General features: G+C 71.8%; 53 protein-coding genes and 2 pseudogenes (2 of these 55 running past the window's edge). 21 read left to right on the top strand and 34 right to left on the bottom strand.

The window, feature by feature from the left end; translation table 11 throughout:
- The 4 genes from CGL27_RS38570 to CGL27_RS38555 all read right to left on the bottom strand — a co-directional run.
- Positions 1-555, bottom strand: the 5' portion of a protein-coding gene (locus CGL27_RS38570) for a MetQ/NlpA family ABC transporter substrate-binding protein (RefSeq protein WP_119992262.1). The gene continues 267 nt to the left of window position 1, outside the view; 555 of the gene's 822 nt are visible here — the first part of the coding sequence; it begins with the start codon at positions 553-555; the stop codon falls past the left edge of the window.
- 95 nt (positions 556-650) lie between these two features.
- Entirely contained in the window at positions 651-1,439 is a 789-nt protein-coding gene (locus CGL27_RS38565) for a methionine ABC transporter permease (protein ID WP_119992261.1), read from the bottom strand.
- A complete protein-coding gene (locus CGL27_RS38560; RefSeq protein ID WP_119994764.1) occupies positions 1,436-2,491 on the bottom strand; it encodes an ATP-binding cassette domain-containing protein in 1,056 nt (351 codons plus the stop codon). The genes CGL27_RS38565 and CGL27_RS38560 overlap by 4 nt, the downstream gene beginning before the upstream one ends.
- A gap of 403 nt (positions 2,492-2,894) precedes the next feature.
- Positions 2,895-3,542 carry an HAD-IA family hydrolase gene (locus CGL27_RS38555; protein ID WP_014056171.1) on the bottom strand — a complete coding sequence of 216 codons (648 nt, stop codon included), beginning with the start codon at positions 3,540-3,542 and terminating at the stop codon, positions 2,895-2,897.
- Between the two features lie 148 nt (positions 3,543-3,690).
- Between CGL27_RS38555 and CGL27_RS38550 the strand changes: the two genes are divergently transcribed.
- Together CGL27_RS38550 and CGL27_RS38545 are read left to right on the top strand one after the other, a co-directional pair.
- Positions 3,691-4,059: a hypothetical protein gene (locus CGL27_RS38550; protein WP_078639924.1), complete on the top strand. Its 369-nt coding sequence runs from the start codon at positions 3,691-3,693 to the stop codon at positions 4,057-4,059.
- 43 nt (positions 4,060-4,102) lie between these two features.
- Positions 4,103-4,570, top strand: a complete 468-nt coding sequence (locus CGL27_RS38545; protein WP_205587821.1) for a hypothetical protein — start codon at positions 4,103-4,105, stop codon at positions 4,568-4,570.
- 98 nt (positions 4,571-4,668) lie between these two features.
- Here CGL27_RS38545 and CGL27_RS38540 read toward each other — a convergent pair whose 3' ends face one another.
- The 3 genes from CGL27_RS38540 to CGL27_RS38530 all read right to left on the bottom strand — a co-directional run bounded on the left by CGL27_RS38540 (position 4,669) and on the right by CGL27_RS38530 (position 7,120).
- Positions 4,669-5,172: a GNAT family N-acetyltransferase gene (locus CGL27_RS38540; protein ID WP_078639926.1), complete on the bottom strand. Its 504-nt coding sequence runs from the start codon at positions 5,170-5,172 to the stop codon at positions 4,669-4,671.
- 121 nt (positions 5,173-5,293) lie between these two features.
- Entirely contained in the window at positions 5,294-5,815 is a 522-nt protein-coding gene (locus tag CGL27_RS38535) for a sigma-70 family RNA polymerase sigma factor (protein WP_078639927.1), read from the bottom strand.
- Between the two features lie 135 nt (positions 5,816-5,950).
- Positions 5,951-7,120, bottom strand: coding sequence for a glycerophosphodiester phosphodiesterase (locus CGL27_RS38530; protein WP_119992260.1), 1,170 nt, complete (start codon positions 7,118-7,120; stop codon positions 5,951-5,953).
- A gap of 240 nt (positions 7,121-7,360) precedes the next feature.
- On the opposite strand from CGL27_RS38530, the gene CGL27_RS38525 reads away from it, so the two are divergent.
- Positions 7,361-8,056, top strand: a complete 696-nt coding sequence (locus CGL27_RS38525) for a lysophospholipid acyltransferase family protein (protein WP_240450789.1) — start codon at positions 7,361-7,363, stop codon at positions 8,054-8,056.
- Positions 8,057-8,361: 305 nt separating this feature from the next.
- A complete protein-coding gene (locus tag CGL27_RS38520) occupies positions 8,362-9,189 on the top strand; it encodes an alpha/beta hydrolase (RefSeq protein ID WP_119992259.1) in 828 nt (275 codons plus the stop codon).
- Between the two features lie 143 nt (positions 9,190-9,332).
- Here the strand turns inward: CGL27_RS38520 and CGL27_RS38515 are convergent, their stop codons facing one another.
- The 3 genes from CGL27_RS38515 to CGL27_RS38505 all read right to left on the bottom strand — a co-directional run bounded on the left by CGL27_RS38515 (position 9,333) and on the right by CGL27_RS38505 (position 13,105).
- Positions 9,333-10,322: an aldo/keto reductase gene (locus CGL27_RS38515; protein ID WP_119992258.1), complete on the bottom strand. Its 990-nt coding sequence runs from the start codon at positions 10,320-10,322 to the stop codon at positions 9,333-9,335.
- A 24-nt stretch (positions 10,323-10,346) separates the two neighbouring features.
- Entirely contained in the window at positions 10,347-11,777 is a 1,431-nt protein-coding gene (gene argH / locus CGL27_RS38510; protein WP_078639931.1) for an argininosuccinate lyase, read from the bottom strand.
- A gap of 131 nt (positions 11,778-11,908) precedes the next feature.
- A complete protein-coding gene (locus tag CGL27_RS38505) occupies positions 11,909-13,105 on the bottom strand; it encodes an argininosuccinate synthase (protein ID WP_078639932.1) in 1,197 nt (398 codons plus the stop codon).
- Between the two features lie 364 nt (positions 13,106-13,469).
- Here CGL27_RS38505 and CGL27_RS38495 point away from each other — a divergent pair, with 364 nt between their 5' ends.
- From CGL27_RS38495 to CGL27_RS38475, 5 genes are all read left to right on the top strand, one after another.
- Positions 13,470-13,712, top strand: a complete 243-nt coding sequence (locus tag CGL27_RS38495) for a hypothetical protein (protein WP_162953160.1) — start codon at positions 13,470-13,472, stop codon at positions 13,710-13,712.
- A 110-nt stretch (positions 13,713-13,822) separates the two neighbouring features.
- Positions 13,823-14,683 carry an endonuclease/exonuclease/phosphatase family protein gene (locus CGL27_RS38490; protein WP_119992257.1) on the top strand — a complete coding sequence of 287 codons (861 nt, stop codon included), beginning with the start codon at positions 13,823-13,825 and terminating at the stop codon, positions 14,681-14,683.
- A 175-nt stretch (positions 14,684-14,858) separates the two neighbouring features.
- A complete protein-coding gene (locus tag CGL27_RS38485) occupies positions 14,859-16,187 on the top strand; it encodes a ferredoxin reductase family protein (RefSeq protein ID WP_162953352.1) in 1,329 nt (442 codons plus the stop codon).
- Between the two features lie 132 nt (positions 16,188-16,319).
- A complete protein-coding gene (locus CGL27_RS38480) occupies positions 16,320-16,796 on the top strand; it encodes an FMN-binding protein (RefSeq protein ID WP_119992255.1) in 477 nt (158 codons plus the stop codon).
- Between the two features lie 47 nt (positions 16,797-16,843).
- A complete protein-coding gene (locus tag CGL27_RS38475; protein WP_119994763.1) occupies positions 16,844-17,584 on the top strand; it encodes an FAD:protein FMN transferase in 741 nt (246 codons plus the stop codon).
- 43 nt (positions 17,585-17,627) lie between these two features.
- Here the strand turns inward: CGL27_RS38475 and CGL27_RS38470 are convergent, their stop codons facing one another.
- Positions 17,628-18,029: a DUF488 family protein gene (locus CGL27_RS38470; protein WP_119992254.1), complete on the bottom strand. Its 402-nt coding sequence runs from the start codon at positions 18,027-18,029 to the stop codon at positions 17,628-17,630.
- A 51-nt stretch (positions 18,030-18,080) separates the two neighbouring features.
- Here CGL27_RS38470 and CGL27_RS38465 point away from each other — a divergent pair, with 51 nt between their 5' ends.
- Entirely contained in the window at positions 18,081-18,671 is a 591-nt protein-coding gene (locus CGL27_RS38465; RefSeq protein ID WP_078639942.1) for a pyridoxamine 5'-phosphate oxidase family protein, read from the top strand.
- Positions 18,672-18,860: 189 nt separating this feature from the next.
- Positions 18,861-19,753 (top strand): annotated as a pseudogene (locus CGL27_RS38460) (bile acid:sodium symporter family protein).
- Positions 19,754-19,773: 20 nt separating this feature from the next.
- On the opposite strand, the gene CGL27_RS38455 reads toward CGL27_RS38460, so the two are convergent.
- The 6 genes from CGL27_RS38455 to CGL27_RS38430 form a co-directional block, all read right to left on the bottom strand.
- Positions 19,774-21,462 carry an adenine deaminase C-terminal domain-containing protein gene (locus CGL27_RS38455; RefSeq protein ID WP_119992253.1) on the bottom strand — a complete coding sequence of 563 codons (1,689 nt, stop codon included), beginning with the start codon at positions 21,460-21,462 and terminating at the stop codon, positions 19,774-19,776.
- A gap of 235 nt (positions 21,463-21,697) precedes the next feature.
- Complete coding sequence (locus tag CGL27_RS38450) at positions 21,698-22,678, bottom strand: nucleoside hydrolase (protein ID WP_119992252.1); 981 nt, start codon at positions 22,676-22,678, stop codon at positions 21,698-21,700.
- Positions 22,675-23,724: an ABC transporter substrate-binding protein gene (locus tag CGL27_RS38445; protein WP_162953159.1), complete on the bottom strand. Its 1,050-nt coding sequence runs from the start codon at positions 23,722-23,724 to the stop codon at positions 22,675-22,677. Before CGL27_RS38445 ends, CGL27_RS38450 begins: the two co-directional genes overlap by 4 nt.
- The gene (locus CGL27_RS38440) at positions 23,724-24,758 is read right to left on the bottom strand and encodes an ABC transporter ATP-binding protein (RefSeq protein ID WP_119994762.1); all 1,035 of its coding nucleotides are present in this window, start codon (positions 24,756-24,758) and stop codon (positions 23,724-23,726) included. Before CGL27_RS38440 ends, CGL27_RS38445 begins: the two co-directional genes overlap by 1 nt.
- A gap of 11 nt (positions 24,759-24,769) precedes the next feature.
- Positions 24,770-25,555, bottom strand: coding sequence for an ABC transporter permease (locus CGL27_RS38435; RefSeq protein WP_205587819.1), 786 nt, complete (start codon positions 25,553-25,555; stop codon positions 24,770-24,772).
- Between the two features lie 103 nt (positions 25,556-25,658).
- Positions 25,659-26,333, bottom strand: coding sequence for an ABC transporter permease (locus CGL27_RS38430; RefSeq protein WP_240450788.1), 675 nt, complete (start codon positions 26,331-26,333; stop codon positions 25,659-25,661).
- Between the two features lie 180 nt (positions 26,334-26,513).
- Between CGL27_RS38430 and CGL27_RS38425 the strand changes: the two genes are divergently transcribed.
- Positions 26,514-27,503 carry a LacI family DNA-binding transcriptional regulator gene (locus CGL27_RS38425; protein WP_119992249.1) on the top strand — a complete coding sequence of 330 codons (990 nt, stop codon included), beginning with the start codon at positions 26,514-26,516 and terminating at the stop codon, positions 27,501-27,503.
- A gap of 153 nt (positions 27,504-27,656) precedes the next feature.
- On the opposite strand, the gene CGL27_RS38420 is transcribed toward CGL27_RS38425, so the two are convergent.
- The 5 genes from CGL27_RS38420 to argC are packed head-to-tail and all read right to left on the bottom strand — an operon-like array spanning position 27,657 to position 32,584.
- The gene (locus CGL27_RS38420) at positions 27,657-28,223 is read right to left on the bottom strand and encodes an arginine repressor (RefSeq protein WP_119992248.1); all 567 of its coding nucleotides are present in this window, start codon (positions 28,221-28,223) and stop codon (positions 27,657-27,659) included.
- An 8-nt stretch (positions 28,224-28,231) separates the two neighbouring features.
- A complete protein-coding gene (locus tag CGL27_RS38415) occupies positions 28,232-29,434 on the bottom strand; it encodes an acetylornithine transaminase (RefSeq protein WP_119992247.1) in 1,203 nt (400 codons plus the stop codon).
- A complete protein-coding gene (argB, locus tag CGL27_RS38410) occupies positions 29,431-30,408 on the bottom strand; it encodes an acetylglutamate kinase (RefSeq protein ID WP_119992246.1) in 978 nt (325 codons plus the stop codon). Before argB ends, CGL27_RS38415 begins: the two co-directional genes overlap by 4 nt.
- Positions 30,405-31,559, bottom strand: a complete 1,155-nt coding sequence (gene argJ / locus CGL27_RS38405; RefSeq protein WP_119992245.1) for a bifunctional glutamate N-acetyltransferase/amino-acid acetyltransferase ArgJ — start codon at positions 31,557-31,559, stop codon at positions 30,405-30,407. Before argJ ends, argB begins: the two co-directional genes overlap by 4 nt.
- Positions 31,556-32,584 carry an N-acetyl-gamma-glutamyl-phosphate reductase gene (argC, locus tag CGL27_RS38400; RefSeq protein WP_119992244.1) on the bottom strand — a complete coding sequence of 343 codons (1,029 nt, stop codon included), beginning with the start codon at positions 32,582-32,584 and terminating at the stop codon, positions 31,556-31,558. The genes argJ and argC overlap by 4 nt, the downstream gene beginning before the upstream one ends.
- A gap of 208 nt (positions 32,585-32,792) precedes the next feature.
- Between argC and CGL27_RS38395 the strand changes: the two genes are divergently transcribed.
- The gene (locus tag CGL27_RS38395; protein ID WP_078639953.1) at positions 32,793-33,482 is read left to right on the top strand and encodes a DUF4232 domain-containing protein; all 690 of its coding nucleotides are present in this window, start codon (positions 32,793-32,795) and stop codon (positions 33,480-33,482) included.
- A gap of 84 nt (positions 33,483-33,566) precedes the next feature.
- Here CGL27_RS38395 and CGL27_RS38390 read toward each other — a convergent pair whose 3' ends face one another.
- Positions 33,567-34,367 carry an SGNH/GDSL hydrolase family protein gene (locus CGL27_RS38390; RefSeq protein WP_119992243.1) on the bottom strand — a complete coding sequence of 267 codons (801 nt, stop codon included), beginning with the start codon at positions 34,365-34,367 and terminating at the stop codon, positions 33,567-33,569.
- A complete protein-coding gene (locus CGL27_RS38385; RefSeq protein ID WP_078639955.1) occupies positions 34,354-34,923 on the bottom strand; it encodes a PadR family transcriptional regulator in 570 nt (189 codons plus the stop codon). The genes CGL27_RS38390 and CGL27_RS38385 overlap by 14 nt, the downstream gene beginning before the upstream one ends.
- Positions 34,924-35,050: 127 nt before the next feature.
- Between CGL27_RS38385 and CGL27_RS38380 the strand changes: the two genes are divergently transcribed.
- On the top strand, positions 35,051-35,482 hold the full coding sequence (locus CGL27_RS38380; RefSeq protein WP_119992242.1) for a nuclear transport factor 2 family protein: 432 nt from the start codon (positions 35,051-35,053) through the stop codon (positions 35,480-35,482).
- A 102-nt stretch (positions 35,483-35,584) separates the two neighbouring features.
- Here CGL27_RS38380 and CGL27_RS38375 read toward each other — a convergent pair whose 3' ends face one another.
- Together CGL27_RS38375 and CGL27_RS38370 are read right to left on the bottom strand one after the other, a co-directional pair.
- Positions 35,585-37,165 (bottom strand): alpha/beta hydrolase, encoded by a 1,581-nt coding sequence (locus CGL27_RS38375; RefSeq protein WP_119992241.1) that lies wholly within the window; start codon positions 37,163-37,165, stop codon positions 35,585-35,587.
- Between the two features lie 261 nt (positions 37,166-37,426).
- Positions 37,427-39,646, bottom strand: a complete 2,220-nt coding sequence (locus CGL27_RS38370) for an NADP-dependent isocitrate dehydrogenase (RefSeq protein WP_119992240.1) — start codon at positions 39,644-39,646, stop codon at positions 37,427-37,429.
- A 131-nt stretch (positions 39,647-39,777) separates the two neighbouring features.
- Between CGL27_RS38370 and CGL27_RS38365 the strand changes: the two genes are divergently transcribed.
- Entirely contained in the window at positions 39,778-40,299 is a 522-nt protein-coding gene (locus tag CGL27_RS38365; RefSeq protein ID WP_078639959.1) for a GNAT family protein, read from the top strand.
- Positions 40,300-40,352: 53 nt separating this feature from the next.
- Here the strand turns inward: CGL27_RS38365 and CGL27_RS38360 are convergent, their stop codons facing one another.
- Both CGL27_RS38360 and CGL27_RS38355 read right to left on the bottom strand, forming a co-directional pair.
- Positions 40,353-40,925: a histidine phosphatase family protein gene (locus CGL27_RS38360; RefSeq protein WP_119992239.1), complete on the bottom strand. Its 573-nt coding sequence runs from the start codon at positions 40,923-40,925 to the stop codon at positions 40,353-40,355.
- Between the two features lie 303 nt (positions 40,926-41,228).
- Positions 41,229-42,683 carry a PLP-dependent aminotransferase family protein gene (locus CGL27_RS38355; protein ID WP_119992238.1) on the bottom strand — a complete coding sequence of 485 codons (1,455 nt, stop codon included), beginning with the start codon at positions 42,681-42,683 and terminating at the stop codon, positions 41,229-41,231.
- Here CGL27_RS38355 and CGL27_RS38350 point away from each other — a divergent pair.
- Together CGL27_RS38350 and CGL27_RS38345 are read left to right on the top strand one after the other, a co-directional pair.
- Positions 42,682-43,635, top strand: a pseudogene (locus CGL27_RS38350) (DMT family transporter); the annotation flags it as partial. The gene CGL27_RS38355 and the pseudogene CGL27_RS38350 sit on opposite strands and share 2 nt — an antisense overlap.
- Before the next feature lie 308 nt (positions 43,636-43,943).
- Positions 43,944-44,150, top strand: coding sequence for a DUF1918 domain-containing protein (locus tag CGL27_RS38345; RefSeq protein ID WP_014056134.1), 207 nt, complete (start codon positions 43,944-43,946; stop codon positions 44,148-44,150).
- Positions 44,151-44,168: 18 nt separating this feature from the next.
- On the opposite strand, the gene CGL27_RS38340 is transcribed toward CGL27_RS38345, so the two are convergent.
- Positions 44,169-45,401 (bottom strand): family 10 glycosylhydrolase, encoded by a 1,233-nt coding sequence (locus CGL27_RS38340; protein ID WP_119992236.1) that lies wholly within the window; start codon positions 45,399-45,401, stop codon positions 44,169-44,171.
- A 343-nt stretch (positions 45,402-45,744) separates the two neighbouring features.
- On the opposite strand from CGL27_RS38340, the gene CGL27_RS38335 reads away from it, so the two are divergent.
- From CGL27_RS38335 to CGL27_RS38325, 3 genes are all read left to right on the top strand, one after another.
- Positions 45,745-48,063: a xyloglucanase gene (locus tag CGL27_RS38335; RefSeq protein ID WP_346345758.1), complete on the top strand. Its 2,319-nt coding sequence runs from the start codon at positions 45,745-45,747 to the stop codon at positions 48,061-48,063.
- 154 nt (positions 48,064-48,217) lie between these two features.
- Entirely contained in the window at positions 48,218-49,075 is an 858-nt protein-coding gene (locus tag CGL27_RS38330) for a 3-hydroxybutyryl-CoA dehydrogenase (RefSeq protein WP_078639964.1), read from the top strand.
- Between the two features lie 144 nt (positions 49,076-49,219).
- The gene (locus tag CGL27_RS38325; RefSeq protein WP_119992235.1) at positions 49,220-49,501 is read left to right on the top strand and encodes a hypothetical protein; all 282 of its coding nucleotides are present in this window, start codon (positions 49,220-49,222) and stop codon (positions 49,499-49,501) included.
- 84 nt (positions 49,502-49,585) lie between these two features.
- Here CGL27_RS38325 and CGL27_RS38320 read toward each other — a convergent pair whose 3' ends face one another.
- Positions 49,586-50,398 (bottom strand): MgtC/SapB family protein, encoded by an 813-nt coding sequence (locus CGL27_RS38320; RefSeq protein ID WP_240450787.1) that lies wholly within the window; start codon positions 50,396-50,398, stop codon positions 49,586-49,588.
- Positions 50,399-50,595: 197 nt separating this feature from the next.
- Here CGL27_RS38320 and CGL27_RS38315 point away from each other — a divergent pair, with 197 nt between their 5' ends.
- On the top strand, positions 50,596-50,853 hold the full coding sequence (locus CGL27_RS38315; RefSeq protein ID WP_078639968.1) for a hypothetical protein: 258 nt from the start codon (positions 50,596-50,598) through the stop codon (positions 50,851-50,853).
- A 24-nt stretch (positions 50,854-50,877) separates the two neighbouring features.
- Here the strand turns inward: CGL27_RS38315 and CGL27_RS38310 are convergent, their stop codons facing one another.
- From CGL27_RS38310 to pheT, 4 genes are all read right to left on the bottom strand, one after another.
- Positions 50,878-51,441 (bottom strand): NUDIX hydrolase, encoded by a 564-nt coding sequence (locus tag CGL27_RS38310; RefSeq protein ID WP_086710837.1) that lies wholly within the window; start codon positions 51,439-51,441, stop codon positions 50,878-50,880.
- 48 nt (positions 51,442-51,489) lie between these two features.
- Positions 51,490-52,827 carry a transcriptional regulator gene (locus CGL27_RS38305; protein WP_119992234.1) on the bottom strand — a complete coding sequence of 446 codons (1,338 nt, stop codon included), beginning with the start codon at positions 52,825-52,827 and terminating at the stop codon, positions 51,490-51,492.
- A gap of 588 nt (positions 52,828-53,415) precedes the next feature.
- Entirely contained in the window at positions 53,416-54,633 is a 1,218-nt protein-coding gene (locus CGL27_RS38300) for a PP2C family protein-serine/threonine phosphatase (RefSeq protein WP_240450786.1), read from the bottom strand.
- An 895-nt stretch (positions 54,634-55,528) separates the two neighbouring features.
- Positions 55,529-55,799: the 3' end of a phenylalanine--tRNA ligase subunit beta gene (gene pheT, locus CGL27_RS38295; RefSeq protein ID WP_119992232.1), read on the bottom strand. It continues 2,255 nt past the right edge of the window; the window shows 271 of its 2,526 coding nt (coding positions 2,256-2,526); the start codon falls outside the window, past its right edge — the gene reads right to left on this strand; it ends in the stop codon at positions 55,529-55,531.

Below are 55,799 nucleotides of genomic sequence, written 5' to 3'. Positions count from 1 at the left end.
CAGTTCCTTGAACTTCAGGCCCTTGGGGTTGGTGACGATGTCCTTGGGGGTGGCCTCGTTGCCGACGCCGCTCTTGAGCTTGATGACCCCATTGGCGTCCAGCAGCTTCAGCGCGCGGGCCTCGTTGACCGTGTCGCTCGGGACGGCCACGGTGGCGCCCTTCTTGAGCTCGCCGGCCTTCTTCACCTTGTGCGAGTAGAGGCCGAGCGGCTCGAGGTGCACGGTGACGACGGGCACGATGTCGGTGCCCTTCTTCTTGTTGAAGTCGTCCAGGAACGGCTGGTTCTGGAAGTAGTTGGCGCCGACCGAGCCGTCCTGGGTGGAGAGGTTCGGCGTGTTGTAGTCGGTGAACTCCTTGACCTCGAGCTTGAGGCCCGCCTTTTCGGCCAGGTGGTCCTTGACGTAGTTGAGTATCTCCGCGTGCGGGACCGGGCTCGCGGCGACGACCAGCGCGCCGTTCTTGTCGTCGGAGGACGAGGGGCTGCAGGCGGCGGCGCCGAGGGCGAGCGCGCCGGCGGCGAGGACGGTGGTGACGGTCTTGGTGGTGTTACGCACGAAAAGTGCCTTTCTTCGAGGGCGCACGAATCCGCCGCGGGTGCGGAAGCGGAATGACGGGCGGGTGGTACGGGGGTACGGAGGTGGGTTGGGGCTCAGGGGATCTTGGCCGGCTCCACGGACTCGATCTCGGCGGGCGCGGCCTGCGGCTCCGGGGCCGGAGCGGGCTTCCCCGCCCGGGACGCGCCGCCGCGCAGCAGCACCAGCCGCGGGGCGACCGAGGAGCGGCCGCGGTGCGACAGGCCGCGGGCGGCGAGATCACCCGCGAACTGGATGACGGAGATGACCACCGCGAGGATGGCGACGGTGATCCACATCAGCTTGGTCTCGAACCGCAGATAGCCGTAGCGGACCGCCAGGTCACCGAGGCCGCCGGCGCCGACCGTGCCGGCCATCGCGGAGTAGCCGATGAGCGCGACGATCGTGGTGGTCGCGCTGGAGATCAGCGCGGGCAGCGACTCGGGCAGCAGCACCTTGCGGACGACGGTCCAGGTGGAGCCGCCCATCGACTGCACGGCCTCGACCAGCCCGCCGTCCACCTCGCGCACCGCGGTCTCCACGAGCCGGGCGTAGAAGGGGATGGCGCCGATGGCCAGGGGCACGATCGCGGCCTCGGGGCCGATGGTGGTGCCCACGATCGCGCGGGTGAAGGAGATCAGGGCGACCATCAGGATGATGAACGGCATCGAGCGGGCGACGTTGACGATCTGCCCGACGACCTTGTTCACCACGACGTTCCGCAGCACTCCGCCGCGGTCGGTGAGGACCAGCAGCACACCGAGCGGCAGTCCGCCGACGACGGCGATCACCGCCGACCAGCCGACCATGTAGAGGGTGTCCCAACAGGCCTGCTCCAGCAGGGGCTCCATCTCGGACCAGGTCACTTGGCGCCCTCCTTGAGCAGCGGGGTCGGGTTCGCGCGCGGGCCGTCGGCGATGGCCGCCACATCGACCTGCAGGCCCTGCTCCCGCAGGAAGCCGATCGGGACGACGTTCTCCTCGAACCGGCCGGGCAGCTCGATCCGCATCCGGCCGACCTGGTGGCCGCCGACGGTGTCCATCGCGGCGCCCAGGATCGAGATGTCGATGTTGTACGTACGGGAGAGCTGGGAGATGACCGGCTTGGTGGCCGCCTCGCCCTGGAAGGTGACGTCCACGACCGTACGGTCCTCGCCCGAGGGCACCCCGCCGACCGGGAAGAGCTCCTGTGCCAGCTCGGAGCCGGGCGTCGCCAGCAACTCGCTGACCTGGCCGGACTCCACGATCCGGCCGTCGCGCATCAGCGCGGCCGAGTCGCAGATCGTCTTGACGACGTCCATCTCGTGCGTGATGAGCAGCACGGTCAGGCCGAGCTGCTCATTGAGGTCGCGCAGCAGCCGGAGGATCGAGCGGGTGGTCTCGGGGTCGAGCGCGGAGGTCGCCTCGTCCGAGAGCAGCACCTTGGGGTCGCCGGCGAGCGCGCGGGCGATGCCGACGCGCTGCTTCTGACCACCGGAGAGCTGCGCGGGGTACGCCTTCGCCTTGTCGCTGAGGCCCACCAGCTCCAGCAGCTCCAGGGCCTTGCGGGTGCGCTCCTTGCCGGAGACGCCGAGGATCTCCAGGGGCAGCTCGACGTTGTCCCGCACGGTGCGCGAGGAGAGCAGGTTGAAGTGCTGGAACACCATGCCGATACGGCTGCGGGCCTGGCGCAGCGCGGAGCCGGCGCTCTGGCGGCGCCCGGCGAGTGCGGTCAGGTCCTGGCCGGCCACGGTGACCGTGCCGGAGGTGGGGCGCTCCAGGAGGTTGACGCAGCGGATGAGGGTGGACTTCCCGGCGCCGCTCTGGCCGACGACGCCGTACACCTCACCCTCGCGGACATGCAGATCGACGCCGTCGAGGGCGGTGACCTCGCGGCCTCGTGAGCGGTAGACCTTGGTCAGGTCCGTGGTGGTGATCACAGGGTTTCCGTCACTGTTGAGTGCACGGCGGTTGGTACCGCCGTGCACGGCTCGTTCATTTCGGAACGCGGCAGGGCGGACCCGAGGGGATGCGCGATGTGTGGGCGCGTTTCGGGTTCCGGTGACGCGGGGCGGCGCGGCCCGGCGCGCTGGGCGCACGGGTCCGGCTCAGCCGGTCTCGCTTCGGGGCGCGAGGCTCAGGCAGGGGCCCTCAGCAGTCACACATTCGACACCGACAACGAGCACCGGGCGTGGGGTTCGCCTCGGTCGCAGGGATGCGGCAGCTCGTCGTGGTCATGGCTGCAAGTAAAGCAGACACGCGTACGGACCCATCAAGCATGTCCGTATAGCGGACGTTCTTGACCGGTCCGTGGACGGTGGGAGGGGGTCGCCGGGGTCCGGCTCAGACCCGGCAGGTGATCTCCACTCCCCCGTCGAGGAGCCGTGCGGACACGGCCGACAGGTCCTCGACCACGATGTCGGCGACCAGCTCCTCGCGGGCGGTCGTTGTGGTCAATGCCACGGTCCGCATCCCGGCCGCGCGGCCCGCCGCGAGCCCGGCCGGGGCGTCCTCGAAGACCACACAGCGTGCCGGGTCGACTCCCAGCCGCTCGGCCGCCAGCAGGAACGGCTCGGGGTCGGGCTTGCCACGGGTGATGTCGTCGGAGGTGATCAGCGTTCCGGGGCGTATCGCCACCTCGGCCAGGCGGGCCTCGGCCAGCGGGCGGTTGGCGGAGGTCACCACGGCCCAGCGCGCGGCGGGCAGCCCCGCCAGCAGCTCGGCGGTGCCGGGGAGCAGCTTCACCCCGCCCGGTACGTCCTCCAGCTCCAGCTCGTCGATGCGCGCCCGGGCCCGCGGGGCGCGGTCGGCGGGGAGCAGATCGGCGATGATGTCGTCGGCCGGGCGGCCGTGCAGCTCGACCCGGGCGAAGTCCTCCGCCGGAATCCCCTGCTCCTCGGCCCAGCGGGTCCAGCAGCGATGCACCGAGTCCAGGGAGGAGACGAGCGTTCCGTCGTTGTCGAACAACAGCGCGTCAGCGGAGATCTTCATGAGCCGCAGCGTACGTGGGGGTCGCGGACGCCCTTGGGCGCGGGGCCGAGCGCAGCGCGGCCGGGCGGGCCGATTACCCTCGTCCCATGCTTGTCACTCCCTGTGTGCGCCGCAGTCGGGTGCGCCGCCGCACCGCGCGGAGGTCCCGTTGATCGACGCGCTGACGGTCGCGCTCGGTGTGACCGCGCTCCTCCTCGCCGCGTGGTGCGGCTTCGCCGCCTACCGGGACCAGCCGACCAAGGACTGGCACTTCATCGGCATGGCCGTGGTGGCACTGCTGGCGATCGTGCAGCTGGCCATAGGAGTGGTGCGGCTGGCGGGCGGCGCCGACCCGCAGCAGGGGGTGGCCATCTTCGTGGCCTATCTCATCGGCTCGGCGCTGGCGGTGCCGGTCGCGGCGTTCATGTCGCTCACGGAGCGGACCCGCTGGGGTTCGGCGACGGTCTCCGCGGCGGCCGTGGTGCTGGCCGTGCTCGAGGTGCGGCTGTACGACATCTGGGGAGGCGTCGGTGGCTGATTCACAGGAGGCACGGGAGACACGGGGGGCACGGGAGGCGTCGGTGGCTGAGGACTCGGCGGCCGGGACGACGGCCGGGAAGACGGAAACGGCCGCGCGCACCGGACTGGGCCAGGGCCCCGGGCGGCTGCTGGTGCTGCTCTACGGGGTCTTCACCGTGGCCGCCGCGTCCCGCTCGATCTACCAGCTGATCGCCCAGTACCAGGAGGCCCCGCTCGCCTACATCCTCTCGGCGGTCTCCGCCGTGGTGTACGCGTTCATCACGGTCTCGCTGGTGCGCGGCGGCGAGGGCGCGCGCAAGGCGGCGATGGTCTGCTGTGCGGCGGAGCTGGTGGGGGTGCTGACGGTAGGGACCTGGACCCTTGCCGACCCCTCGGCCTTCCCCGACCAGACGGTGTGGTCCGACTACGGGATGGGCTATCTGTTCATCCCGATCTTCCTGCCGGTCACGGGCCTGCTGTGGCTGCGCAAGGCCCGCCGGGGCGCACCGGATACGGCGTCGCCGGCCTGACCGAGGCCGCGGGTCTGCCGGGGCTCCGCCCCTGAGCCCGGTCGCCGGGCGGACCGGCAGTCCAGCCCGCCCGGCGACCGGCCGCGTCAGGCCGCGGCCTAAGCGCTGGCCGCGTACGCGGCGGCCGTGGCGTCCTTCTCCAGGGTCACCAGGCTCAGCCGGCGGTTGACCTCCTCGGTGCCCACCTGGGCGTAGCCGTAGCGGCGGTACAGCCGCAGATTGCCCTCGCTGCGGTGGCCGGTGAACAGCCGGTACCGCTTGGCGGCCCGGTCCTCGGTCAGCCGCCCCTCGATGGCCGCGAGCAGCCGTCCGCCCAGGCCGTGCCGCTGCATCCGCGGGTGGACGATCAGCTTGCCGATGGCGGCGGTCCCCTTGTCGTCGACGACTCCGCGGACCGAGCCGACGACCTCCGCGCCGAGCCGGGCGACGAGCACGCAGCCCCCGCTCAGTTCGGCGCGCAGGTCGTCGAGCGACTGCGTCAGCGGTTCGATCGAGTAGTCGCCGTAGAGCTCCGCCTCGCCCTGGTAGCACAGATATTGCAGCTTCAGGATCTGCTCGGCGTCGTCCGCGGTCGCCGCGGAGATGGTCACGCTCATGCCCATGTGCGCATGCCTCCCCTATTCTCAGTCCCCCGGCCGCGGTGAGGGTAGGAGTGCGACCGAGGGTTCATGGCCTGGGTGGAGGCGCCGCGTGGTGGGCGTCCGCCTCCGAGGCGCCGGTTGTCTATCGCTCCTTTCCCCATGGTTCAGGAGCCGCAACCTCCGCCATGAGCATTCTGCGCAGGCAAGCCAGACATCGGGAACGTACCGGGCCCAGACTGCCCTGTGACATTCCCAACTGGTGCGCGATCTCGCGGTACGTGAGGTCGGAGCGGGAGAGCATCGCCGCGAGCAGCGCGGGGCAGCGGCCGGGCAGCCGCCGCACCGCCGCGCGCAGCGTCCGGCGGGTCTCCGCGGTCAGTACGGCGTGTTCGGCGGGGTGGGGCTCAGGGCCGCTGAGCGGGCCGCCGGCCATCGGGTCGTACGGCACCTCACGGCGCGCCCGGCGCCTGGCCCCGCGCACCTCGGCCCGTACGGCGCAGCGCAGCCAGCGGGCGGGGTGGGGCGGCGGCCCGGTGTCCCGGGTGCGTTCCAGCAGCCGTAGCCAGACGGCCTGTTCGAGTTCGGCGGGCTCGACGCCGACGCCGTATGCCTCGGCCGCCGCTTCGGCGGCCAGCAGCGGGCCCAGTCGCTTCACAAGGTCCATGCCGGGCGGGACGAGGCCAGGTCGTGGGGTGGTTGCCGGGTGACCGTGGTCTCACCCGACCGGGGAAGCGGCGGGGCCGCGCGTTGACGCTCGCGCGGCCCCGCCGTCACCCCCTGCGTGCGGACTCCGTGCGGACTACTTGCGGAAGTCCGCCGCCGCGAGAAGGGCGGTGTCCGCGTTGTCGGAGAAGATGCCGTCAATTCCGGTCGCGAAGTATGCCTTGAACGCCCCGAAAGCGTCACCGTAGGCGTTGGGGTCGGTGCCGCGGCGGAACTCGGCCGGGAGGAAGGTGTTCTCGTTGCGCATGGTGTACGGGTGCAGGACCAGTCCCGCCGCGTGCGCGTCCTTCACCACGCTGGTCGGCGTGCCCAGCTTGCCGTCCGGCGTCCGGGGGATGATGACCGACAGATCGGGGCCGATGCCCTGGGCGTAGCTCGCGATCCACTTGAGCCCCTCGGGCTTGACCAGGTCCGCGACCGTACGCGGGTCGTTCGCCTCGACGAAGTCCCAGGGCCGGCTGTCGATGGTGGACAGCAGCACGACGGACGGGGTGCCGACCAGCTTGCGCAGCCGCTGGATGCTGCTCGGCTCGAAGGACTGGAGGAACAGCGCCGCGTCCTTCTTGTGGCGGCCGTACCGGCGCAGCAGCTTGGCCAGCGGCTCCTCGAGGCCGAGGCCCAGCTTGCGGAAGTAGGTGGGGTGCTTGGTCTCCACGTACAGCCACACGCGGCGACCGCGCTTGCGGCCCTCGCGCTCGGCCCACTGGAGCACCTCTTCGAAGGTGGGCACCTCCCAGCGGCCGTCGTAGAGGGTGTTGCGCTGACGGTTGCCCGGGATGCGCTCCTTGGCGCGCAGCGTCTTCAGCTCGGCGAGGGTGAAGTCCTCGGTGAACCAGCCGGTGAGCTTGGTGCCGTCGACCGTCTTGGTGGTCTTGCGGTCGGCGAACTCCGGGTGCGCGGAGACGTCCGTGGTGGCCGTGATGTCGTTCTCGTGGCGGCAGACCAGATGGCCGTCCTTGGTGGGGACCAGGTCCTGCTCGACGATGTCCGCGCCCATGTCCAGGGCGAGCTGGTAGGAGCCGAGGGTGTGCTCGGGCCGGTAGCCGCTGGCGCCGCGGTGGCCGATCACGGTGGGAACCGGCAGCTCATGGCCCCGGCCGGACGTCCCCGCGGCAGCCGCCGCGCCCGGCGCCGACTGTGTGCCCGCGGCCGTCGCCGTGCCCGCACCGCTCAGCGCCACCGCTCCCGCACCGAGGGCCGCGGCCCCCAGAAGGGCGCGCCGTCCGGGCTGTTGCTCCCGCTCCATCTGTGCTCCTTGATGTGGTGTTCAACACCTGTCAAATCCAGTCAGAAGATGGGCTGATGGTAGGCGTGGGCAGCTTTCGTACGGGAGACATCGGACGAAACACGGAGGGAACGCGGGTCAACACTGCGTACCAGGTGGGTGAACCTGGTGTGCGCCGGGGCGCGACCGGCGAGTATCGTCCTCATCGGCGCTCCGGTGCGGTACGAGGTTGACGGACCGTACGACGGTGCGCCCCAGACCTTGACCCCGACCGGAGGGCCCGTGTCCCGATTCGCGTTTCTGAAGGCAGTACTCGGTCCGCTGATGCGCCTGATGTTCCGCCCACGGGTCGAGGGGGCCGAGGGCATTCCGGGCTCGGGCCCGGTGATCCTCGCCGGAAACCATCTCACCTTCATCGACTCGATGATCCTGCCGCTGGTCTGTGACCGTCAGGTCTTCTTCATCGGCAAGGACGAGTACGTCACGGGCAAGGGCCTCAAGGGCCGGCTGATGGCCTGGTTCTTCACCGGCGTCGGCATGATCCCGGTGGACCGGGACGGCGGACGCGGCGGCGTCGCGGCGCTGATGACGGGGCGCCGGGTGCTGGAGGAGGGCCGGGTCTTCGGCATCTACCCCGAGGGCACCCGCTCCCCCGACGGCCGCCTCTACCGCGGCCGTACCGGCATCGCCCGCCTCGCGCTGATGACCGGCGCGCCCGTGGTGCCGTTCGCGATGATCGGGACCGACCGGATCCAGCCGGGCGGCAAGGGGCTGCCGCGGCCGGGCCGGGTGCAGGTCCGTTTCGGCGAGCCGCTGGAGTTCACCCGCTACGAGGGCATGGACCGCGACCGCTATGTGCTGCGGGCCGTGACCGACGAGGTGATGAGCCACGTGATGCGGCTCTCGGGTCAGGAGTACGTGGACATCTACGCCACGAAGGCGAAGGCGGCGGCCTGACGTTTCGGGCGCATCGCCGCGGTCCGGTGCTCGGGCCGCCGCGGTGGTGTGTCGGGGGGCCGAGGTTCCGCGGGCGGGCGGCGGCGGTCCCGTCTCCGGCGAACCGCCGGACATGTGTCCCGCGGCGAGCCGCCACCCCCGCACGTTCGGTCGAATCCGCCGTCCCCGCTCCGGCGGAACCGCCGTCGCATGGCGTTCCGGCCAACCCGTCGGGCGCGGCGAGCTGTCGGCTCCGGTTCGCCCGTCGCCATCGTGGCGGAAGATCAGATTCCGCTACCCGCTGGTCACCACCGGGCCCGGGCACTATGGTGCCGCGGGTGACCACAGTGACCGTGCCCTCCCCCGACTTCCTGACGCTGCGCGGTCGGCGATTCGCCCTGACCGATTTCGGCGGACCGGGTGACCCGGTGCTGGCCCTGCACGGCCACTTCGGCCGGGGCAGGATGTACGCGCCCCTGGCCGCCGCCCTCGCCCCGGAACGGCGGGTGATCGCCCTCGATCAGCGGGGGCACGGGCTGACCGGCGGCGGTGGCCCGTTCACGCTGGACGAGTACGTGGCCGACGCCGCCGCACTCCTGCGGGAGCTGCGTCTGAGCCCGGTCCCGGTCGTCGCCCACTCCACCGGCGCGGTCGGCGCGTACGCCCTGGCCGCCCGCCATCCGGACCTGGTGAGCGCGCTCGTCGTCGAGGACATCGGCGCGGTGACGGACCGTCCGGTGGTCAGCCATCCGGTGCTCGACGTCTCGGGGTGGCCGACCTGGGCCGTGGACCGGGAGAAGCTGCGCTCCGACATCGAGTCCCGGGGCATCCCGGACGCCTCGTACTTCCTCGACAGCGCCGAACGGGACCCCCAAACGGGCGGCTGGCGGCTGCTGTTCGAGCCCAGCCATATGATGGCGTCCCAGCAGGCCATGTGCGGTGACTTCTGGGACGACTGGCTGGGCTCCTCCTGCCCCGCGCTGCTGATGCGCGGCGAGCACAGCTCGCTGCTGCCACCGGGCCACGCCCACGAGATGGCCGCCCGCCGCCCCAACACGAGGCTCCGCGAATTCGCCGGGTGCGGTCACTGGATCCACGACGACGCGCCCCGGCCGTACGCCCGCGCGGTCCGTTCGTTCCTGAGCGCGTTGTAGCCGCGTCTTCCCCGTCCCCCCGCACGCCCTTCGGGCGTGGCCTCAATCGCCGGCCGGGCTGGAAGTAGCCGACTCACCCCATGCCCAACCGGCGGCGCCGAGAGCACCGCACCTGCCAGGGGACCCGACGGCCCCGCGAGCGGTCAGGACCAGGGCAGCTCGGAGCGGTGGTGCCAGTAGGTCTCCGGGGTTTCGGCCGGCCGCTCCAGCTCGGTGAGCTGACGCTCGTCCAGGCGGAGGTCGGCGGCGGCCAGGTTGGAGCGCAGTTGGGCCGTGGTGGCGGCGCCGGAGAGGACGACGCTCACCCAGGGACGGTGCAGGACCGCGGCCAGCGCGACGGCGTCCGGAGTCGCGCCCGTCTCCTCGGCCACCTGGCGCAGGGCCGTCGGGAGCCGCTCGGCCGCCTCGGTGAGCCGGCCGTTGGCCACGGCTTCCTTGACGATGACCGCCCGGCCCGCCGCATGGGCCTCGGCCAGCGCCGCCCCGGCCGAGGGCTCCAGCAGGTTGTAGGTGGACTGGACGGTACGGAAGAGCGAGCGCCCTTCGACCTCCACGGCCAGCGCCGCGCGGATCGCCTCGGCCTGGCGCGGACCGCTGGTGGACACGCCGACCGTCACCCCCTCGGCGGCCAGCTCCGCCAGCCGCGCCTGCAGTTCGCGGTCGGTGAGGGCGGGGCTTTCGGGGGTCACCGAGTGGATCTGGTACAGGTCCAGCCGGTCGCCGAGCAGCGCGTCGGTCAGCCCGCGCTGCCGCTCGAAGGTCTGGACGCCATGGTCCTTGACCTCGTGCGTCTCGGCGTCGGTACGCCAGTCCGCGACATACGTATAGCCCCACTTGGAGCCGACCACCACATTCCGCGCGGCGTCCGGGCGGTCGCGCAGCCAGTCGGCGAGGAACTCCTCGGCCCGGCCGTAAGAGCGCGCCGCGTCCAGATAGCGCACCCCGGCGGCGTACGCGGCGTCCAGCAACTCCTGGCTGCGCTGCCGCATCACCTCGACCGGGCGCTCGGCCGGGAGGTCCCGGTCCCGGCCGAGGTTGATATAGGCGGGGCGGCCGACCGCGGCCAGGCCGAGCCCGATCCGGGCCGCCCCCGCCCCGGGGGTCGCGATCTTCGCGAGTCGTTCGAAACCCATGGCTTACGTCCCCACCTCTCCGTTTCAGCGCTTGGCGCTCGCCCACGCGTACTGAGCGGCCAGGTCCTCCTTGACCTCCGCGAGCTGGGCCCGCACCGCCACGGGGGCGGTGCCGCCGCGTCCGTCGCGTGCGGCCAGCGCGCCCGGCACATTGAGGACGCCGCGTACCTCCGGCGTCAGATGCGGGGAGATCTTGGCGAACTGCTCATCGGTGAGCTGGTCGAGCTCGATGCCCGTCAGCTCGCACTCCTTGACGCATTCCCCCGCGACCTCGTGCGCCACCCGGAACGGCACGCCCTGCCGCACCAGCCATTCGGCGATGTCGGTGGCGAGCGAGAACCCGGCCGGGGCCAGCTCCTCCATGCGCTCGCGGTTGACGGTCAGCGTCGCCATCATCCCGGTGAAGGCCGGGAGCAGCACCTCGAGCTGATCGCAGGAGTCGAAGACCGGCTCCTTGTCCTCCTGGAGGTCGCGGTTGTACGCGAGCGGCAGGGCCTTGAGCGTGGCCAGCAGTCCGGTGAGGTTGCCGATCAGCCGGCCGGACTTGCCGCGCGCGAGCTCCGCGATGTCCGGGTTCTTCTTCTGCGGCATGATCGAGGAGCCGGTGGAGAAGGCGTCGTGCAGGGTCACGAAGGAGAACTCCTTCGTGTTCCAGAGGATGATCTCCTCCGCGATCCGCGACAGATCGACGCCGATCATCGCGGTGATGAACGCGAACTCGGCGACGAAGTCGCGGGAGGCCGTGCCGTCGAGCGAGTTGGCGGACGAGCCCCGCTCGAAGCCGAGGTCGGCCGCGACCGCCTGCGGGTCGAGCCCGAGCGAGGATCCGGCCAGCGCGCCCGAGCCGTACGGCGAGACGGCGGTGCGCTCGTCCCACTGCCGCAGCCGCTCCGCGTTCCGCGACAGCGCCTGGACATGGGCGAGGACATGGTGGGCGAAGAGCACCGGCTGGGCGTGCTGGAGGTGCGTACGGCCGGGCATCGCGACGTCGGGGTGCGCCTCCGCGAGCCCCACCAGGGCCTGCTGGAGGTCGGCGATCAGCCCGCCGAGGATCCGGGCGTGATCGCGCAGATACATCCGGAAGAGGGTGGCGATCTGGTCGTTGCGGGACCGTCCGGCCCGCAGTTTGCCGCCGAGGTCCGGGCCGAGCCGCTCCAGCAGCCCGCGCTCCAGCGCGGTGTGCACGTCCTCGTCGGCGATGGTGCCGGTGAAGTCGCCGGAGGCGACATCGGCCTCCAGCCGGTCCAGGCCCGCCAGCATCCGCTCCAGCTCATCGGCGGTGAGCAGCCCCGCCGTGTGCAGCACCCGGGCGTGGGCGCGGGATCCGGCGATGTCGTACGGCGCCAGGCGCCAGTCGAAGTGCACGGAGGCGCTGAGCTTCTCCAGTGCCTCGGACGGGCCGTCGGCGAAGCGGCCGCCCCAGAGCCGGACGTCGCCGCTGTTGCCGTTGCTCACGCTGTTGCTCCTCAGGCCGGGGGGTGTGCGACCGCCTCCCCGCCGCGGGGCGGGGAGGCGGCTTCGATGTGGTCGCGCACGTCTCGTACGTCTCGCACGTCTCGTACGCGGGCTTACGTCTGGTACGCAGGCTACTGCTGCAGATCCCGCTTCGCGGCGATCTTGCTGGACATCCCGAAGATCTCGATGAAGCCCTTGGACAGAGACTGGTCGAAGGTGTCGCCGCTGTCGTAGGTCGCCAGGTTGAAGTCGTAGAGCGACGCCTGCGACTTCCGCCCGGTGACGACGGCCCGGCCGCCGTGCAGGGTCATCCGGATCTCGCCGGAGACCTGCTCGTTCGCCTCGGCGATGAAGCCGTCCAGCGCCCGCTTGAGCGGCGAGAACCACAGACCGTCGTAGACCAGCTCGCCCCAGCGCTGTTCGACCTGCCGCTTGTAGCGGGCCAGCTCGCGCTCGACGGTGACGGCCTCCAGCTCCTGGTGGGCGGTGATCAGCGCGATGGCGCCGGGCGCCTCGTAGACCTCCCGCGACTTGATCCCCACCAGCCTGTCCTCGACCATGTCGATCCGGCCGACGCCCTGGGCGCCCGCCCGCTCGTTGAGCCGCTGGATGGCCTGCAGCACGGTGACCGGCTCGCCGTCGATCGCGACGGGGACGCCCTTGTCGAAGGTGATGATCACCTCGTCGGCCTCGCGCGGGGTGGCCGGGTTGGAGGTGTACTCGTACACGTCCTCGATCGGCGCGTTCCAGATGTCCTCCAGGAAGCCGGTCTCCACGGCCCGCCCGAAGACGTTCTGGTCGATCGAGTACGGGGACTTCTTGGTGGTCGCGATCGGCAGGCCCTTGGCCTCGCAGAAGGCGATCGCCCTGTCCCGGGTCATCGCATAGTCCCGGACCGGCGCGATGCAGGTCAGATCGGGTGCGAGGGAGGAGATGCCCGCCTCGAACCGCACCTGGTCGTTGCCCTTGCCGGTGCAGCCGTGGGCGACGGTCCCGGCGCCGTGCTTGCGGGCGGCGGCGACCAGGTGCTTCACGATCGTCGGCCGGGACAGCGCGGACACCAGCGGGTAGCGGTCCATGTACAGCGCGTTGGCCTTGATCGCCGGAAGGCAGTACTCCTCGGCGAACTCGTCCTTCGCGTCCGCGACCTCCGCCTCGACCGCCCCGCAGGCGAGCGCGCGCTTGCGGATGACGTCCAGGTCCTCCCCGCCCTGGCCGACGTCCACGGCGACGGCGACGACCTCGGCACCCGTCTCCTCGGCGATCCAGCCGATGGCGACGGACGTGTCCAGGCCGCCCGAGTAGGCGAGTACGACGCGCTCGGTCACGGGTGCCTCCTTACGATCCATTGACGATCCATGCGTGCTTAGGCATAAGTATGCACTGGGCCGCATGGTTCGTCAAAGCGGAAGGCGGGAGGGCGTCAGGCAGCGGCAGACGACAGCTACGCATCGCGGGACGAATACACCTACGGCGAGACCGTCACGCTTCGCCTGAGGGATGGCAGCACGGTCGACATCCCCACGGGCGATTTCAAGCGCAGGACCTGAGGTCCGGCCCCCCCCTGGCGCAACCGGCCCGCGTGACGACGAGGTTGCCATGCCGCCGGACGGCTCGTATGGCTGACGCGGTGATGTCACCATGGTCGGTACTGGGGAGACACAGCTGCGGACCGAAGGGGAGTCGGGGCCGGTGCAGAAGAAGCAGACGATGATACTCGGCGCGATCGTGGTGGGGGTGTTGGTGATCAACAACCATGGTGACGGCAACACCCGCGACGGCAAGTCGCCGAATCCGCATCAGACGGCCCGGTACCCGGTCCACTTCGAAAAGAAGAAGGACGACGGGAAGGGCACCAAGAACGGGAAGGGCGGCAAGAAGCAGCCCATACCGCGCTCTACGGTGTCCTACCCGATCAAGTTCGACCATCGGTGACATCGTTCGCGGTTCCCTGGTGGGTGGGACGCGACGACGACTCCCGCCCGCCCAGGGCCGTTCATGGCGCCGTGGGACGACGTTCGGAACCGGAACGCACGCTGACCGCCATGAATCACCTGAATACTGCCCCCAGTCGACGCAGATTCCTCGCCGTGGCGGCCGGCCTCGGCGCCACGGCCGCCGCCGGGACGTCCGGGGTGGCGGCCGCCGCCACGGGTCCGCGGCGGCTGCGCGTGGCCACGTTCAACATCCACCACGGCGCGAGCCCCGCCGACGTACTGGACCTGGAACGCGTCGCCCGGGTGATCGAGGACCTGCGGGTGGACGTCATCGGCCTGCAGGAGGTCGACCGGTACTGGAAGCGCAGCGGCTTCGTCGACCAGCCCGCCTGGCTGGCCGAACGGCTGGGGACGCATCACGTCTTCGGCGCCAACCTCGACTTGGCCCCGGAGGAGCCCGGGCGGCCGCGCCGTCAGTACGGCACCGCGGTGCTCTCCCGCGGGCCGATCCGGTCGTGGACCAACACCCACCTTCCGCTCGTCCCCGGCCATGAGCAGCGCGGCCTGCTCCAGGCCACCGTGGACGTGCGCGGCACCTGCGTCGACTTCGCCGTGACGCATCTGCAGCACGACGACAACAAGGAGCGCGAGCAGCAGGCCGCCCGGATCGTCGAGCTCCTCGGGCCCTCCCCCGAACACACCGTCCTGGTCGGTGACCTGAACGCCACGCCCGAGACCCCGGAGATCGGGATCCTGACCGGCGCGCTCGACGACGTGTGGCCGCGGGCCGGCAGCGGCGACGGCTTCACCTATGACGCGCTCAACCCGCACGCCCGCATCGACTTCCACCTCGCCTCCCGCGACCTGCGCCCGCTCACCGCCCAGGTGGTCACGGCGGACCCGGCGGCGTCCGACCATCTGCCGGTGGTGAGCGACCTGCGGATGCCCGTACGCCGCCACCACCGGTGAATCCCGGAACCTGTGATTCCGGGCCCGAACCTGTGAACCCCGACCGAAACCTGTGAATCCCGGCGGCCTTTGAGTCATCCCGCGCTCGCGGCCGTATTCCCTTGCGCCGGAGCCCAAGGGAAGGGGACAGGCCGTGACGACGCTACTGAACAGCCGGGCCGGGCGGCGGCAGGCCATGCGCCGCATCCAGCCTCGCCGTTCGCCAGCCGTGCCGTTGATCCTGCTCAGCTGGGCGGGCGCGGCGGCGGTGCTGTCGCTGTGGTGGCAGAACACTCCGAACGTCGAGGGCACCGCGCAGTGGCTGACCCACGCCGGGCGGCTCAGTGGGCTGCTCGGCGGCTATGTCCTGGCCCTCGTCGTCCTGCAGATGGCGCGCGTTCCGGCGCTGGAGCGGCGGGTGGGATCGGACCGGGTGGCGCGGTGGCACGCGATGAGCGGGCGGTACGCGCTGTGCCTGATCGTGGCGCATGTCGGGCTGATCATCGCCGGATACGCCGAGCAGGCCGGCACCGGCTTCGTCGACCAGTCCGTGACCGTGGTCACGGACTACCCGGACATGATCAAGGCGACGGTCGGCACCGCGATGCTGGTGGTGATCGGACTGATCTCGGCCGGGATGGTGCGCCGCCGGATGCCCTACGAGGTCTGGTACTACCTGCATCTGCTCACCTACGCCGCGGTCTTCCTGACGTTCTGGCACCAGCTCGCCACCGGCGCGGAGTTCGTCGGGAACAAGACCGCGGAGACCGCCTGGTACGCGCTGTACGGCACGGTCACCGCGCTGGCGGTCTGGTACCGGCTGCTGGTGCCGCTGCGGCTGAATCTGCGGCACCGGATGCGGGTGGAGGCCGTCGTGCCCGAGGCGCCCGGGGTGGTGTCGGTGCTGATCAGGGGGCGCAAGCTGCACCGCATAGGGGCGCAGGCCGGGCAGTTCTTCCGGTGGCGGTTCCTGGCTCCGGGCATGCGCTGGGGCTCCCATCCGTACTCGCTCTCCGCGCCGCCCCGGCCGGAGCTGCTGCGGATCACGGTGAAGGCGGTGGGCGGCCACAGCACCGGGCTGGCCTCGCTGCGGCCGGGGACACGGGTGTGGGCGGAGGGGCCGTACGGCGCGATGACCGCGGCGCGGCGCAGCCGCGGCAAGGTGCTGATGATCGCGGGCGGGGCCGGGATCACCCCGATCCGGGCGCTGTTCGAGACGCTGCCGGGCAAGGGCAGCGACCTCACTCTGCTGTACCGGGCCCGCAGCGTCGGGGATCTGGCGCTGTGGAGCGAGCTGAAGCAGATCGCGACCGAGCGCGGGGCCCGGCTGCTGTACGCCGTGAACGGCCCGGACGGCGCCCGGCCGGAGATCACCGCGGAGCGGCTGGGCCATCTGCTCCCCGATATCGAGGACCACGACGTGTATCTGTGCGGCCCACCGGGCCTGGCCGAGCACGCGTACGGCGCGCTGCGTGAGGCGGGCGTTCCGGATCGCCGGATCCACCACGAATCCTTCGAGCTGTGACCGAGACGTCCGAGCCGTGACCAAACGTCCGAGCCGTGACCGAGACGTTCACGCCGTGACCGAGACGTTCACGCCGTGACCGAGACATTCGAGCCGTGACCCAGTCGTTCGAGCTGTGACCGAGGGGAAGCCATGAAGAGGAAGCATCCGCTGCGCCGCATCGTCCTGGGCACGGCCGCCACCGTCTCCGGTGTGGTGCTGCTGCTCGCACTGAAGCAGCCGGGTTCGGGGGGCGGTGAGGCCGTCGCCCAGAACCAGCCGGGGCAGGCGCCCCCGGTCGCGGCCACGGCACAGCCGGGCGGGGGCGGCGCGGGGGCCGGGGCGGGTGCGGGCGGCGCCCGTACCGTCACCGGCGACGTCGCGCAGACCCAGTACGGCCCGGTCCAGGTGAGCCTCACCGTCAGCGGCGGGAAGATCACCGCCGCGCAGGCGGTCAAGACGCCGAACTCCGGTCCGCAGAGCGACCAGATCGCCAAGGACTCCATCCCGAAGCTCAATCAGCAGGCGGTGGCCGCGGCGAAGGTGGACACGGTCTCCGGTGCCACCTACACGAGCGAGGGCTATGCCAAGTCCTTGCAGAGCGCTCTCGACAAGGCAGGTGCCCAGTGACGTACCAGAGCTACGAACCCGGGCCGCTGCGCCATGTCGAGCACGTCATGGGCACGGTCTTCTCCTTCGACGTACGCGAGGTCGCGGCCACCGACCGGCCCCGGGTGCAGGCCGCGCTGGACGGGGCCGTGGTGGGGCTGCACCGGGTGGACGAGCTGTTCTCCACCTATCGCCCGGACAGCCAGATCAGCCGGCTGGGGCGCGGTGAGCTGACGCTGTCGCGGTGCGCCCCGGAGGTCCGGGACGTGCTGCGGATGTGCGAGGACGCCGAGCACCGCAGCGGCGGCTGGTTCAGCGCCCGCTACGCCGGTGGCCGGCCCGACCCGACGGGCCTGGTCAAGGGCTGGGCCGTGGAACGCGCCGCCCGGATGCTGGTCTCCTCGGGCGCCGGGTCGGTGTGTGTGAACGGCGGCGGCGACGTCCAGGTCCACGGCGGCCCGTGGCGGGTGGGCATCGCCGATCCGCTGCGCCGGGGCGAGCTGGCGGCGGTCGTGGAGGCACACGGCGAACTGGCCGTGGCCACCTCCGGCCCGGCCGAGCGGGGCTGCCACATCCTGGACCCGCGCACCGGACTCCCCCCGGCACAGGGCCTGGCCTCGGTCACCGTGATCGCCACCAGCCTGGCCGACGCGGACGCCTGGGCCACGGCCGCCTGCGCCATGGGCGCCGACCGCGCCCGCCCCTGGCTGGGACGGCTCCCCGACGCCGAGGCATTCGTCATCACCGCCGACGGCACCACCTGGCACACCAGCGGCTTCGCCCGCTATACGGCGGGGCTGTGCGTATAGGGCGCGGCGGAGCCGTGCGTACGGGACGGCCTCTGAGCGGCGGTCATTTCTCGTGGTCGCGGATCGCCTCGGCCAGGACCTGGACATGGCCGAGGTCGAGGTCCTTCACGGCCGTGAGGAGGGTCAGGGGGCCGGAGGTGGCCAGGGCGTGGAGGTGGTCGACGGCCGCCTGGCGCTCCGGGGTGGTGAGTTCGGCGCGGTAGCGGCGGGTGAATTCGGGGAAGCGGTCCGGTTCGTGGCCGTACCAACGGCGCAGTTCGGTGGAGGGGGCGGCGTCCTTGGCCCATTCGTCCAGGTGGGCGTCGGCCTTGGCGAGGCCGCGGGGCCAGACGCGGTCCACCAGGACACGGGTGCCGTCGTCCGGGCCGGGGGTGTCGTACACCCGGCGGATGCGGATCGCGGGCCCGGTCTCGGACGCTCGCGCGGAGGCTTTCTTGGAGGCCATACACCCATGGAAGCATCGCCCCGGCGGCCACCCGCGAGGATAATGCGCCATATGGGAAAGGTGTACGAACGCATCGACGGCAGACTCCGCACCTTCATCGAAGAGCAGAAGATCTTCTTCACCGCCACCGCCCCGCTGGACGGGGACGGCACGGTGAACCTCTCTCCGAAGGGGCTGGCCGGCTCCTTCGCCGTACTCGACGAACTGACCGTGGGCTACCTGGACTTCGCGGGGAGCAACGCGGAGACCATCGCCCATCTGCGGGAGAACGGCAGGATCACCCTGATGTGGTGCGCCTTCACCGGCCCGCCGAATATCGTCCGAGTGCATGGCCGGGGCGAGCCGGTGTTCCGTGACGATCCGCGGTTCGGCGCGCTGCTGAAGCACTTCCCGGGCATCGACGTGGACGCCCACGGGCTGCGGGCGGTGATCGTGGTGACGGCCGAGCTGATCCGGGACACCTGCGGCTTCGCGGTCCCCTTCATGGACTATCGCGAGGAGCGCACGCTGCACGGCGACCGCTTCCGGCGGGAGGACGACGCGTCGCTGGACCGCTACTTCCACAAGAAGGAGCACATCGCCAGCAGCATCGACGGTCTGCCGGGGCTTCCGCTGCCGCTGCCGCCTCTCGGCTCCCCCTAGTGGGTGTAGTGACCACATAACGAGACGGTGTTGCGGAAGGTGCCTCCGGAAGCGTTCGATCACGCGGTGCGATCCGAATCGAAGAGCTCCGCGGCGGACCCCTCGGCGACGGCGGCGCAGCCGCCCTCGCCGTCGCCGGAGTCCACCTCCACCGACCGGGCGGCCCGGCGGGCCGTCACCGTCTTCCCCATCCTGGTCCTCGCCGCCGGGGCGGCGGGCCTCAGCACACCCGGCACCTTCAGCGGCTGGGCGCCGAACGTGCCCTATCTGCTCGGCGTGATCATGTTCTGTATGGGGCTGACCATGACCCCGCAGGACTTCTCCGGTGTGGTCAAGCGGCCGTGGGCGGTGGCCCTCGGGCTGGTCGCGCACTACGTGATCATGCCGGGGCTGGGGTGGCTGATCGCCAACGCCCTCGGTCTCTCCCCGCAGTTGGCGGCCGGAGTCATCCTGGTCGGCTGTGCGCCGAGCGGAACGGCCTCGAATGTGGTGACCTATCTGGCGCGCGGCGATGTGGCCCTGTCGGTCTCGGTCGCCACCGTCTCCACGGTGCTCGCGCCCCTGGTCACCCCGCCGCTGACGCTGCTGCTGGCCGGGGAGTTCCTGCCGGTGGACGCGGGGTCGATGGTCACCGACATCCTCAAGACCGTGCTGCTGCCGGTGGTCGGGGGCTGGTCGTACGGCTGGTCGCCGGGCGGTTCGTCCACCGGGTGCTGGGGCTGCTGCCCTGGCTGTCGGCCGTCACGATCGGCGTGATCGTCGCGGTCGTGGTGGCGGCCAGCGCCGACGCCATCAAGTCGGCGGCGGCGCTGGTGCTGCTCGCCGTGGTGCTCCACAACGGGCTCGGCCTGGCACTGGGATACGGGGCCGGCAAGGTGGCCCGGCTGGGCCCGCCCGCCAGCCGCGCCATGGCCTTCGAGGTCGGCATGCAGAACTCCGGGCTCGCCGCCTCCCTGGCCGCCGCCCACTTCAGCCCGCTGGCCGCCCTCCCGGCCGCCGTGTTCTCCGTCTGGCACAACGTCTCGGGCGCGCTGGTCGCGGCCTGGATGTCGTACCGGGCGCGCAGGGCGACCGCCGGCTGACGGCGGTCATCCGACCGTTGTCATATGACGGCCGGCTCCCATGCCCGGTCGACCACCCGTACCAGGCCCATGTCGGTGAGCTTGACCTGCGGCGACACCGGCAGGGTCAGCGTCGAGACGCTCATGAAGGCGTTGCGGTGGCGCCAGCCCCACGCGTGCAGCGCCTCCCGTACGGCCCCCGCGCCGTCGGCGACCTCGGGAGCGGGGGCCGCGGACATCACGCCGCCCACCGGCAGCGGGAGATGGACGGCCGGACGGCCGGTGACGGCCACACAGATGCCGCCTTGTGAGCCGATGACGCGATTGGCCGCGTGGCGCAGCGCGGAGGTGTCGGTGGCGATGACGGTGAGGTTGTGGCTGTCGTGCGCGTAGGTGGTGGCGACGGCGCCCTCGGCCAGGTCGAAGCCGACCACGGGCGCCATGGCCCGGCGGCCGCTGCCGTGATGGCGCTCGTACACGGCGAGCAGGGCCGTGCGGCCCTCCCACTCCACGATGCCGTCCCGCACGGGCAGGGCGATCTCGGCCGGTTCGGTGTAGGTGTCGACGGGGTTCACCCGGAGCGCCCGGAAGGTGTGCTCACCGTCGGGGAGATCGACCCGCCAGCGGCAGTCGTCCTCGTCGAGGGGCGCGAGGCGGACCGAGTCGGCGAAGGGGTTGGCCACCGGGGCCGCCGGGGCGCCGGAGTCCTCGACCACCCGCCCGCCGCAGACGACGGTCACCGGCGTCGGGTCCTCCAGGGCGCGCAGCAGGACGAGGTCGGCGCGCTTGCCCGGGGCCACCACTCCCCGGTCGTCGAGGCCGAGGCGCCGTGCCGGGTGCAGGGTGAGGGCGCGCAGGACGGTCAGCGGGCCCAGCCCGGCGTCCAACGCGACCCGCGCGATGTGGTCCAGGTGCCCGCGCTCGAGGATGGCGTCGGCCGCCAGGTCGTCGGTGACCAGGCAGAAGTCGGGCAGGACGGGGAGCTCATGGAGGCGCTCGACGAGCTCGGGGGTCAGGCACTTCTCCTGGAGCATGAGCAGCATCCCCAGCCGGGCCTTCTCGACGGCCACCTCGGGGGTGTTCTTGGTGTGGTCGGAGTCGATCCCGGCCCACAGATACTCGCCCAGGTCGTCGCCGGAGAGGCCCGGGCAGTGGCCGTCGAGGCGGACGCCCTTACGCCGGGCGGCGTCGACGATGGCCCGCATGCGCGGGGAGCCCGCGACCACGGCGCGGTAGTCCATGACCTCTCCGAGGGTGGTCACCCCTTCCCAGCCGAGCATCTCGGCGATGTCCTCGGCGGTCAGCCGGGATCCCGCGGTCTCGAAGCCTTCGAGCGCGGGCACGCAGGAGGGCACGGCCCACAGCATGGTCTGTGAGGGGGAACGGCCCTGCTCGATCATCCACGCCATGGCCTCGCGCCCCGCCACATTGACGATCTCGTGGGGGTCGGCGAGCACCGTCGTCGTACCGCGCCGCACGGTGATCCGGGCGAACTCGGCGGGCGTGAGCAGCGAGCTCTCGATGTGCATATGCGCGTCGATGTATCCGGGTGCGAGGAGCAGCCCGTCGGCGTCCAGGACACGGTCGGCCTCGATGCGCACACCGGGCGCGGTGACGGCGCGGATGAGGTCGCCGCTCACCACCACGTCCGCCGGGACGATCTCGCCGGTGTGCACCGAGACGACGCCGGCACCACGGATGAGGAGGTCGCAGTGGCTGGGTATCGGCATGGGGTCTCCTGCTCGTTTCCATTTTTTTGCGGCTCGGTTCGCCTCCGGGGCGCTCAAACCTCCCCCAGTCCTCGGCGGGGGTCCCCCCGTCGACGGTCGAGGGTGCTCGGCCCTCCAACCGGCGGTAGCCGCATATCGACGAGAGCCCGAGGGGCCTGCGCGCGCTCTCCCTTTCGACAGCGGCGCGCCCTTTCGCTCGCCCCCGGCTACCGCTGGGAGGTGCCCCAGCCGGGGGTCAGTGGGACGACGCGGCGCCGGCCGCACCGTAGCGGCCGCGCAGCCGGGACATCAGGAAGGCTCGGAACGCGTCCGCGTCGACGCCCGTCGCGACCTTCGCGTTGGCCGGCCGCCCGGTGCGCCCGTGGACGTCGGCGACCAGGGCACCGCGGGTGAACTCGCCCGCGCACTCGACGGTCACCCATGCCGGTGTCCACTCCAGGAGTTCCGGTCGGACGACGGCGGCGACGGCGAGCGCGTCGTGCACGGCGCAGGCGCGCACCAGGTGGCGGCGCGCGTACCGCTCGATGAGGTGGCTCAGCATATGCCCGGCCGCGGCGGTCACCGGGGCGCCGTCGGCGATGAGCGCCTGGGCATCGGCGAGCGGCGTCAGGGCCCGGCGGGTCACATCCAGCCCGACGATGCGCAGCGGCACACCGGCCTCGGTGACATACCGGGCGGCCTCGGGGTCGGCGTGGAAGTTGAACTCGGCGGCGGGCGTGGTGTTCCCCGGGGCGAACGCGGCTCCGCCCATGACGACGATCTCCTTGAGCCGCGTCCGGGTGTCGGGGTGGGCGTGCAGCAGCGCGGCGACATTGGTGAGCGGCGCGGTCGCGATCAGGGTGATCTCACCGGGGCGGTCGCGTATCTGGTCGGCCGTCCAGTCCACGGCATGGCCCGGCTGGGCGGCCCGGCCGGCCGCGGGCAGTTCCACGCCTCCCAGGCCGTACGCGCCGTGCACCGGTTCATCGGGGTGGCGCGGCACCCGGGCCAGCGGCCCGGCGTATCCGCGGAGCACCGGGGTGTCCGCCGCCGGGCCGCCGATCAGGTCGCACAGCCGCAGGGCGTTGTCGACGACCTGATCGAGTCCGACGTTGCCCGCGACGGTGCACACGCCCGCGATGTCGAGCTCCGGCGACGCGTACGCCAGCATGAGCGCGATCGCGTCGTCGATGCCCGGGTCGCAGTCGATGATGACCCGTGAGGGGGCCTCGCTCATCCGGAGACCTCTCGCTGGAAGCGGTCCACCCACTCGTCGTTGTGGTCGACCGCGTAGCCGAGGTCGGGTGAGGTGAAGCCGGCGGCGGACGGGTCGCTCGCGGCCTTGCCCGACACCTTGGTGATCGCGGCAGGCACCTTGGCGTCCTTGTTGACCGGCTTGTCGCTGAAGGAGGCGGCCGCCTTCTCCTGGACGTCCGCGGAGAGCAGATAGTTGATGAACTTCTCGGCGCCGGCCTTGTTCTTACCGCCCTTGACGATCTGGGCGGTGTTGGCGGCGACATAGCGGCCCTTGTCGAACGGCGCCCAGCCGATCGGCTTTCCGGCCTTGGCCGGGTCCACCGCGAACAGGTCCAGACCGGGGGCCATGTCGACCTCGCCGCGGTCCAGGAGGCTCACCAGCTCGGTGCTGCGGTTGAAGAACTTGAGCACGTTGGGCTTGAGGTCGGAGAGCTTCTTGAAGGCGGTGTCGGTGTCCTTCGGCCCGGAGCCGTAGGTCGCGGCAGTGGCCTGGAGGAACGGGGCGCCGGCGCTGGTGGACAGGTCGGGGACGGCGACCTTCCCCTTGTGCTTGGCATCCCACAGGTCCTTCAGCGTCGGCGGCTGAGTGAACTTGTCGGTGCGGTAGAGCATGCCGAGCAACTGGTAGGTGTAGGCCGGTCCATAGCCGTCCGTGCTCTTGGCGAAGTCATAGATCTTCGAGACGTTGGGGACCTTCTTCGGGTCGATCTTGTCGAAGAGGCCCTGCTTCTGGCCCATGGCGGCGAAGAGGTCGGAGATCATCACGACGTCCACGGTGGGGTCGGCCTTGTTGACGCGCAGCTTGGTCAGCCGGTCGGCGTTGGCTCCGGCCTCCACGGTGACGTCGATCCCGGTCTTCTTCTCGAACGGCTTGACGACGGTCTTCTCGAACTGGTCGGCGCCGAAGCCGAAGGTACTGACGGTCAGCTTCTTGGGATCGGCGTCGGCGGATTGGGCACAGCCGGAGAGGGAGAGGGAGACAAGGGCGGCGGCCGCGGCGCCGCCTATGAGTCGGGTGGTGCGCATCATGCGGGGCACTCCTGCTGTTCGGGGGGTTCGAGCCGGGCGTCAGCGTCGTCGCCGGGCAGGGGGACGGCCCGCGCCAGGGGCAGATGGAGCCGTATCGACGCGCCGGGGCGCAGGGCCTCGTCGGTGCTGACGGCCTGGAGGGTGCGGTCGCCGACGGTGACGGTGACCGCGAAGTCCGTACCGCGGAACCGGACCGCGGTGACGGTCGCGTCGACCACCTCGCCGCCGGCGGGCGGCTTCTGGGTGGGAGCGAGGATCTCGATGTGCTCGGGCCGGATGGTGACCCGGCCCCGTCCGGGCAGGTCGAGGAAGTTCTCGTAGCCCAGGAACTGAGCGACGAAGCGGGTCGCGGGCGCCCGGAACACCTCGCGCGGGTGGCCCTGCTGCACGATCCGGCCGCGGTCGAGGATCACCATGGAGTCGGCGAGTTCGAGCGCCTCCTCCTGGTCGTGGGTCACCAGGATGGTGGTCAGCCCGGTCTCGCGCTGGACGCGCAGCAGCTCCTGCCGCATCTGGATCCGCAGCCGCGCGTCCAGGTTGGACAGCGGCTCGTCGAGCAGCAGCACCGAGGGCCGGATGGCCACGGCGCGGGCCAGCGCGACCCGCTGCTGCTGGCCGCCGGAGAGCTCCTTGGGCTTGCGCCGTGCGAGATGAGCGAGCCCGACCAGCTCCAGCGCCTCGCCCACCCGGGTGCGGATCCCGGCGGCGGGCACCCCCCGCATCCGCAGCCCGAACGCGACGTTCTTCTCCACGGTCAGATGCGGGAAGAGGGCGTACGACTGGAAGACCATGCCGATGTTGCGGCGCTCGGGCGGCAGGTGGGTGGCGTCCTTGCCGTCGAGCAGGATCGTGCCGCCGCTGGGGGGCAGAAATCCCGCGATCATCCGCAGCGTCGTCGTCTTGCCGCAGCCGCTCGGGCCGAGGAGGGCGGTGAACTGTCCGCGCTCCACGGTCAGATCGATGGCATCCACGGCCACCGACCCCGAAAACTCCCGGGTGATGGCCTGGAGCTGGACCACAGGCGTCGTCATCTGGCGCATCCCTACTTGCTGAAGACCTTGTTGAAGCCGACGAGCCGCTCCGTGACCACGGCGACCAGCACGGTCGCCGCCAGCAGCAGCGTGCTCACGGCCGCGACGACCGGGTCGAAGGAGAATTCGACGTAGTGGAGCATCTCGACCGGGAGGCTGGAGACTCCCGGGCCGTTGAGAAGCAGCGAAAGCGGCACGTTGTTGAAGGAGGTGAGGAAGGACAGCACGGCCGCGGAGACGATGCCGGGCGTCATCACCGGCAGGGTGATGTGAAGGAACGTCCTGAGCGGGCCCGCGCCCAGACCGCGTCCCGCCTCCTCCAGGGCGGGGTCGGCCATGGCGAGCGACGCCCCGGTCACCCGTACCGCGTACGGGAGCAGCAGCACGGTGTGGCCGATCAGCAGCGCGCCCAGGGCGGTGATCCGCAGGGTGACCATCAGCTGCTGGAACAGCGCGAAGCCCAGGACCAGCTCCGGAACGATCGCCGGGGACAGGAACAGCGCCTCGACCGCCCTGCGACCGCGGAACCGCCGCCGCTGGATGGCCAGCGCGGCCGGTATGCCCACCAGCAGGGCGAGGACCGTGGCCCCGGCCGCGACCAGCAGACTCGTGCCGAGCGCGGCATGGAAGGGCTGGTAGGACAGCGCCTTGCCGAACCACCTGCCCGACAGGCCCGGGGGCGGGAACTCCACCGTGTCGCCGGAGGAGAACGCGATCGCCACGACGAGCAGGATCGGTCCCAGCAGGAACACCATCGCCAGCGCGGACAGCGCGGTGAGCACCGGACGGCCGCGCATCAGACCGCCCCCACCTTGGACAGCCGGCCCGAGACCACGCTCGCGGCGAGCACCAGGGCCGTCATGATCAGGGCGACTGCGCTGGCCGCGCCCCAGTCGAGCTTCACATTGGCGTAGTCGTACAGCAGGGTGGCCAGGGTGCGGTTACGGGTCCCCCGAGCAGCAGCGGCGTGGTGAACGCGGTGACCGCGCCGGCGAACACGAGCGTCGCGCCGACCAGCACCCCGGGCAGCGCGAGCGGCAGCACCACACGCCGGAAGGCCCGGCCCGAACTCGCGCCCAGTCCGCGGGCCGCCTCCTCCAGCTTCGCGTCGACATGGGACAGCGAGCTGTACGAGGTCAGGATCATGATCGGGGTGAAGAGCTGGGTGAGCCCGGCGACCAGGGCGAACTCGGTGTACAGCAGCTGAGTACCGCCGTCCGCGAGCCCCAGGTCGACCAGCAGGGAGCTGATCAGCCCATTGCGGCCGAGGATCACCAGCCACGAGAAGGTGCGCACGACGGTGGACAGCAGCAGCGGGAAGACCGCCAGGGCCAGCAGCAGTCCCTGGCGGCGCGCGGGCGCCCGGGATATGAGGTACGCCACCGGGAAGCCGAGCAGCAGGCAGATCGCCGTGGTGAGGGCGGCCACCCTGACGGTGCGGGCCGCCACCTCCAGGACATAGCCGTCCCCGAGCATGGAGCCGAGTTTGCCGAGGACATCCGGATCGTCGGCGGCGGGCGGCGCGAACAGCGTGATGCCGAAGGGATAGAGAAAGCCGAAGGCGAGAAGCGCCATGCCCGGCAGGAGCAAGAGGCCTGATACCGCTCTGCGTGACACGGGCCGGTCCCCCTTGAGTGCGATCGGATGTCTGCAACCGGTTGCAGCAACCGATTGCAGGCAAGCTACGCTAAGCATGGGGAGGCCGTCAACGGTGGCCGGTTAAAACCGTGTAACCAGCAAGGAAAGCAGGGGCGGATGGTTCGGCTGGCAGATGTCGCACGCGCGGCGGGCGTGTCCACTTCGACGGCGTCGCGCGCCCTCAGCAGGCCCGATATGGTCGCGCGGGAAACCCGGGAGCGGGTCTCCCGCGCGGCCGCCGAGATGGGATTCCGGCTCAACGCCACCGCGCGTGCCCTGACCACCGGCCACACCGGCCTGGTGGGGGTCATCGTCCCCACCCTCGCCAACCCCTTCTTCCCGCCCATCGTCACAGGGGTTCAGCAGTCCCTCACCGAGGCGGGCGGCAATGTGCTCCTCGGGGTCTGCGACCACTCGGCCGAACGGGAGCGGGAGCTGGTGACGCAGCTGGGATCCCAGGTCGACGGGCTCATCCTGGTCGCGCCGGTCAACGCCGACGCGACGCTGCGCGCCTTCGCCGAGCGGCTGCCGGTGGTGACCGTGGACCGCACGGCGCCGGGGCTGCCCGGAGTGGTGGTGGACACCCCCGGCGGCGTACGGAAGCTGACGGCGCATCTGCTCGACCTCGGCCACCGCCGCATCGCCTACCTCGGTGGCCCGCCCGGCTCCTGGATGGACCGGCAGCGCCGGAAGGCCGCGCTGGACTCGGTGGCGGACAGCGGGGGCGAGCTGACCGTACTGGACCCCGTACCGCCGCAGTTCGACGCCGGGCTCGCCGCGGCGGAGCATCTGGTACGACACGAGGCCCAGGTCACCGCCGTCATGGTCTACAGCAGCTATGTGCTGCTCGGGCTCTTCATGGGGCTGGGCAGAGCCGGGCTGCGCGTGCCCGCGGACATCAGCCTCGCCGCCTCGGACGACCTGACCGTCATCGGCATGACCCAGCCGGGCAGCACCGCGCTGCATGTGCCCCTTCAGGAGGCGGGCAGCGCGGCGGGCCGGCTGGTGAGGGAGACCCCGTCCCCGGGCGGGCGGCCGCCACGGATCCGTATCCCCACCCATCTCGTGGTGCGCGACTCCACGGCGGCGCCGCGGAGCGACGACTGAACCTCAGGGCTCCGCTGGAAGCCCGGTGCGTCGCCTGCGGGTCCATCGTGGCCGGTCGCACCCCGCGGCGGAACCGCATATTGAGCCGCATATCGATACAGCCCCGCGCCCCTTCGGTCGCTGCCGAACCGCACCGGACCTCACCAGACCCGCCTAGCGCTCCTTCTGGGCCAGGCGCAGCAGATGGTCCGCGAGCTGCTGGCCGCCCACCGGGTCGCGGCTGATCAGCATGAGGGTGTCGTCGCCCGCGATGGTGCCGAGGATGTCGTGCAGCTCCGCCGAGTCGATGGCCGAGGCGAGGAACTGGGCGGCGCCCGGCGGCGTGCGCAGCACCACGAGGTTGGCCGAGGCCTCCGCCGAGATCAGCAGCTCGGCCGCCAGCCGGGCCATCCGCGCCTCGCTCGCCGACTCGCCGAGCGGGGCGCGCGGCGTGCGGTCGCCGCCCTCGCTCGGCACCGCGTAGATCAGCTCACCGCCGGTGTTGCGGATCTTCACCGCGCCCAGCTCGTCCAGGTCCCGGGAGAGCGTCGCCTGGGTGACGGAGAGCCCGTCGTCGGCGAGCAGCTTGGCGAGCTGACTCTGGGAGCGCACGGCCTGCCGGTTCAGGATGTCCACGATCCGGCGGTGGCGTGCGGTGCGGGTCTGCGGCACGGCCGGTCCGCCGTGGTTGGCGTCCTGCACGTCGGTGTGCTGCGTGTCGGTGTGCTGCGCCTCGGTCATCGGTGTCGTCAGTCTCCGGCTCGTCGTTCCCCGTCACCCTCGCGTGCGGCGTCCAGAACGGCGGGCAGCTCCCGGAGGAAGGTGTCCACCTCCTCGTCGGCGATGACGAGCGGCGGGGCGAGCCGGACCACATCCGGCGCGACCGCGTTCACCAGGAGTCCCGCGTCCTGAGCCGCCTGCTGCACCTGCGGTGCGAGGGACTTAGTGAGCACGATACCGAGCAGCAGCCCGGCGCCGCGGACCCGGGCTACCAGAGAGTGGTCGAGCGATTCGATTCCGTTACGCAGCCGCTCCCCCGCCCGCTTGACCCGGTCCAGGATGCCGTCGGCGGCGATCGTGTCGAGGACGGCGAGAGCGGCGGCGCAGGCGACGGGGTTTCCGCCGAAGGTGGATCCGTGCTGACCCGGGGTCAGCAGGTCGGCCACGGGCCCGAAGGCGAGGGTGGCGCCGATGGGCAGCCCGGCGCCGAGCCCCTTGGCGAGGGTGACGACATCGGGCTCGACGCCCTGCGCCTGGTGCTCGAACCAGTGTCCGGTCCGCCCGATCCCGGTCTGGATCTCGTCGAGCACCAGCAGGGTGCCGGTGGCCCGGGTGATCTCCCGCGCCGCAGCCAGATAGCCGGCCGGCGGCACGATGACGCCGTTCTCGCCCTGGATGGGCTCCACGATGACAAAGGCGGTGTCGGTGGTGACGGCCTCGCGCAGCGCCGCCACGTCCCCGTACGGCACATGCGTGACGTCGCCGGGCAGCGGGAGGAACGGCTCCTGTTTGGCGGGCTGGCCGGTCAGCGCGAGCGCGCCCATGGTGCGGCCGTGGAAGCCGCCGGTGGTCGCCACCATATGGGTGCGCCCGGTACGCCGCCCGATCTTGACAGCGGCCTCGACCGCCTCCGCGCCGGAGTTGGAGAAGTACACGCGTCCGGAGCGGCCGAAGAGCTGGAGCAGCCGCTCGGCGAGTGCCACCGGGGGCTCGGCGACGAAGAGGTTGGAGACATGGCCGAGGGTGGCGATCTGGTCGGACACGGCCCGTACGACGGCGGGGTGGGCATGGCCGAGGGAGTTGACGGCGATACCGCCGACGAAGTCGAGGTATTCGGTGCCGTCCGCGTCCCAGACCTTGGTGCCCTTGCCGTGGGTGAGCGGGAGGCGGGGGGTGCCGTAGTTGTCCATGAGCGCCCCCTGCCAGCGCTGCTTCAGCTCCACGTTGCTCACTGGTCCTCCCCCTTGTCGCCCTGGTTGTCCTGGTGTCCCTTGTCGCCCTTGCCGCCCTTGTCGCGCTGGTCGATCACGGTCCCGTCCGGCAGGACCATCGTGCCGATGCCCTCGTCGGTGAAGATCTCCAGCAGGATGGCGTGCGGTACGCGTCCGTCCAGCACCCGGGCGGTGGTGACCCCGTGGCGCACGGCGTACAGACAGCCCTCCATCTTCGGCACCATGCCGCTGGCCAGCTCCGGAAGCAGCTTCTCGAGCTGGCTCGCGGTGAGCTTGCTGATCACATCGTCGCTGTTGGGCCAGTCGGCGTAGAGGCCCTCGACATCGGTGAGGACCACGAGCGTCTCGGCGCCCAGCGCGACCGCGAGCGCGGCGGCGGCCGTATCGGCGTTGACGTTGTAGACATGGCCGTCGTCGGCGCTGCGGGCGATGGAGGAGACGACCGGGATGCGGCCGTCGTCCAGCAGGGCCTGGACCGCGCCGGTGTCGATCTCGGTGATCTGGCCGACCCGGCCGATGTCCACCTGCTCGCCGTCGATCTCGGCGAAGTGCTTGGTGGCGGACATCAGATGCGCGTCCTCGCCGGTCATGCCGACGGCGAGCGGGCCGTGCCGGTTGAGCAGCCCGACCAGTTCGCGCTGGACCTGTCCGGCCAGCACCATCCGTACGACGTCCATGGCTTCGTCGGTGGTGACCCGCAGCCCGGCCTTGAACTCGCTCACCAGACCGTGCCGGTCGAGCTGCGCGCTGATCTGGGGGCCGCCGCCGTGGACGACGACGGGGCGCAGCCCCGCGTGGCGCAGGAAGACGACGTCCTGGGCGAAGGCGGCCTTCAGCTCGTCGTCGACCATGGCGTTGCCGCCGAATTTGATCACCACGGTCTTGCCGTGGTGCCGGGTCAGCCAGGGCAGCGCCTCGATGAGGATGCGGGCCTTGGGCAGGGCGGTGTGTTTACGGGCGGTCGGCTCGCTCATGAGGAGTACGCGCTGTTCTCGTGGACGTAGTCGGCGGTCAGGTCGTTGGCCCAGATGACCGCCGAGGCGCCGCCAACGGCCAGGTCGGCGGTGATGCGGACCTCGCGGTAGCGCATGTCGACCAGTTCGCGGTCCTCGCCCACCGAGCCGTTCTTGCACACCCAGACGTCGTTGATCGCGACGTTGAGCTGGTCCGGTTCGAAGGCGGCCGAGGTGGTGCCGATCGCGGAGAGCACCCGGCCCCAGTTGGGGTCCTCGCCGTGGACGGCGCACTTGAGGAGGTTGTTACGGGCGATGGAGCGGCCCACCTCCACGGCGTCGTCCTCGGTGGCCGCGCCCACCACCTCGATCCGGATGTCCTTGGAGGCGCCCTCGGCGTCCCCGATCAGCTGGCGGGCGAGATCGGCGCAGACCTCGCGGACCGCCTCGGCGAACTCGGCGACGTCGGGCGTGACACCGGAGGCACCGGAAGCCATCAGCAGCACCATGTCGTTGGTGGACATGCAGCCGTCGGAGTCGATCCGGTCGAAGGTGGTGCGGGTGGCGGCGCGCAGCGCGATGTCCAGCCCGGGGGTGTCCACGTCGGCGTCGGTGGTGAGGACGACGAGCATGGTGGCCAGGCCCGGGGCCAGCATCCCGGCGCCCTTGGCCATACCGCCGACCGTCCAGCCGGCGGGGCTCTGCGCTACGGCCGTCTTGTGAACGGTGTCGGTGGTCCTGATGGCGATCGCGGCCTTCTCGCCGCCGTGCGGGGAGAGCGCCTCGGCGGCCTTGCCGACCCCGGACAGCACCGCGTCCATCGGCAGCCGGACGCCGATGAGCCCGGTGGAGGCGACGGCGACCTCGCCCGCGCTGTGGCCGAGGGCGTCCGCGACCTTCTCGGCGGTGGCGTGGGTGTCCTGGAAGCCCAGCGGGCCGGTGCAGGCGTTGGCGCCACCGGAGTTGAGGATCACGGCCGAGACCTGGCCGCCCTTGAGGACCTGCTCGGACCACAGGACGGGGGCGGCCTTGACGCGGTTGGAGGTGAAGACGGCCGCGGCGGCGAGGCGGGGGCCGGTGTTCACGACGAGTGCGAGGTCGGGGTTTCCGTTCTCCTTGATGCCTGCCGCGACGCCGGAGGCCGTGAAGCCCTGGGCTGCCGTAACGCTCATGGAGCGACTCCGATCGTGGAAAGTCCCAGCTCCTCGGGGAGGCCGAGGGCGATGTTCATGCTCTGCACCGCGCCACCGGCGGTGCCCTTGGTGAGGTTGTCGATGGCGCTGATCACGATGGCGCGGCCGGCCGCCTCGTCATGGGCGACCTGGAGCAGCGCGGCGTTGGATCCGTGGACGGCGGCGGTGGAGGGCCACTGGCCCTCGGGGAGGAGGGTGACGAACGGCTCGTCCCGCAGCGCCTTCTCGTACGCGGCCCGCAGGCTCTCCCCGGTCACCCCGGGCCGGGCCGTGGCGCTGCAGGTGGCGAGGATGCCGCGGGGCATCGGGGCGAGGGTCGGGGTGAAGGAGACCGAGACCCGCTCCCCCGCCGCGGCCGACAGGTTCTGGATCATCTCGGGGGTGTGCCGGTGGCCACCGCCGACGCCGTACGGGCTCATGGAGCCCATGACCTCGCTGCCCAGCAGATGGGGCTTGGGCGTCTTGCCCGCGCCGGAGGTCCCGGAGGCGGCGACGATCACCGCTTCGGGCTCCAGCAGCCCCGCGGCGTACGCCGGGAAGAGCGCGAGGGAGACGGCGGTGGGATAGCAGCCCGGAACCGCGATGCGCTTGGTCCCCTCCAGCGCGGAGCGGGCCCCGGGCAGCTCGGGGAGGCCGTAGGGCCAGGTGCCGGCGTGCGGCGAACCGTAGAACTTCTCCCAGTCCGCCGCGTCCTTCAGCCGGAAGTCGGCGCCGCAGTCGATGACCAGGACCTGGTCGCCGAGCTGCTCGGCCACGGCGGCGGACTGCCCGTGCGGCAGCGCCAGGAAGACCACGTCATGCCCGGCCAGCGCCTCCGCGGTGGTGGGCGCCAGCACCCGCCCGGCCAGCGGAAGCAGATGGGGCTGCAGCCCGGCGAGGGGCTGCCCGGCGTTGGAGTTGCCGGTCAGGGTGCCGATCTCCACCTCGGGGTGGGCGAGCAGCAGACGCAGCAGTTCTCCGCCCGCGTATCCGCTCGCGCCTGCCACCGCAGCACGTATGGCCATTGCCGTCTTCCTCCCTCACACGATGGCATGACTATACGATTGATCGCAGCTTTATGCAAAGCCCGCCCGCCGCTCGCGGTTCGTTTGCGGGACGTGAGTGAGGCGTGAGTGAGGCGTTTCCAGAACGTCAGCGGCCCCGGGAAAAGTGGTGTCCACACCGCGGGACGCCGAAGAAGACTCCCGCACGAGACGCAGGGGAAACCTGATCATGCGTACTTCCCGGATTCGCACCGCCGCCCTGGCCACCGTCACCGCCGCGCTGGCGCTGGGCCTGACCGCCTGCGGCGGCGCCGACGGCGACTCGAAGGCGGCGGGCGGCGACAAGGCCGCCGGTACCTCGCAGAGCCGGTCCGCGTCCAACGGAGACGCCAAGGGCGGCGCGGAGCAGGCCAAGAGCGGCGGTGACGCCAAGACGGGCGAGCGCTCGACGACCGCCTCGGGCGGGTCGGACGAGGTCGCGAACAAGGCCGCAACGGCCGCCCAGCAGTGCCGCGGCGACGAGATGATGGTCACCGCGGTGCACCAGCTCGCCGACCAGCAGGGTGACCACCTGCTGATCACCGCGTCGAACGAGGGCGACAAGCCGTGCTGGGTCACCTCGTACCCGTCCGTGAAGCTCGGCGACGACGACGCCGTACTGCCGCTCTCGAAGAAGGACGACACTGGCGGCGACAAGCGCATCACGCTCCAGCCCGGCAGCACGGCATACAGCGCGGTGAACCTCTTCGACTACGGCTCGAAGAACCAGACGGCGCAGTCGTTCGCCATCGCGCTGCGCGGCGCGGACGGCCAGGACGGCCCCTTCTACTCCGTCGACAGCAAGGGCGAGAAGCCGCAGTTCAGCTGGAACGAGGCCGACGTGCTGAACTGGAGCACCGAGAAGCCGTACGACTTCTGACAGCCCGTCGACCGGTGACGCGTCATCCCGGGACGTGCCCGCTCACCCGCTCAACCGGCCGACTACGACGCTCAGTCACACCGCTCAGCTCGGGCGCCTCGTGTCCACCGGGCCCAGGTCCGGGCGCTTGGCGGTGTGGCCGTCGCCGGAGGAACGGCCGCGGAGCCGCCGGGTGAGCCAGGGGCCGAGGAAGGTGGCGGTCCAGCGCAGTTCGCCGGGGGCGGCGCGCCATCCGGTGGGCACGGGTGTCGCCGGCGGGCGCAGGGGGTGGGTCCAGGTGTCGTCGGTGCCGGGCAGGCTGAGGGCGTGCGCGAGGGCGGCGGCGATGCGCTGGTGGCCGAGGGGGCTGGCGTGCAGGCGGTCGCTGCTCCACAGACGAGGATCGGCCACGACGGGGTGCCGGCTGGTTTCGGCGACGGTGACACCGTGACGACCGGCGGCTTCGCGGATGCGCTGATTGAGGGCGACGACGCGCGGGGCGAGGGGACGCGCCAGCGGGGTGATGCGGGCGGGGTCGGGGAAGGTGAGCGTGGCCACGCGGGCGCCCTGGGCGGTGAGCGCGGCGAACATCGCCTCCAGGTGGTGGGCGACATGGTCGGCGTCGAAGCGGGGGCGCAGCAGGTCGTTGACCCCGGCGACGACGGTGGCCAGGTCGGGGCGGAGGGACAGGGCGGGTGCGAGCTGCTCGGTGTGGACCTGCGCGGCGAGGCGGCCCCGCACGGCGAAGTTGGCGTAGGAGAGGCCGGGGTTGTGGTGGGCGAGGTGTTCGGCGAGGCGGTCGGCGAAGCCGCGCAGACCGGTGGCCTCGTCGCCGTCGCCCAGGCCCTCGGTCTGGCTGTCGCCCAGCGCGACGTAGCGGCTGTAGGGCACGTCAGTGCCGGGCATGGGTGTGCTCCCTCTGTCGCAGGACCGTGATCGTGCGCTCGCACCAGTCGCGGTTGCCCTGTTCGAGGGCCAGGCCGCGCAGGCAGGTCAGATACGGGCCGATGGGGCGGCCGTGGCGAAGGAACTCCTCCTCCGTAAGGTCACCGCGGATTTTTCGCAGCAGCTTGCCGAAGAGGTGGATCTTGGCTTGGGCGAAGGCGGCCCGCTCGGTGAGCTGGGCGATCAGGGTCTCGGTGTCGACGTGGTCGGCGGCCTGGACCTTGACGAGCAGGTCGTCGCGGATGAAGGAGGGCTTCGCGAAGGCGGCCGTGAACTCCTCCAGTTCCGCCAGCCCGGCATCGGTCACCTGGAACAGACGCTTGGTGGGGCGGGTCTCCTGGGCCACCTCCCGGCCCGCGATGAGCCCGTCCTTCTCCAGGCGGGTCAGCTCGGCGTAGAGCTGCTGCGGCTGGGCGTGCCAGAAGTTCGCCACGCCGATGTCGAACGCCTTGGTCAGCTGGTATCCGCTGAGCTCCCCCTCGAGCAGCGCTGCCAGCACGGCGTGCCTCAGGGCCATGGGACCGCCTCCTTCATGCCGCTGCCTTCATGCCTCTGCCGCCGGAATGCCTCTGCCGCCGGACACGGAACCATGGTAGTCATGAAAATGACTAATCACATCCATGACTAGCGAAGGTGGGGCCGCGATGAACGCTGCCGACCGTTTCCGTGCCGCCGTCGACAACAAGGACCTGACGGCCCTGGACGACCTGTTCACCGAGGACATCCGCCTCTACAGCCCCGTCAAGTTCACCCCCTTCGAAGGCAAGCCGATGGTGCTCGGCCTCTTCGGGGTCCTGCTGCGCACGTTCGAGGACTTCCGCTACGTCGGCGACTACACCGGCACCGCGCAGACCAGCACCGACGGCACCTCCGCCGCGTCGGCGGTGCTGGTCTTCCGCGCCCGGGTGGCCGACAAGGAGATCCACGGCATCGATCTGCTGCACTTCGGCGACGACGGCCGGATCAAGGAGTTCACCGTCATGGTCCGGCCCCGGTCCGCCGTCCACGCCCTCGGCGAAGCGGTCCTCGCCGGGCTGGTCGAGGACGGCCTCGCACCGGCGCCCGCGGGCCGGTAGACGCACGTCCTGCCCGTCGTCGCAGGGGCCACGCGGGCAGAACGCGATGTGGGGCCCCAGCCTGCTGGAGCCCCACATCACCTCATCGTCCGGCGGAACGGATCAGAAGCCGTTCGTCGTACCCGGGAGTCCCGAAGGCGCGGGAAGGGGCAACTTCTTGAAGCCCCGCTCGCGCTGTGACGCGGGCGTACGGCACGTCAGGTCCTTCGCCGGGAGACGGCCGGTGGACAGATAGCCGGTGGCCGGCTTGTCCGCGCACGACTTGGTGTAGCCGTAGATCCCGTGGCCCTCGCCTCCGGCGACGGTGACCATCCGCGAGCCCTTCATCGCCCGGTGCATACCGCGACCGCTGGCGAGGGGCGTCTGCGAGTCCCACTCGTTCTGCAGGATCAGCGCGCCGACCTTGTTGTCGACCTTGGTGGCGGGCTCGCTGCCGTCCTTCTTCCAGAAGGCGCACGGCTTGATGGTGGATCCGAAGTCGCCGTACAGCGGATACTTCGCCTTCGCCCGCAACGCGTCGCTGCGGTACCGCTCGGGGTCGCGCGGCCAGTCACGGGTGTCGGCGCACACGACGGACCAGAAGGCGGCGGTGCCGTTGTCCGGGGCCGCGGCGCGGCCGAAGGCCGGCTGGGCGGGACGGCTGGGCGCCGTGGACTCGCCGGTGCGGTCCGGAGCCCCGTCGGCCGCCTTCTTCAGCCTGGCGATGGCCTCCGCGCCCTCGCGCACCGTGAACAACGAGGCGCGGATGCCGCCGCGGATGTCGTCGCCGGTCAGCTTCTGGCCGTCGAGCTCGATCGGCTCACGGTCGGCCTGGGCGACCAGGTCCCAGAAGGTCTTGCGAACGGCCTCGGGGGTCTTGCCCAGTTTGTACGTGCTGTGCCGCTGGGCGGTCCACTCGCTCCACCGCGTGAAGGCGGGTTCGGCGCCCTCGGCCCAGATCTGGATCATGCCGCGCCATATGCGTGCCGGGTCCACGGAGCTGTCCAGGACGAATCGGTCGGCGCGCCGGGGGAAGAGCTGCGTGTAGACGGCGCCGAGGTAGGTGCCGTACGAATACCCGAGGTAGGAGATCTTCTTCTCGCCCAGCACGGCCCGGATGACATCCATGTCGCGAGCCGTGTTCCGGGTGGTGATGTGGCGCAGCTTGTCGCCCTGTTCGGTGTCGCACTTCTCGGCGACGGTGCGCGCCCACTTCACGTCCCGGGCGAGCGTCTCGTCCCGGTAGGGGCGTTCCCAGCTCTCCTCGACGCCGGTCAGACCACAGGTGACGGGGGAGCTCCGGCCGACACCCCGGGGGTCGAAGCCGATGAGGTCGTACTTCTCCGTCACCGACTTCGGCAACTCAGTGGCCAGCGAGAGCGGCATGCCGATGCCCGGACCGCCCGGTCCACCGGGGTTGAGCAGCAGCACACCGCGGCGCTCCGCCGCGGTGCTGGTCTTCATGCGCGATATCGCGAGATTGGTCTTCTTGCCGTCGGGGCGGCTGTAGTCCAGCGGGACCTTGATGGTGGCGCACTGGTAGGAGGCCGGAGTGTCGCCGGCGCAGCGGTGCCAGGCCGGCTGCTGACCGAGGTACGGCTCCAGGGGGTTGCCGGCGGCGGAGGCGCCGGCCGGGGCGAGGGCCGGTACCAGGGCCGCGAGAGTGCTCGCCGCCAGGACATGGACGAATGGTCTGGTTCGCACGTGGGGAGTCCTTATGAGCAGTCTGTGTTGTGACGCAATCACCCTTTCTCATGGGGCAGTTGGGGAGAAACCCTCGATGGGATGGGATGCCCTACGCCGCTGGGAGTACAGGTCGGCGGGCAGGTGGCTCTGAAGTCTTACGCCATCGGCCCCCACGCACGTTGGCTTCCGCGGTGGTCGCCCCGGACAGGAGCCGTAGCGGACAAGACGAAGCGCCCCGGCCGGAGGGTACCGGCCGGGGCGCAGTGGTGCGCCGGGGCGTCAGCCGAGGGTGGCGAGGGCCTGGTTGAGGGTCGCGGACGGACGCATCACGGCCGCGGCCTTGGCCGGGTCGGGCTGGTAGTAGCCGCCGATGTCGACCGGGGAGCCCTGGACGGCGAGCAGTTCGTCGACGATCGTCTGCTCCTGGGCGGTGAGCACCTCGGCGAGCTGGGCGAACGCCTTGGCCAGGGCCGCGTCGTCGGTCTGCCGGGCCAGCTCCTGGGCCCAGTACAGGGCCAGGTAGAAGTGGCTGCCGCGGTTGTCGATACCGCCGACGCGGCGGCTGGGCGACTTGTTCTCGGCGAGGAAGGAGCCGGTCGCCCGGTCGAGGGTGTCGGCGAGGACCTGGGCCCGCGCGTTGCCCGTCTTCTGCGCGAGGTGCTCGAAGCTGACCGCGAGGGCGAGGAACTCGCCCAGGCTGTCCCAGCGCAGGTAGTTCTCCTTGACGAGCTGCTGGACATGCTTGGGTGCCGAGCCGCCCGCGCCGGTCTCGAACAGCCCGCCGCCGTTGATCAGCGGGACGACCGAGAGCATCTTGGCGCTGGTGCCCAGCTCCAGGATCGGGAACAGGTCGGTCAGGTAGTCACGCAGGACGTTGCCGGTGACCGAGATCGTGTCCTCGCCGCGGCGGATCCGCTCGAGGGAGAGCTTGATCGCCTCGACCGGCGAGAGGATCTTGATGTCCAGGCCCTCGGTGTCGTGCTCGGGCAGGTACGCCTTGACCTTCTCGATGAGGTTGGCGTCGTGCGCACGGCCCTCGTCGAGCCAGAAGACGGCCGGGTCGCCGGTGGCGCGGGCGCGGGTGACGGCCAGCTTGACCCAGTCCTTGATCGGCACGTCCTTGGTCTGGCACATCCGGAAGATGTCACCGGCGCCGACGACCTGCTCGATGACCGCGTTGCCCGCCTCGTCCAGGACGCGGACGGTGCCCGTGGTGGGGATCTCGAAGGTCTTGTCGTGGCTGCCGTACTCCTCGGCCTTCTGCGCCATCAGGCCGACGTTGGGCACCGAGCCCATCGTGGCCGGGTCGAAGGCGCCGTTGGCGCGGCAGTCGTCGAGGACGGCCTGGTAGATCCCGGCGTAGCTGCTGTCCGGGATCACCGCGAGGGTGTCGTGCTCCTCGCCGTCCGGGCCCCACATGTGGCCGGAGGTGCGGATCATGGCCGGCATGGAGGCGTCGACGATGACGTCGGACGGCACATGCAGGTTGGTGATGCCGCGGTCGGAGTCGACCATGGCCAGCTCCGGGCCCTCGGCCAGCTCGGCGTCGAAGGACGCCTTGATCGCCGCGCCCTCGGGCAGGGCCTCCAGGCCCTTGAGGATGCCGCCCAGACCGTCGTTCGGGGTCAGACCGGCGGCGGCGAGGGTCTCACCGTGCTCGGCGAAGGTCTTGGGGAAGAAGGCCCGTACGGCGTGGCCGAAGATGATCGGGTCGGAGACCTTCATCATCGTGGCCTTCAGGTGCAGCGAGAACAGCACGCCCTCCGCCTTGGCGCGGCCGACCTGCGCCGAGAGGAACTCGCGCAGCGCCGCGACGCGCATCACGGAGGCGTCCACGACCTCGCCCGCCAGCACCGGCACCGACTCGCGCAGCACGGTGGTGGAGCCGTCGTCGCCCGCCAGCTCGATGCGCAGCGAACCGGCCTCCTGGATCACCGCGGACTTCTCGGTGGAGCGGAAGTCGTCGGTGTCCATGTGGGACACATTGGTCTTGGAATCGGCCGTCCAGGCGCCCATGCGGTGCGGGTTCGCCTTGGCGTAGTTCTTCACCGAGGCGGGGGCGCGGCGGTCGGAGTTGCCCTCGCGCAGCACCGGGTTCACGGCGGAGCCCTTGACCTTGTCGTAACGGGCGCGGATCTCCCGCTCCTCATCGGTCTTCGGGTCGTCCGGGTAGTCCGGCAGCGCGTAGCCCTGCTCCTGCAGCTCGGCGACCGCGGCCTTGAGCTGCGGGATCGAGGCCGAGATGTTCGGCAGCTTGATGATGTTGGCCTCAGGGGTCTTCGCAAGGTCACCGAGCTCGGCGAGGGCGTCGGGGATGCGCTGGCCCTCTTCGAGGTGCTCCGGGAACTGGGCGATGATGCGCCCCGCCAGAGAGATGTCCCGGCTCTCCACGGTGACCCCGGCCGTCGAGGCGTATGCCTCGATCACCGGCAGGAACGAGTACGTCGCGAGGGCAGGGGCCTCGTCCGTGTGCGTATAGATGATGGTCGAGTCAGTCACCGGGTGCTCCGCTCCACGTCTGCAACATTGCTCGACATCAAGATATCTGGTGCCGGGCGCTTTCCCGAAAGGGCCCTGGGCAGAACGACGCGCCCTGGCCACCGCCCGCGCTTCCTGGGATCGTCCCGTCCATGCCGACGACCCTGCGAGGCGCACAGGTGGTGCTGCGCCCCACCGACCCCTCCGATGTCCCCGTCCTGGCCGCGATCCGCGCGAAGCCCGAGGTCTACGCGCGCTGGCGGGGCGGCGAGGACCTGGTGGCGGCGGTGCGCGAGGACCTGGCCGAGCCCGGCGCCGAGCATCTGAGCATCGAGTACGGGGGCGCGGTGATCGGCATGATCCAGTGGGCGGCCGAGACCGAGCCGGACTACCGGCACGCGAGCATCGACATCTATCTGGACCCGGCGGTGCACGGGCGGGGGCTGGGCACCGACGCGGTACGCACCCTGGCCCGCCATCTGATCGCCGACCATGGCCACCACCGGATCGTGATCGACCCGGCGGCGGACAACGCCGCCGCGATCCGCTGTTACGGCAAGGTCGGCTTCCGGCCCGTCGGCATCATGCGGTCCTACGAGCGCGGCCCCGACGGTACGTGGCACGACGGCCTGCTGATGGATCTGCTGGCCGAGGAGATCACTGAGGCGCCGTGAGCGCTCCTGGGAGGCGCCGTGAGCGCTCCTGGGAGGCGCCGTGAGCGCTCCTGTCACGCTCCGCCCACGCGCAGCCGCCATTCGCCCGCCCGGCCGGTGAGGGTGACCGTGGAGAGCGGGCGTATGTCGACGTTCCAGTAGCAGTGCGGCGGCGCCTTGATCGCGTACATCAGGGCGGCACGGACCACCCCGGGGTCCGCGACGGCCACCATCTTGGCGTGGTCCTCGGCCGGGCGGGTGTCCAGCCAGCCGCCGATCCGCATGATGAAGGCGTGCAGCGACTCCCCGCCGTGCGGTACCGAGCGCGGATCGCCGAGCCAGGCGTCCACCTCGCCCGGTTCGCGCGCCATCACATCGGCGAGGGAGCGGCCCGCCCAGCGGCCCATGTCGCAGTCGCGCAGGGCGAGTTGGACCAACGGGGTGAAGCCCAGCGCATCGCCGGTCTCCCGGCTGCGGGCCGACGGCGAGCAGTAGCGCAGCTCCGCCGCGGCCAGCGGTGCGAGCGCGGGGGCCGCGCGCTCGGCGGCGAGCCGGCCCTCCGGATCCAGCGGCCGGTCGTCACCGAAGCGCTCCCCCAGCCGGGAGGAGCTGCGGCCGGCGGCGACCAGCGTCAGCCGAAACGTCATCCCGGCATCGTACGGTCACGGCCACGGCTCCAGGACCCGTAACCACGAGAAGAGCAGGGCCTTTCGGTGTGCGCCGGGTCACCGGGCGGCTCGAAGCGGCCGTCCTGTGAACACCGTGCGCATCGTGGATGGCGGGCAGGATGCGGACGCCCTGAAGGGGCGCGGGGCTGCGTCGATATGCGGCTCCGCCGCGTGGCAGGGGCTTTGCCCCTTGACGCCGGGGTCTGGGGCGGAGCCCCAGTTGTGGGAAGGGGCGGGGAGGGGAACAGCCCGCCGCAGGCGGCAAGCCCCGTCGGGCACCCGCTACGCCCGCCCGAGCACCTCGTCCCACGCGGTGCTCAACCTCCGTACACCCTCGGCCAGTTCGCCGACGCCCGCCACCGACGCGAAGCTCAGCCGCACATGCGGCGCGGGCGGTTCGGCGCAGAAGTACGGGCCGCCGGGGGCGACGGAGACCCCGGCGCGCAGCGCGGCGGAGTCCAGCGCGGTCTCGTCGGTGCCCTGGGGCAGCCGCAGCCACAGGTGGTAGCCGCCGGGCGGGACATAACGCAGCTCCAGGGCGGGCAGTTCGCGCCGTACGGCGGTGACGAGCACGTCGCGGCGGGTGCGCAGCTCGGCGGCGACGTTGCGCAGATGGCGGGGCCAGGAGGGGGCACCGACGAGTTCCAGGGCCGCCTCCTGGAGCGGGCGGGGCACGAAGAAGCTGTCGACGACCTGGATCGCGCGCAGCCGCCCCAGCGCGGGGCCGCGGGCGGCGAGCGCGCCCACCCGCAGGCTGGGCGAAGTGGGTTTGGTGAGCGAGCACACATGGACCACCACCCCGTCGGGGTCGTCGGCGGCGAGCGTGGGGGCCAGCGGGGGCGCGTCCTCGTGGACGAGCCGGCGGGCGAAGTCGTCCTCGACCACGAACGCGCCCGCCTCACGGGCGATCCCGATCACCTCGCGGCGCCGCTCGGGGGCGAGTATCGCCCCGGTGGGGTTCTGGAACAGCGGCTGGCAGACGAAGACCCGGGCGCCGGTCGCCCGCAGCGCCTCGGCGAGCAGCTCGGGCCGGACCCCCTCGGTGTCCACCGGCACCGGGACGGGGCGCAGCCCGGAGGCGCGGGCGGCGGCGAGCACCCCGGGGTAGGTCGGGGATTCGACGAGGACGGGCGCGCCGGGCGGGGCGAGGGCGCGCAGCGCGCAGGTGAGCGCGGACTGGCCACCCGCGGTGATCAGCACGTCGGCGGCGCCGAGGGTCCCACCCGGGCCGCCGATCTCGCGGGCGAACCAGGCGCGCAGCTCCGGGAGCCCTTCCACCGGGGGGCGCTCCCACGCCCCGGGCCGCCGTCCGGCGCGGGCCAGGGCGGCGGACAGCGCCCGCTCCGGCTGGAGCGAGGAGTGCAGATAGCCGTTGTTGAATTCCAGGATGCCGTGCGGCGGGGCGGCGAGCGTGGCCAGGACGCCGGAGGCGTCCACCGAGCGTCGCACCGGCTCGCCGACCGTCTCCACGCTCAGCGCGACCTCCTGCCAGGAGGTGTCGCCCGGCCGTGGCGCCGCGGCCCCGGGGCGGTCGGCGCGGAAGGCACCGGCGCCGGGGCGGGTGACCACCAGCCCTTCGGCGGCGAGTGCGGCGAGGGCGCGGGAGACGGTGACCGGGCTCACCCGGTGGCGCTCGACCAGGGCACGACTGGACGGCAGCTTCTCTCCGGGCGAGTAGCGGTCCAGCTCCTTTCGCAGCGATTTCGCGAGTTCGGCCACACTGCTACGCTGTTCCATGACAGCACAGGATAGCGCTACCGATGACAGCGCGATAGCGGTGAGCACCGGGGGCGGGGACGACACCACCCGGGGCCGGGACAACTCCCCGCCGCCGTCCGCCGCCCGTACCGGCACCGTGCTCGCCATGCTCGGCGTGGCCGCCTTCTCCCTGACCTTCCCCGGCACCGCCTGGGCGCTCACCGGCCTCGGCCCCTGGTCCGTGACCACCTGCCGGGTGGTGCTCGCCGCGCTGATCGCGGGCGGCGCGCTGACCGCCCTGCGGGTGCCGGCGCCGGCCCGCCGCCACTGGCCGGGGCTGCTGGTCGTGGCGGCCGGGGTCGTCGTGGGTTTCCCGCTGCTGACCACGCTCGCCCTGCAGACCTCCACCACGGCGCACGCGGCGGTGGTGGTCGGCCTGCTGCCGCTCACCACCGCCGCCCTCTCCGCCGTACGCACCGGGGTGCGGCCCTCGCGGACGTTCTGGGCGGCGGCGCTGGCCGGGGCCGCGGTCGTGATCGCCTTCGCCCTGCAGCAGAGCGGCGGCGCACCCACCGCCGGTGATCTGTATCTGTTCGCCGCGCTGCCGGTGTGCGCGGCGGGCTATGCCGAAGGCGGACGGCTGGCCGGCCATATGCCGGGCTGGCAGGTGATCGGCTGGGCGCTGGTGGGCTGTCTGCCGCTGTCGGCGCCGGGCGCGGTGCTCGCGCTGTCGGCCGAGGACGTCCACCTCGGCGGCCGCGCGGTGGCCGGGCTGCTGTGGCTGGCGGTGGGCTCGCAGTTCGTGGGCATGGTGGTCTGGTACCGGGGGATGGCCGCCATCGGGGTGACGCGGGCCAGCCAGCTCCAACTGGCCCAGCCGCTGCTCACGTTGGTGTGGTCGGTGCTGCTCCTCGGCGAGGAGCTGACCCCCGCCGCCCCGATCGCCGCCGTGGCGGTGCTGGTGTGCATCGGGGTGACGCAGCGGGCGCGGGTCCCGGCGGCGAGGGCCGTACGGACCCCGGCGGCGGCGGGCCGGGCACAGGGAACCACGGCGGTGGAGCGGGCCCCCGAAGCGGCGAGCCGGGCTCCCGCGGTGGCGGAGCGGGCCCCCGAAGCGGCGAGCCGGGCTCCCGCGGTGGCGGAGCGGATCCCCGAAGCGGCGAGCCGGATCCCCGGAGCGGGGTACCCGAATCACCCCCCGGCGGGGGCAAACCAGGACAATCGGCCATAGACTGGCCCCAGGGATCGCATTGCCCTCAGCAGATCGCATTGCCCTCCAGCGGACAGGAGGTCACGCACATGGAGGCGACCGTAGGCGACAAGCTGCTGGTGCACGGCAGGGTTGTCGGGATTCACGATCGTGTAGCGGAGATCATCGAAGTGCTCGGGACCGACGGGGAACCGCCCTACCGCGTGCGTTACGAGGACGACGGACACGAGTGCCTGTTCTCCCCCGGGCCCGACTCGGTCGTCCGCCACCTGGCCGCCGGACCCGGGCAGCGTTAGCCGGCCCGGGGCCCCGGCTCAGCGGGGCGGACGGACCCGATGGGGATAGTGGTCGGCGACCACACGCGCCATGGCGCCGTTGCGGTCGGCGGCCACCTCCTTGGCCGAGAAGTACACATTGCCGCGCACCTGCGGAAAGCCCTGGTCGAAGGTGAGGTGCCGGGACAGCTCCGCCGGGTCCTGCCAGGGCGCGGGCTGCGCCGGATCGCCCGCCTTGTAGAGCGCCTCGCCGATGTAGAGGTTCACACCCGTGCCCCGGACCACCTCCGACCACCAGGGGACGAGCGCGGCGTAGTCGGCGGCGGCGAAGCCGATGTTCCAGTAAACCTGCGGGACGATGTAGTCGAGCCATCCCCGCCGCGCCCAGCCGCGGGTGTCCGCGAAGAGGTCGTCGTAGGTCTGCACCCCTGCCGTGGTGGCGGAGCCGAGCGGGTCGGTGGCCTGGTTGCGCCAGACGCCGAAGGGGCTGATGCCGAACCGCACCCGCCGCTTCAGCCGCTTGACGCGCACGGCCGTCTCGTACACCAGCCGGTCGATGTTGTTCCGCCGCCAGGCCGCCCGGTCCGGGAAGCCCGCACCGTAGCGCGCGTAGGCCGCGTCGTCGTCGAAGACCTGGCCGGCCACCGGATAGGGGTAGAAGTAGTCGTCCCAGTGGACGGCGTCGATGTCATAGCGCGCGACCGCGTCCAGCATGGCGTCCTGGACGAAGCGGCGGACCTCGGGCAGCCCGGGGTTGTAGTAGAGCTTCCCGCCGTACGGCACGACCCACTCGGGGTGCACCCGGGCCGGATGGGTGGGGATCAGCCGGGAGGGGTCGGTGTGGTTGGCGATCCGGTACGGGTTGAACCAGGCGTGCAGCTCGAGACCGCGCCGGTGCGCCTCGCGCACGGCGGTGCCCAGCGGATCCCAGCCCGGGTCCCGGCCCTGCACGCCGGTGAGGCACTCCGCCCACGGCTCGTACGGTGAGGGCCACAGCGCGTCCGCCGTCGGCCGCACCTGGAAGACCACCGCGTTGAGCCGGCGGCGCACGGCGGTGTCCAGAAAGCTCAGCAGCTCGGCCCGCTGCTCGGCCGCGGTGAGACCCGGTTTGGACGGCCAGTCGCGGTTGGCGACGGTGGCCAGCCACATCCCGCGGAACTCGGGCCGGTGCCCACCGCCCCGCCCCTCCGCCAGCGCGTCGCCCGCCGTGACGGTGGCGGCCAGGGCTCCGGCGGCCGCGGCCGTCAGACTTCTGCGCGTGATCCGACCCATGCCCAGCTCCTCGCCTCGGTCGTATCGCCAACGTAGCGCCGCCGCCCGCCACCGGCCGGGACCCGCGGCCCCAGGAGGCCGTCTCCCTTCCGGCCCCGGGCAGGCATCGCGCCGGAGGAGGCAACTCCCGCTGATGATGGGGCCCTTGTGGGGCGCCCGGCAATGCCTATCGCGAATCCGGGCCGCGCAAGCCCAACACCCCTTGAGGACCGCTTGACTTCACCCTTCTCGCGCGGCCATCCGGCCGCTAGCATCGGATGACGCACGCATGGGAGCGCTCCCAAATACCTCGCCCGCAGGGCCCGCACCCCTCACCACCCCCACGTCCGGAGAGGAAGTTCCCGTGCGCAGCAAAGGCAGCAGACCGCTCGGCGCGCTCATGGCCGCGCTGGCACTCGTCGGCGGCTTACTCACCGCCGCCGCCTCCCCCGCGGCGGCCCGCCCCGAACCGGCCCCCGCCCGGGGCACCGCCCAGGCCGACGCCTACACCTGGAAGAACGTCCGGGTGGACGGCGGCGGCTTCGTCCCCGGCATCGTCTTCAACCGCAAGGAGAAGAACCTCGCCTACGCCCGCACCGACATCGGCGGGGCGTACCGCTGGGACCAGTCCGGCAAGCGGTGGGTGCCGCTGCTGGACTCGCTGGACTGGGACCACTGGGGCTGGACCGGGGTGGTGAGCCTGGCCAGCGACTCCGTGGACCCCGACAAGGTCTATGTGGCGGCCGGTACGTACACCAACAGCTGGGACCCGGGCAACGGCGCCATCCTGCGCTCGTCCAACCGGGGCGCCAGTTGGCAGTCCACCACCCTCCCCTTCAAGCTGGGCGGCAATATGCCCGGCCGCGGCATGGGGGAACGGCTGGCGGTCGACCCCAACAAGAACAGCGTGCTCTACCTCGGCGCGCCGAGCGGCAACGGGCTGTGGCGCTCCACCGACTCCGGTGTCACCTGGTCGAAGGTGACGTCCTTCCCCAACCCCGGCACCTACGTCCAGGACGCGAGCGACACCAGCGGCTATCTGAGCGACAACCAGGGCGTGGTGTGGGTGACCTTCGACGAGCGCACCGGTTCTTCCGGCAGCGCGACGAAGACCGTCTACGTGGGCGTGGCCGACAAGAACAACACCGTCTACCGCTCGACGGACGCGGGCGCCACCTGGTCGCGGGTGGCCGGACAGCCGACCGGCTATCTCTCCCACAAGGGCGTCCTCGATACGAAGAACGGCTATCTGTACCTCACCACCAGCGACAAGGGCGGCCCGTACGACGGGGAGAAGGGCCAGGTGTGGCGGTACACCACGGCGACCGGGGAGTGGAAGAACATCAGCCCCATGACGGACGCCGACACCTACTTCGGCTACAGCGGGCTCACGGTGGACCGGCAAAATCCCGGCACGCTGATGGTGACCGGCTACAGCTCCTGGTGGCCGGACACCCAGATCTTCCGCTCCACCGACTCCGGCGCCACCTGGACCCGGGCCTGGGACTTCACCAGCTATCCCAACCGGTCCCTGCGCTACACCCAGGACGTCTCGTCCGTCCCCTGGCTGACCTTCGGCGCCAACCCCTCGCCGCCCGAAGTGACCCCGAAGCTGGGCTGGATGACCGAGGCGCTGGAGATCGACCCGTTCGACTCCCGCCGGATGATGTACGGCACGGGTGCGACGGTCTACGGCACGGAGAACCTCGCGAACTGGGACACGGGCGGCACCATCACCATCACGCCCATGGTCAAGGGCCTGGAGGAGACGGCGGTCAACGATCTGGCGAGCCCGCCCACCGGCGCCCCGCTGCTCAGCGCGCTCGGTGACATCGGGGGCTTCCGACACACCGACCTCGACGCGGTGCCCGCGAGGATGCACACCTCGCCGACGTTCACCACGACCACCAGCCTGGACTACGCCGAGACCAATGCGAACACCGTGGTCCGGGTGGGCAACAACGACTCCGCCCCGCGGATCGCGTTCTCGACCGACAACGGCGCCAACTGGTTCCAGGGCAGCGAGCCGTCCGGGGTCACGGGCGGCGGCACAGTGGCCGCGGCGGCCGACGGCAGCGGCTTCGTCTGGGCCCCGGAGGGCACCTCGACCGTCTACCACACCACCGGTTTCGGCAACTCCTGGTCGGCGTCGAGCGGCATCCCGGCCGGGGCGGTCGTGGAGTCCGACCGCAAGAACCCGAAGAAGTTCTACGGCTTCAAGGCGGGCACGTTCTACGTCAGCACCGACGGCGGCGCCACCTTCACCGCCAGGGCGTCCTTGGGGCTGCCGGGCGACGGCCCGGTGCGGTTCAAGGCGCTGCCGGGCGCCGAGGGCGACATCTGGCTCGCGGGCGGCAGCACGACCGGGGCCTACGGACTGTGGCACTCCACGGACTCCGGCGCGACCTTCACCAAACTGAGCGGCGTCCAGCAGGCGGACACCATCGGCTTCGGCAAGGCGGCACCGGGCGCCTCTTACCAGGCGCTCTACACCAGCGCGAAGATCGGCGGGGTGCGCGGCATCTTCCGCTCCACCGACGCCGGGGCGAGCTGGACCCGGATCAACGACGACGCCCACCAGTGGGGCTGGACGGGCGCCTCGATCACCGGCGACCCACGGGTCTACGGACGGGTCTACGTGGCCACCAACGGCCGCGGCATCCTGCGCGGCGACGCCTCGTGACCGTGGTGTGAGAGCCCCGTGCGCAAGACGGGGACGGGGGCGGGCCGGGGCCGGGAATCCGGCCCCGGCCCGCCCCTCGCCGATAACCGGAGGGTAACGTCTGGGGCGACAGGGGGACGGCACAACGGACAGTTGGACCAGCGAAAGGCACGATGTGACCGACATCGAACGCGTCGGAGTGGTGGGCTGTGGCCAGATGGGTGCGGGCATCGCGGAGGTGTGCGCCCGATCCGGCCTGGACGTCATGGTCGCGGAGACCACGGGCGAGGCCCTGGAGATAGGGCGCACCCGGCTGACCAACTCCCTCGGCAAGGCCGCGGAGCGCGGCAAGATCACCGAGGAGCAGCGCGACGCGACGCTGGACCGGCTGAGCTTCACCACCGACCTGGGGGAATTCGCCGACCGTGACCTCGTGATCGAGGCGGTCGTCGAGAATGAGCAGGTCAAGACGGAGATCTTCCAGGTTCTCGACCAGGTGGTGACCCGCCCGGACGCGATCCTCGCCTCCAACACCTCCTCCATCCCGCTGGTCAAGCTGGCCGTCGCCACCTCCCGCCCGGATCAGGTGATCGGCATCCACTTCTTCAACCCGGCGCCGGTGCAGGCGCTGGTGGAGCTGATCCCGGCGCTCACCACCGGTGACGAGACCATCAAGCGCACCGAGGCACTGGTCCACGACGTCCTGGACAAACACGCCATCCGCGCCCAGGACCGCGCGGGGTTCGTGGTCAACGCGCTGCTCATCCCGTATCTGCTCTCCGCCATCCGGATGTTCGAGTCCGGGATCGCCAGCCGCGAGGACATCGACAACGGCATGGAGATGGGCTGCGCCCATCCGATGGGCCCGCTGAAGCTGTCCGACCTGATCGGTCTGGACACGATCGCGGCGATCGCCGACTCGATGTACGGCGAGTACAAGGAGCCGCTGTACGCCGCTCCCCCGCTGCTGCTGCGCATGGTGGACGCGGGCCGGATGGGACGCAAGTCGGGCTCGGGCTTCTACACGTACTGAGGCAGGCCGCCTGCGATCTCTGATCGTCAGCGCCCCTCTCGACCGCTGCCTCACCATGCCCAGGAGTGAACCACCTCACACGACAACGGCCCTGCCCCATACCCTGGCGGTGACGAGCTGGACAGAGAGGGGCAAGGCCATGTCATGCGCGGCCACGTGGGCACGCGGCTGCCTGATGTCCGGATCGGTACGGGGCGGGCGAGCGGACTGTTCCACTCCGGGCGCGGCGTGCTGCTCGCGACCGGCGAAACGTACCTGACCACGGCGAAGCCGTGGGCTGATCGTGTCACCGCGACGCTTGTCGAGAGGACACCCTGGCCCGACGTCGACGCGGTGCTGGTACGGCCCGACGGCTATGTGTGCTGGACCGCGTCGGGAGACTCCCTCACCACGGCACTTCGGGCCTGGTTCGGCCACGCGGACTGAACAACCCGAGTCGATGGACGAGCGAGCCGGTCCGCCGACCGGCCGCTTCACGCGCGGCGGGCGGGGCCGGCAACGCAAGGGCGCTCATTCGTCCGTGTCCAGGTCCCGCCCCGCGTCGGCGCCGAGGACGCCGTCCAGCTCGGAGATCTCCCCGACCAGCCGGAGCACGTCCCCGGTGCCCTCGAGGGCGAGCTGCACCTCGGCGACGCCCGTATCGGAGGGCCGGGCCTCCTCCTCGGCCCGGACGACCCGGGCGGTGCGGTTTCGGCCCTTCCAGGGCGCCCGGTCCACCCGGACCTGCAGCACCCGGTACCCGGCCGCCGTACACAACTCCAGGACACGTGGCAGCAGCCCGGCGCCCACCCGGTAGGCGAGCTGCAACTCCACCCGTTCGGCCGACCAGAGGGCCGGCAGCCGGTGGGTGAGCAGCGGATAGCCGCGGATCACCAAGAAGTGCACCGCGGTGACCGCGGTGGCCAGCAGGGCCAGACCACCGCCGCAGGCCATGCCCACCGCACAGGTGAGCCAGACGGTCGCCGCGGTGGTCAGCCCGTGGACGGCATCGCGCCGGACGAAGATCAGGCCGCCGCCGATGAAGCCGATACCGGAGACGACCTGCGCCGCCACCCGTGAGGGGTCCAGGCCGACGTGGCCGCGCAGCAGCACATCGGTGAAGCCGTACTGGGAGACCTGCATGAACAGCGCGCTGCCCACGCCCACCAGGGTGTGGGTGCGCAGCCCGGCGCTCTTCTGCTGCACCGCCCTCTCGAGCCCGATCAGGGTGGACAGCACCAGCGCGACGCCGAGCTCGGCGAACTGCCGTACTCCCTGGTCGACACCGAATTCCCACATCGGAGCCGCGATCAGTCGCACATCCGTCCCTTCTGTCCGGTTCATCCGGTCTGTCCGCCCCCCGCGGTCCCTCCCTTCGACCGCCGTCCCCCATGCGTACCCGTTGAGTACCCGCGTTTCGCACGGGGTGTGCGCCGGTGACTCACACACCACCCCCACACACGCTCCCGCACTACCTGTGCATGCGCTTGACTCGGAGCGTTACCACTGCACGGACGTTACATCCGGAAGGGGATCAACCCGTGACCACCGAGCCCGAGCAAGCCGCGTTAGCCGTGGAGCTCGCGGAATTACGCCGGTCCGTCGACGTGGGCTTCACCCGCGTCGACGGCCGGCTCGCCCTGCTCGACCACCGAGGAGAACAGGCTGAGGAGGACGTGAACCAACTGGGCGGGCGGATGCGGATCCTGGAGCACGGACGCTGGCCGCTGCCCTCCATCGCCGCCCTGACCGGGGTATCCGCCCTGGCCCTGGCGATATGGCAGGCAGCGGGACACTAGCGCCGGTGCGGACGGCGGCCCGGCCTACCCGAGCCTGATGTGGTGGAGCAGCAGCAGCGCCGCCGCCATGTTGGCCGCGGGCACCTCACCGCGTGCGACCAGGTCGGGCACCATCTTCAGCGGCACCCACTCGCGGCGGTCCGACTCGAAGTCGTCCTCCGGGTGCCCGACGTACGATGCCTCCTCGGCCCAGTAGATGTGGTGCCGTGCGTCGGTGAGCCCGTTGGACGGCTCGACGGAGAGGAGATGGCGCAGCGGGCCGGGGCGCCAGCCGGTCTCCTCCTCCATCTCCCGGGCCGCGGCGTCGGCGATGTCCTCACCGTCCTCGACGACGCCCGCGGCCAGCTCCCAGCCCCAGGCGTCGGTGATGAACCGGTGGCGCCACAGCAGCAGCACCTCGTTGGCCGCGTTCACCACCGTGGCCACGGCCACGGGACGGAGCCGGATCAGATAGTGGTCCAGATGGCGCCCGTCGGGGAGCCGGACATCGGCGAGGTTGACTCGGAACCATCGGTTCTCGTACACGGTCCGCTCCCTGAGGTTCTTCCATCGCACTGTCAGCCACCTTTCGTCGAAACGGGAGGCCATGGTGGGCCACCCGCTGACGAGAGTGCGGACCGCGAGCGGAACCGCTGGTCACAGAGGAACGCGCAGTGCCCCGTCGATGAGCGCGGCGGCCTCGGCTGTCGCGGCGCTTCCGCTGGCCGCGAGGTGCTCCCGTACCGCCCGCAACCGGTCGCGTAACCGCTGGGACTCCATGCCCCGCGCGCGCTCGGTCATCTCCACCGCCGTGGCGCCCGCCCGGTCCACGTCCCCCTGACGCAGCTCGATATGGGTGAGCATGGCGAGCCGGTGCACCCGGCCCCGGTCGTGCGCGGGGGTGCCGACCGCGGCGGTGGCGTGCTCGCGGGCGCCGCCGAGGTCGCCGAGACTCAGCAGCGCCTCGGCCACCTGGACGTTCACCAGACCCGGCTGCACATAGCCGGTCTCGTCGGGCTCCTGGCCCGGTCTGATCCGGTCGGCGGCGGTCTCGGCGCGCCGGATGCAGGACAGCGCCCCGGCGCCGTCGCCGAGCCGGGCGTACGCCTTGGCCTGCATGGCGTAGAGGTCGGCGGCGAGCGCGGGGGTGATCTGGGAGCCCGCGGCGCGCAGCGCCGATTCGGCGAAGGCGACCGCCTGCCGGTACTCCTTCATGAAGAGGGACTGGTTGACCAGCAGCGCTATGACGTAGGCGCCCAGGCCCCGGTCGCCACTGGCCTTGGCGAGCCGCAGCGCCTGGTGGAAGTAGCGCTGAGCCAGGCCGTGCGTATTGGAGTCGTACGCGCAGATCCCGGCGATGGCCACCAGGCCGCCGGTCGCCCGGTGCAGTTGGCGGCCGGTGTCGTCGGCGTAGCTGCCGCGCAGCAGCGGTGCGGCCTCGGAGTTGAGGAACCCCACCACCCGGGTCCGGGTCGCGACGCCGCCGGCCTTGCGGTACATCTGCTCGTAGTGGGCACGGGCGGCGCGCAGCGTCTCGATGTCGGTCAAGCTGACCCGGGTCAGACCGCGCCGGGAGACATCGGAGTCCTCGGGAGGGTTCTCCCACTCCCACACCGGGATGACGGCGGGGGTGCCGGTGACCGCCGGGGCCTCGACGACATGCGGGCGCTGCTGCTCGTCGGAACGCCACAGCGCGGTGGCGCGCTCGACGAATCCGGAGAGCGGGGTGGCGGGCCCCCGGCGGCTGCCGGGGGTGCCGAGGCCGATGTCATCCAGGGTGAGGGCACGGTGCAGCCGCTCGCCCAGCACCTCGCAGATGAGGTCCGGCACCTGGCCGCGCGGCCGCTGGCCCTTCAGCCACCGGGCCACCGCGGTGTGCTCGTACCGCAGCTTCATCCCCCGGGCCCGGCCTGCCTCATTGACATGGGCGGCCAGTCCGGCGTGGGAGACTCCGGCCTCGTCGAGCACGGAGTCGAGCAGTGTATTGGGCTCCATCTCGCCCTCCCGAAACGCTCGGTGGCGCCAGCGTAGTGGAGGGAGATTCGCACGGGGTGTGAACGGGCGGGGCGGGGTGGGCCGTTGGCGCGGCGTGCAGGGGGTGTCCAGCGGGTCTTTCCCCTCCCCGCCCCTTCCCGTCACCAGGGGCTCCACCCCTGTACCCCCGGGGGTACAGGGGTGGAGCCCCGGCTGGGGAGGGGGCGGGGCAGGTCTGGGAGCAGCCTGCCCGCCGGTGCCCGTTGCCAGGGACTTCGCCCCTGGACGCCGGGGGCTGGGGCGGAGCCCCGGTTGGGGAAGGGGCGGGGTGGGGAGCAGCCCGCCCGCCGCGTCCGTTGCCAGGGCCTCGCCCCTGGACGCGGAGTTTGGGGCGGAGCCCTGCCACGTGGCGGAGCCGCATATCGATGCTGCGGGAAGGGGCGGGGCGGGGCGGGGGCAGCCTGCCCGCCGGTGCCTGTTGCCAGGGGCCTCGCCTCTGGGCCCCGGGGTCTGGGGCGGGGCCCCACCGCGCGGCGGAGCCGCATATCGATGCTGCGGGAAGGGGCGGGGAACAGCCCGCCGCAGGCGTCAAGATCCGCCGGACATCCCCTAGCCCCGGTTGGCGTCGGCGGCCGGGCGGGTGAGGGCCGTGGTGGCGGACAGCGGGCAGCGGTCGAAGCGCAGCGCGAGCAGCGCGACATCATCGGCGAGCCGCCCGCCGGTGTGACGCAGCAGCGCCGAGCGCACCCCCGCCACGACCGCCGCGGGGACGAGCGGCCCGGGGCCCGCGGCCTCGGACAGGGCGCGGCGCAGGGGGAAGAACGTGCCGTGGGCGTCGCGCACGTCCTCGGCGCCGTCGGTGTGCAGCACCAGCGTGTCGCCGACGCTCAGGGCGCTCCAGCGGGCGGTGGGAAGCTCGGCGGGGAGCGGGAAGAGGCCGAGCGGCGGCAGCACCTCACCGGGTGCGGTCTGCCGGGCCGTGGCCGGGCCGACCGGCTGTTCGTAGAGGCGGTACGGCCAGGGGTGGCCGCAGTTGAGGGCGGTGACCTCGCCGTCCGCGCCCACCTCCAGCAGCAGGACGGTCACGAACTCCTCGTCCACGTGGCTGTCCAGCGGGCACTCCTCGCTCGCGCGTGCCCGCAGATGGCGCTCCAGGGCGCGGTCGAGCCGCCGCAGCACCCCGCTGAGCAGGGGTTCCTCATGGGCGGCCTCACGGAAACTGCCGAGGACGGCGGCGACCGTGCCGATCGCGGCGAGGCCGTGCCCGCGCACATCGCCCATGATGACGCGGACGCCGTACGGGGTGGCCAGCGCCTCGTAGAGATCGCCGCCGACGGCGGCGCCCCGGCTGGCCGAGAGATGGCCGCCCGCCAGCTCGATGCCCTCCAGCCGGGCGGGGAGCGGCCGCAGCACTACGTCCTGCGCGGCGGTGGCGACCGCCCGGAGCTGTTCCAGTTCACGGACCAGCCGCAGCTTGCGGCCCGCTGTGAGATAGCAGGCGACGGCCACGCCGAGGATGGCGCAACAGGTGACCAGGGCGGCGTGCGGCTCCTTCCCGTCGCCGTCGGGATCCAGAGCGGTCGGAGGCGCGAGGGCGAACAGCAGGCCGGCGCCGCCGAGCAGCACGATGCATCTGCGGCGACCGCTGCTCGCGCAGGCGATGGCGGGTGCCGCGGCGAGGAGCGCGACGACCTCGGTGTGCTGCGGGGTCAGCAGCGCCCAGCAGATGGCGCCGAGCACCCACAGACAGGGAACCACGCGGGTGACCGCCCGTAGACTCCGTGCCCTCCGTACGAACGCGTCGCCGACTGCCGATGTCCCGATCATGTGTCGCCCCCAACGCCGGCCAATGAGGCGGTCGGCCGGGCCCCTGGACGATCGATCCCGCGCGGGCCGTGCGACCGGCACGATTCTGGCGACAGCTCCTGCCAATTGGACCCGTCCCTTCCGGATCTCACCTGATCGGGTGACCACGCCCCGGGCACCCACCCGAACACCCCAGCGCCCCGCGGACGCGGTGTCGGCTGTTTGCCGTCCACCGGGACGACGCGGCTCGGGGCCACGGCCCCGAGCCCCGCACCCGTGGACCGCAGCCCCATCCCCGCCGGAATCGCCGACGACGCCCACCCCGCCACGGCGGTGGCGGCGCCCCACGCAAAGGGGAGCGGGCGACCGCGCACCGAGCGGCCTTCAAGTACCCACCGTGCCGTGGCGGGTGGCCGTGGCAGGGGGCGCGACGCGCGCTGTCTGCGCGGAAGCCCTCGCGGGCAGAGCCGGGGAGGAGGGAGACCGGCGGCAGGGGAACGGGGAGGCGCGTAAACCACCGCCCCGGGCCGCCCCGGCGGGTGGGCTGCCGTGCCGGGGGTGGGCTCGGCGGTGGGGCACGGCCCAGGGCGGGGCCGCCCCATCCGTGGCCACCGCAGCGACCGACCCGAGCCGGCAAGGCGCATGAGCCCCGGGGCCCGGACGCGGGGATGGGGCGCAGCCCGAGTTGGGGGCGCCCCTCCGTGGCCATGGCGGCGCGAGGCGCGCCGCGCCGTGCCCCGGGCCCAAACGCAACCAGTGGGCGCAGCCCGAGTCGGGGCGCCCCCATGCGTGGCCACCGCGGCGACCGGCGCCGGCCGGCAGGCACCCGGGCCGCCGTGGCGGGGTCCAGACGCGGCGATGGGGCGCGCCCCGTTGTGGGGTGCGCCCCATCGCCGTGGTGGCAGCGAAAGCGGGATCAGGCTCCGCGGAGGGTGGCGCCCGTGCGGTTGGCGGCTGCCGATACCGCGGCGTCGCGGGATGTCGCGATCTCCTCGGCGGTCAGCGTGCGGTCCGGGGCGCGGAAGCGCAGCGCGTAGGCCAGCGACTTCCTGCCCTCGCCGAGCTGCTCACCGGTGAAGACGTCGAACAGGCGGAGGGATTCGAGCAGTTCGCCCGCGCCCTCGCGCAGCGCCGTCTCCACATCGGCCGCGGCGACCGAGGCGTCCACGATCAGCGCGACGTCCTGG

The organism is Streptomyces sp. 11-1-2 (genome assembly GCF_003595545.1).
Classification (GTDB): Bacteria; Actinomycetota; Actinomycetes; order Streptomycetales; family Streptomycetaceae; genus Streptomyces; species Streptomyces hygroscopicus_B.
Note: the sequence above shows the minus strand (reverse complement) of the source record. Positions and strands in the feature narration are given on the sequence as shown.

Excerpts from the sequence above, each read along its gene's own strand:
- CGL27_RS38435 (WP_205587819.1), bottom strand. The coding sequence starts at position 25,555 with ATGCGCGGCCGTCCGGTGCTCACCGCGCTGTCCGCGCTGGCGATGGTG.
- CGL27_RS38340 (WP_119992236.1), bottom strand. The coding sequence starts at position 45,401 with ATGGGTCGGATCACGCGCAGAAGTCTGACGGCCGCGGCCGCCGGAGCC.
- CGL27_RS38530 (WP_119992260.1), bottom strand. The coding sequence starts at position 7,120 with ATGGAGCGGGAGCAACAGCCCGGACGGCGCGCCCTTCTGGGGGCCGCG.
- CGL27_RS38420 (WP_119992248.1), bottom strand. The coding sequence starts at position 28,223 with ATGACCGAGGCGCAGCACACCGACACGCAGCACACCGACGTGCAGGAC.
- CGL27_RS38470 (WP_119992254.1), bottom strand. The coding sequence starts at position 18,029 with ATGGCCTCCAAGAAAGCCTCCGCGCGAGCGTCCGAGACCGGGCCCGCG.
- CGL27_RS38450 (WP_119992252.1), bottom strand. The coding sequence starts at position 22,678 with ATGAGCGAGGCCCCCTCACGGGTCATCATCGACTGCGACCCGGGCATC.
- CGL27_RS38430 (WP_240450788.1), bottom strand. The coding sequence starts at position 26,333 with ATGGCGCTTCTCGCCTTCGGCTTTCTCTATCCCTTCGGCATCACGCTG.
- CGL27_RS38320 (WP_240450787.1), bottom strand. The coding sequence starts at position 50,398 with ATGAACCGGACAGAAGGGACGGATGTGCGACTGATCGCGGCTCCGATG.
- CGL27_RS38480 (WP_119992255.1), top strand. The coding sequence starts at position 16,320 with ATGAAGAGGAAGCATCCGCTGCGCCGCATCGTCCTGGGCACGGCCGCC.
- CGL27_RS38345 (WP_014056134.1), top strand. The coding sequence starts at position 43,944 with ATGGAGGCGACCGTAGGCGACAAGCTGCTGGTGCACGGCAGGGTTGTC.
- argJ (WP_119992245.1), bottom strand. The coding sequence starts at position 31,559 with ATGAGCGTTACGGCAGCCCAGGGCTTCACGGCCTCCGGCGTCGCGGCA.
- CGL27_RS38465 (WP_078639942.1), top strand. The coding sequence starts at position 18,081 with ATGGGAAAGGTGTACGAACGCATCGACGGCAGACTCCGCACCTTCATC.
- CGL27_RS38395 (WP_078639953.1), top strand. The coding sequence starts at position 32,793 with ATGCGTACTTCCCGGATTCGCACCGCCGCCCTGGCCACCGTCACCGCC.
- CGL27_RS38325 (WP_119992235.1), top strand. The coding sequence starts at position 49,220 with ATGCGCGGCCACGTGGGCACGCGGCTGCCTGATGTCCGGATCGGTACG.
- CGL27_RS38390 (WP_119992243.1), bottom strand. The coding sequence starts at position 34,367 with ATGCCCGGCACTGACGTGCCCTACAGCCGCTACGTCGCGCTGGGCGAC.
- CGL27_RS38485 (WP_162953352.1), top strand. The coding sequence starts at position 14,859 with ATGCGCCGCATCCAGCCTCGCCGTTCGCCAGCCGTGCCGTTGATCCTG.
- CGL27_RS38445 (WP_162953159.1), bottom strand. The coding sequence starts at position 23,724 with ATGCGCACCACCCGACTCATAGGCGGCGCCGCGGCCGCCGCCCTTGTC.
- CGL27_RS38365 (WP_078639959.1), top strand. The coding sequence starts at position 39,778 with ATGCCGACGACCCTGCGAGGCGCACAGGTGGTGCTGCGCCCCACCGAC.
- CGL27_RS38425 (WP_119992249.1), top strand. The coding sequence starts at position 26,514 with ATGGTTCGGCTGGCAGATGTCGCACGCGCGGCGGGCGTGTCCACTTCG.
- argC (WP_119992244.1), bottom strand. The coding sequence starts at position 32,584 with ATGGCCATACGTGCTGCGGTGGCAGGCGCGAGCGGATACGCGGGCGGA.
- CGL27_RS38360 (WP_119992239.1), bottom strand. The coding sequence starts at position 40,925 with ATGACGTTTCGGCTGACGCTGGTCGCCGCCGGCCGCAGCTCCTCCCGG.
- CGL27_RS38380 (WP_119992242.1), top strand. The coding sequence starts at position 35,051 with ATGAACGCTGCCGACCGTTTCCGTGCCGCCGTCGACAACAAGGACCTG.
- CGL27_RS38300 (WP_240450786.1), bottom strand. The coding sequence starts at position 54,633 with ATGATCGGGACATCGGCAGTCGGCGACGCGTTCGTACGGAGGGCACGG.
- CGL27_RS38515 (WP_119992258.1), bottom strand. The coding sequence starts at position 10,322 with ATGGGTTTCGAACGACTCGCGAAGATCGCGACCCCCGGGGCGGGGGCG.
- argB (WP_119992246.1), bottom strand. The coding sequence starts at position 30,408 with ATGAGCGAGCCGACCGCCCGTAAACACACCGCCCTGCCCAAGGCCCGC.
- CGL27_RS38385 (WP_078639955.1), bottom strand. The coding sequence starts at position 34,923 with ATGGCCCTGAGGCACGCCGTGCTGGCAGCGCTGCTCGAGGGGGAGCTC.
- CGL27_RS38535 (WP_078639927.1), bottom strand. The coding sequence starts at position 5,815 with ATGGACCTTGTGAAGCGACTGGGCCCGCTGCTGGCCGCCGAAGCGGCG.
- CGL27_RS38440 (WP_119994762.1), bottom strand. The coding sequence starts at position 24,758 with ATGACGACGCCTGTGGTCCAGCTCCAGGCCATCACCCGGGAGTTTTCG.
- CGL27_RS38540 (WP_078639926.1), bottom strand. The coding sequence starts at position 5,172 with ATGGGCATGAGCGTGACCATCTCCGCGGCGACCGCGGACGACGCCGAG.
- CGL27_RS38310 (WP_086710837.1), bottom strand. The coding sequence starts at position 51,441 with ATGGCCTCCCGTTTCGACGAAAGGTGGCTGACAGTGCGATGGAAGAAC.
- CGL27_RS38355 (WP_119992238.1), bottom strand. The coding sequence starts at position 42,683 with ATGGAACAGCGTAGCAGTGTGGCCGAACTCGCGAAATCGCTGCGAAAG.
- CGL27_RS38475 (WP_119994763.1), top strand. The coding sequence starts at position 16,844 with ATGGGCACGGTCTTCTCCTTCGACGTACGCGAGGTCGCGGCCACCGAC.
- CGL27_RS38555 (WP_014056171.1), bottom strand. The coding sequence starts at position 3,542 with ATGAAGATCTCCGCTGACGCGCTGTTGTTCGACAACGACGGAACGCTC.
- CGL27_RS38520 (WP_119992259.1), top strand. The coding sequence starts at position 8,362 with ATGGTGCCGCGGGTGACCACAGTGACCGTGCCCTCCCCCGACTTCCTG.
- CGL27_RS38490 (WP_119992257.1), top strand. The coding sequence starts at position 13,823 with ATGAATCACCTGAATACTGCCCCCAGTCGACGCAGATTCCTCGCCGTG.
- CGL27_RS38305 (WP_119992234.1), bottom strand. The coding sequence starts at position 52,827 with ATGGAGCCCAATACACTGCTCGACTCCGTGCTCGACGAGGCCGGAGTC.
- CGL27_RS38455 (WP_119992253.1), bottom strand. The coding sequence starts at position 21,462 with ATGCCGATACCCAGCCACTGCGACCTCCTCATCCGTGGTGCCGGCGTC.